Consider the following 48,882-nt stretch of genomic DNA (forward strand, 5'->3'; position numbering starts at 1 on the left):
GATCTGGGTTCCGTTTGGAGTTGCAATCGTCAGCGGATAATCTCCTGTTTTCCCTGCTGTTTTTTCCTCATTGATCTTTTGTATCTGGGAACTATCCGGGAACAAAAGATCCTCTCTGGATATGCTGGCCGGCTGGTTGTCCCAAGCCACAACGCCTGAAAATTCCTTCAGCTGTTCTTCCGTGAAGGCCTTTCCTCCGGTCTGGCTGATAATATTCAGGCCTTTGATCATCTCTCCGTTTTCTTCTGTGGTTTCATCATAGGCTTTCAGAATCACCTCCACGGTGGCTTTCTTACCCGATGGAGAAGTGAAGGTGAGATCAAACTTTCCGCCTTTTCCTGATGTCTTGACTTCATTGATCGCCGCCAGCTGATCTGCATCTGGTGTCAGATCTTTTTGGTCGTATGTAGCTCCATTCTCGTTTTTCCCTTTTACATCACAGAGCTTCTGCACGTCTTCTTCTGTCCATGCATCCCCTCCCGAATCGGCACCGCAGTCATCTGCGGCTATGGTAGGCTCCATCTGTTCCGGACGGATATCCGCTGCATCGGTTCCTTTGTCTTTCAGGTATACAGTTATTGTAGCCGTTGTTCCATTGGGCGTTGTAAAGGTTAAAGGAAACTCTCCGGTCTTTCCGGCAGTCTTCGCTTCGTTAATTACGTCCAGCTGGCTTTTGTCTGCATAAGTCAGATCGCTTATAAGAAAATCTGAACCGTTTTCCTGTTTTCCGGTCACCATGGTGATTCCCTTTAACTGTTCTTCTGTAAACGGTGCGCCTCCGGTCTGGCTAAAAACATGATTGGCCCCGATCTGCTCCTTTGTGGAGTCTTCGATGCCGTTTGCATCCCGAAACGGTCCGAAATATACTTTGGTATAAAACTTCCCTACATTGATCTCTTTTTTCTCTTTAAAGGGTGTTCCTTCTACGAAACTATAGTTCGTAAGTGAAATACCGTCCTGTATGTATCCCTGATAGCCAAACTCAGGAACCGCTGCTACATTTGTGACCAAGGATGTTCCGCCTCCAGATCCGATACCAGGCATATCACTTTCGGAGTCTCCAACAGCAATGACAATCGTGTCACCTCCGCTGATTCTAATATCATTCACCTTCATACTCTGATTATCAAAGCCCATACCTGTCATGGATGTTCCGATTCCAGGGGCATACTGGCCTCCAACAGCTTCAACCTTTCCTCCATAGATGTAGATTCCATCTACTTTAGTCCCAAGTCCGCCGCCGATTCCTGCTCCATATGTTGTGCCTGTCGCTTTGATATTACCTCCATATATACGAATATTTTTGGCATATCCTTTGCCTCCGCTGTTATGTTCCGTAGTACATGCAGCACCTATTCCACAGGAATGTTCTCCTCCGGATACTTCTATATTCCCTCCTTTTATAGTGAAATTGGAAAAACCAGCTTCATCTGCTTTTTTTGTTCCTCTTAAACTGCTCCCAATACCGCAGATATCCAATGTACCAGGATTCCCTTTTGCACTCAGAAATCCGCATGTATCATCACAGATATGCCCTTCTTCATCAGCATTCTGACACGTTATGACCAGCTCTCCGTCCATTCCATCTTTGTTTATCGCACATCCTCCTGCAGTAAAATCCGCACCTTTACAGTCACAATATAAGCGGTTATTACCTATTAATGTAATGGTTACATATGCATGAGATACATTAATACAGTCATAGGAGGTTACGGTAATGTCCACATTATCCAAGGTCAATGCTGTATTTACATTCTTATTCACAGTCACCCTGTAAGAAGATGTACTCCCTGTAATCCAATATCCCTTCGGATTTAATTCCGTCTCATTTTCAGAAAGTCCTCCGCCAACGGCTCCATTTTCAGTTATCGTTATATCCCCTTTGCTGACATCTAAAAAAGTTTGTCCGTTTTCTGCCAATGCTTTTTTGTTTCCTGCTGTTTTTATCTTCTTTTTGACAGTGTCGTTTTTTTCCTGTTCCGCTGTCACTGCTGCAGTCGTTTCTGCCTTAATATCCTCTTCCTCAGCTGTGTTTATTGCCGGGCTTTTCAGGGATTCCTCCGCTGCACTCTCCGGAGGCATTTCCTTTATTTCACAAATACCCCCCCCCCGGTTTTTCCAGACATTTCCTCTTTCTGAGCCTTCAGCGGCATCCCTGTACCAATTCCCACTGCCATCATCAGAGTAACTGCGGTCAGCCGTTTCTTCCATGTTTTTTTCATTTTCTCTCCATCCTTTCCTCTGCCCTTGAGCGCTTTTCCGGGCAAATATTAAAATCATTCATTATAAGAGTTTTGCTTATTTTTGAAGGTTAGAACAAAAAAAGAAACAGGGGACAGTTTTTGTCCCCTGAGATTAAAAAAGCTATTTTCTTATTCGTTTTCTATAGAAACAGAAAGCAAGAATTCCTGTTCCTCCTGCCATACAGGAAAATACCCATGGAGTTTTATCTGATTCTCCTGTCTTTGCTGCCGCTTCTGATTTTCCTTTTGAAACTTCCCTGTAATTCCATTTTCCCTTTTTGGAACTTTTCTCATTATTTTCAGCAGATGTTTTTCTGGTATTTTTATCTGTGTTCTGAACCTCCGGTTTTTCTTCCTCCGGCTTTTTCCATCGGGCCTTCAGTGTCATTCCTTCATGCACAGGTGTGTTAAAATCCCATTTCACTTCTTTTCCATTTTCATCAGTGTAATACCAGCCTTCAAAAATATAACCCGGCTTCTGCGGATCCTTTGGTTTGGTCAGACAGGTTCCTCCTTCTACCGTCTGATTCTCTGGTTTATCTTTCCCTCCGTCTGCATCAAAAGAAACTTCATGTTTTCCTGTCAAGGTTACCTTCACTTCTGCTTTTGTTCCGTCCTTCATTGAAAATGTCAGATCAAATGTCCCTGTTTTGCCGGAAACCTTATATTTATTAATAATATCAAGCTGCTTTTGATCGGGAGTAACCAATGCATTATCTCCGTTTTTATTTTTCCCTGCAGCTTTGCATAAAGCTTTGATTTCATTTTCGGAAAATGCCGATCCACCGGTTGGTGCAGACGTATCATTTGCTCCTATAAACGAATGGTCAATCCTGTCATTTGCTGCATCTGTGCCGCTGTCCCTCAGGAATACTGTAATTGTCACCTTTGTCTTTTCCGGTGTCTGATATGAGAGCGGAAATTCTCCGGTCCTGCCGGAAGTCTTTGCCTCATTGATAGCCTTCAGTTCCTCAGTATCACACAATTCCAGCTGATCTGCCGGAATTTCATTCCCATCTTTATCAAATGCTTTAACCTGAGTCAATTCATTTAACTGTTCCTTTGTAAATGCATTTCCCCCTGTCTTGCTGATGACATTTTTAGCCTTAATCATTTCCCCGCTGTCCGCATCTTCTGTAATACCGTCAAACTCTCCTGTAAGAGAAACGGTAACCGTCACCTCTGTCCCGTCGGGAGCCCTGTATGTGAGTTCAAATTCTCCTGCTTTCCCCGCAGTTTTTGCTTCATTAATTTTTTTCAGCTGTGAGCTGTCTACTGTAAAATCGCTCAGATCAATATTATTTCCGTCTTTATCTTTTGCCTTAAGCTGTCCATACTCAATAACCTGCTCTTCTGTAAGCTCACTTCCTCCGGTTTCCCTCTCAAAATCATTGGCACCTACTGATATTTTCGGATTATCAGGATCAAATTTCTCGGCATCTGTACCGTCATCTCTGAGTGAAATTGTCACTGTAGCTTTTGTGCCGTTTGGTGTTGTAAATGTCAGAGGAAAATCTCCTGTCTTACCCGAACTCTTTGCCTCATTAATGACTTCCAGCTGCTTCATATCAGAAAGAGTCAGCTGGCCAGCCGGGAAGTCCTGCCCGTCCGACTGCTTTCCTGTCGCCTTTGCCAGCAATGTGATCTGTTCTGCTGTAAAACCATCTCCTCCGGTCTTACTGATGACATGGTTGGCTCCAATCTGTTCTTTTGTATTCTTATCTATTCCGTTTGCATCCCGGAACGGTCCAAAATAAACCTGTGTGTAGAACTTTTCTACCCTGATATCTGTTTTCTCCTGAAAAGGTGTGCCATCCATAAAAGTATAATCTGTAAGGGAGGTTCCATCCTGTATATAGCCCTGAAATTTATCATCCGGCGCTGCTGTAACATTGGAAACATACTGAGAGCCGGAACCGGAACCGATTCCCGGCATATTCGTATCTGCATCTCCTATTGCAGTCACCACTGTGTCCCCGCCGCTGATACAGACATTCTCTGTAGTCTTGCTTACAGCGTCGTCTCCGGTGGATGCACCGATTCCTGGTGCATTTGCGCCTCCTCTTGCCTCTACAGTTCCCCCTGATATATAAATTCCGTCAACTTTATTCCCATATCCTGAGCCAATGCCGGATCCAAACTCCGTTCCGATGGCTTTCACATTTCCCCCGGTAATCGATATGTTCTTTGTATAAGCCCCGGTATATGCCTCAGTCCAGCATGCCGAACCAATAGCCGGACAATGAAGTCCTCCCAGTGCTTCAATATTGCCTCCTTCAATCGTAAAATCTGAAAATCCCGATTCTCCGGCTGTCTTTCTATTTTTGATGCTGCTTCCGATTGCACCTACATGGACTCCCTCTCCTTTTGCTGAGAGTGATCCGCAGGAACTGTCACAGCGATGGTCATTCTGTGCCGATGATTCGCATCGAATGGTCAGGCTTCCGTCCATGCCGTCTTTTGTCAGTGCATTGCTTGCCTCGACCTGTGTACACAGAAGCTTATTATCTCCAACTAAGGTTATGGTGACATTGGCATGCGATACATTGATACAGTCTGAGACAGCACATGCAATATCAACATTATCCAGTGTTATATCTGCAGTCACATTTTTTTCTACAACAATATTAAACTGATTCGTAGTTCCTATAATCCAATATCCCTTTTTATTCAGGCTTGTTTCGTTTTCCGCCAGACCTCCGCCGGCTGCACCATTTTCTGTGATACGAATATTTCCTTTGCTTACATCCAAAAGGGTCTGTCCGTTTTCTTTCAGTACTTTTTTGGCAGCTGTTTTGTTTGTTTTATTTTGCCTAGTTCTGTTTTCTTCGTTCTCCGCTATATCTTCTGCAGCTGCCTCAGACTTTTCCGTCTGGTCATTTTCTTCAGATTTTGGTATTATCATTGGCGTTTTAAGGATTTCCTGTGTGGTTTCCTCCGGTATACATTCCGTCTTTAAATTCTCAATTCTGGAAATACCCCCCCCCGGTTTTTCCAGGTATTTCCTCTCCATGAGCGCTTAATACAGACTCTGCTCCGGTCCCCATGGCTAGGATCAGAGAAACTGCAGCCAGACGTCTCATCCATTGCTTTTTCATTGTTCTGTCCATCCTTTCTTTTTTCTGCCCTCAAGTGCACTCTTTTTTGGGCGCTTTTGCTTTTTCTTTGACTTTATAAGAAACTTCTGTTTTATAAAAGGTTAGAATACTTGTAAAACTAAAATTGAATTTTCCTATGCGATTAGAAAAATACCGGTGAAACCAATCACCGGTATAAAGTAATGAAAATTTCTATATTTATATCTTAATTTATTTTATACTTTCCCCTTTTTCTTCTTTAAAAAATAAAAGCAAATCCCGACGGTTCCTGCCAAACAGCCGATCATCCACGGCATTTGGCCTTCATCTCCTGTCTTTGCCGTGTTCCCGCTTTCTTTATTATCTGTGCCTCCCAGTTCTTTGTAATTCCATTGATCTTCTTTCCCCTTCTCAGGCTTTGTCCGGCCTGTCTTTTCTGTGTCAGCTGTATGAGACGTATTCTCGCTTGTAATCTGCGTCCATTTAGCTTTTAAAGTTATATTCTCATGGACGGGTGTGTTAAAATCCCATTTTATTTCTTTTCCACTTTCATCAGTAAGATACCAGCCATCGAATTTACAGTCTGTCTTCTTTGGGTCCTTCGGTTTTACCGCGGTCTCTCCCCCTGAAACAGTCTGCTTTGGGGGCTGATAGTCGCCTCCGTCAGAGTCAAAGATTACCGTATGCTTACCGGTCAAAGTAACCGTTACCTGTACATTCATTCCATCTTCCATAAAAAATGTTACAGAAAAGGTTCCGGTCTTAGACTTCTTTTTGGCCTCATTCAGCACTTCCATCTGTTTTTTGTCTATAGACAAATCCACATTGTCTCCATTTTCGTTTTTTCCTTTGGCACCGCACAGAACAGTCAGTTCTTCCTCTGTAAATGCAGCTCCTCCGCTTGGATGAACCGCATTGTTGGCACCGATGCTTGGATGTTTGATCTCTCCTGATGCTGCTCCGTCCGTTCCTTCTTTCCGCAAATAGACCTGTATCGTAATCTGAAGGCCTTCCTCCGTTGCAAAGGTAAGAGGAAAATCTCCGGTCTCCCCAGCTGTTTTAGCACGGTTGACTGCCTCCAGCTGTGATGCATCAGGTATTAGAATATCTTCTGTCCTTACCGCAGCCCCATCTTTGGAAACGGCATTTACACGGCTCATTTCTTTCAGCTGTTCCCCGAGAAACGGCAGGCCTCCGGTCTTGCTGATCACATGAAATCCTCTGATCAGTCCGCTGCTCTCAGAATCCTGCATGATTTCATCATAGGCACCGTAAACCGTAACTTTAATCTCCACAGTTTTTCCATCCGGTGAAGTAAATGTCAACGGAAAGGTTCCTGCCTTCCCCTGGGTCTTAGCCTGGTTAATCGCTTCCAGTTGTTTCTGGTTGACCAAAAAATTATCCTGTCCATGAGTTGTTCCGTTCTTATCTTTTCCCTGCACAGATGCAGCCTGGCGGACTTCTGATTCTGTAAGGCCTGCTCCCCCGGCCTCAGTCAAAAAACTGTCGGCTCCGATCGTCGGCTCCGGCTGGCTTGGATCCATATCCGCTGAATCCGTTCCCTCATCCTTCAGATAAACGGTAACTGTTGTCCGGGTCCCGTTAGGTGTCGTCACCGTCAGGGGATATTCTCCGGTTTTCCCGGCTTTCTTTGCGTCATTGATTGCTTTGATCTGGTCCTCCGATACAAAGGTCAGCTGGTCCTCTGAAAATTCACTTCCGTCTCCCTTTTTCCCCGTAACTTTGATCAGCTGCTTCAGCTGATTGGAAGTAAATTCCTTCCCTCCGGTTTTACTGATCAGATTATTAGCCCCGATTTGTTCATTGGTATCAGAGTTGATTTCATTTTTATCACGAAAAGGTCCAAAGTATACCATAGTAAAAAACCGGCCGACCTTGATTCCTGTCTTTACTGAAAACGGTGTTCCTTCTGAAAATTCATAGATATCCTCAGATTCTCCATCCTGAATATATCCCTGAAATCCTTCATCCGGCACAGCTGCAACGTCAGTATTATAACTTTCACCCCTGGCAGATCCGATTCCGGGCATATTTGTGGACTGGTCACCAACAGCTGTCACTACAGTGTCACCTCCGCTGATTTCCAAATGTTCTGTCGTTCCCGAAACCTTGTATGAACCGCTGAAATCAGAAGCCCCGATGCCCGGAGCATGTGTTCCGCCCGTCGCGGTCACTGTGCCTCCTGTAATATAGATTCCATCTACTTTATTTCCATATCCTGAACCGATGCCTGATCCATAGTCCGTTCCCGTAGCCTTCACATTCCCGCCGGATATCCTTATATTCTTCGTATAACCGCTGCCATTGCTGGTGTCTTCTGTGACACAGGCAGACCCGATTCCCGGGCAGTGTGCTCCTCCGGAAGCCTCAATATTGCCGCCTTTGATTGTAAAGTTTGCAAATCCCATATGTACCTTATCTATATCTGTATAAGAAGAATTTCTGACTGTATTTCCGATAGCTCCCGCATGCTTTATAGACGGATTCCCTTTGGCTGTCAGACTGCCGCAGGAATCATCGCATTTATGTCCGGGTACATTGGCTTTTTGGCACTGTATCGTCAGAAACCCGTCCATTCCATCCTTGGCAAGCGCACATCCCTGGGCCCTTAACTTATTGTTTCCGGCATTGCAGATCAGTTCATTTTCCCCAAGTAATGTTATCGTAACGTCTGCGTGTGATACATTGATACAATCCATTTTTGTACTATCGCAGGTAATCTTTACATCTTCTAAAGTCAGATTTGTTTTTACGTTTTCATCTACAATAATATTGTACTGGTCCGTGTTCCCGTTGATCCAGTATCCCTCTTTATTCAGGCTGTCTTCCTTTTCATCCAGCCCTCCGCCCTCTGCTCCTGTTTCCGTGATCCGGATATCTCCAAGACTCACATCCAAAAGTGTCTGTCCATTTTTTAATGCTGCCTTCTTGCGGACCATTCTTTTGCTTTTCTGCTCCGGCTTTTTTAGATCCTTTACCTCTGCCTCTTCTGTTTTCTCTGTCTGCTCAACGGTTTCTGTTTCAGCCTCTGCTGCCTGCTGCTCATCCCCACTTTCCTCACTTGACGCGGAGGTTAAATCTCGGGATTCGTACCCCCCCCCCCGAATTTACAGTTGTTTCCTCTTCTTCTCCTGCTGCACTGAGCATTGTCATTCCCATTCCTGCAGTGAATGTAATAACAAGCCCCGCTGCAGCCAGACGCTTCATCCATGGTTTCTTCATTCTCTCTCCGTCCTTTCCCGCTCCAAAGTGCGCACTTTTTGGGAGCGATACGTTTTTATCCGTTATAGGACTGGATGATTCAAAAAAAGGTTAGAAAAAAGAGGCTTAAAAAAGCCTCTTCTATTCTCTGTTAAATTCAAATATCCTTTGATTCCCTGCTTTGTCAGTCAGGTACAGTTTAAAATTTTCTGTCTTAGGCGGAACATAAAAAATCTCCTGATTCGTATCACAGGTAAGCCCGGACACTCTTTTCCCCGATTTGCCAAGAGCATAGGTCTTTTCGTAATCTACATCTCCATCCACATAGATTGCCAGACGTCCGGTCTTTTTTTCAACCTTTGCCCGGAGTATGGAAGCCGGAGTGATCTTTTTAGGTTTAGGCTTCGGTTTTTCAGGGATCTTGATTCCTTTCAGGCTTTTTGTCTCCATCTTCACCTGAGGAGTCTCTAAGCCGCCGAAGTCAGCTGCGGGAAGAGGATCCTCATGGAGCAGCACAAAGCCTGCTGTTCCAGCCCCGGCAGCTATAGCCGCACCAAGAACTGCCTTTTTTATTATCATTGCCCCTTTTCCGGCATTGTTTCCCGCAGTATACAGAGACCCTCTCAGGATCGGATACAGAGTAAAGAAACCGAATCCTCTGATCTTCAGTGCTTCCCTGTCTGCTTTCGGCAGATTTTCTATCTGTTTTTTCAGATTTTTCCGCGCATGAAACAATAGGTTTTTGACTGCATTCACATTACAGTCCATGATCTCAGCGATCTCTTTCATCTTCAGCTGTTCAAGCGCACTCAAAATAATAGCAGCCCTTTGCTTGTCCGGAAGGTTCTGGATGCATTCATGAAGGATTCTCGTCTTCTCATCTTCCAAAATAAACTCCTGGGGTTCCGGTTCTTTGGAAGACATGCTCTGAATGAAGTCCACTACTTCATTCCCAAGGATATCTGCCTGGCTGTTCTTTTTGGCATTCCTGAGACTGCACCTGTAAGCAATCTGCCGCTGCCATGCACAAAAAGCCATATTATCCTTCAATGCAGGAAGGTTTCTGTAAATCTCTATAAAGACATCCTGAAGGATGTCCTCTGCCTCAGTGGCATTTCCACAGAAATTCAGCACAAACAGTCTGGCCTGATCGTATGTCTGGCGGTACAAATATTCAAATGCTCTTTCGTCCCCCTGCTTTGCCCTTTCCACATACGGACAAAGATTTTTATAGAAATTCTCGTCCCTCATCTCTCCCTAACCTTTCTCTTTTGTTCACTTTCACTATAAAATAGATCTTTTATAAATACAAGAGGTAATCATTGTAATCACAAAATTAATTATAGTTCAGAGAGAGGTCAGCAGGTTCCGAACGGGCCTCCGAGAGACTTTACCTGCTGGAATATTTTTTTCTTGCCGACTGCACAAGGACTCCTCCTGCACAGGCAGCTGCAAATAGTCCCAGCATTTTTTTCCATCCGGCAGTGTCACTGGTTTTTGGTGCTCTGTTATTATAGCTGCCGCCGGTTCCATCCACTTCGTCCGGTTCCTGGAAATTCCAATTAGGCAGTTTTTCAGTTTTCTTTTTCTTTGTACCGCCCTTTTTCAAATCCGTCTTTTTTTCATCCTCCTGGCTGGCTGTACTATTCTGCTTTTTCCACTTTGCGTATAAATTTATATCTTCATGGACCGGTGTACTGAAATCCCATAATCTTTCTTTTCCGTCTTCTCCGGTATAGTACCAGCCTTCAAATACAAATCCTTCTTTTTCCGGGTCATCTGGTCTTAACACGCAGCCGCCGCCCTCTATATTCTGCGGCTTTGGTGTATTATCCCCGCCTTTGGAGTCAAAAGAAACCTTATGGGTGCCGGTAAGAGTAATTTTTACTACCGCCTTCGTTCCGTCTTTTAAAGAAAATGTCATATCAAAGGTTCCGGTTTTTCCAGCTTTCTTCACCTTATTGACCGCTTCCAGCTGTTTTGGGTCCGGCGTTGGCAGGACGTTGTCTCCATTTTTGTCTTTACCCTCCGCTCTGCACAATTCTCTGATCTCATCTTCTGTAAATGCAGTTCCGCCGGTTTTTGAGGTTCCGTTATCGGCTCCGATAGACGAGGACGGCTGGTCCGGATGGTACTTTTCTGTATCTGTTCCCTCCTGACGAAGCATAACTCTTACCGTAACTTCCGTCCCCGAGGGAGTCTTAAAAGTCAAAGGAAAGCCTCCTGTCTCACCTGCTGTCTTCGCATTATTCACAGCTTTTACCTGTGCCTCATCTAAAAAAACAATCTGTTCTCGCGAAATCTCATTTCCATCCTTGTCTACAGCTTTTACATAGGCTAACTCTTTCAGCTGATCTTTTGTAAAACCGCTCCCTCCGGTTTTACTGATAATATTTTTAGCCTTAATCCGTTCCCCTGAATCGGAATCCTCGGCAATACTGTCATATTCACCAGTCAGGCTTACGGTTACTGTTACCGTCCCTCCGTCAGGAGCCCTGAAAGTCAGTTCAAACTCACCGGATTTTCCTGCTGTTTTTGCCTGATTGATTTTGTCCAGCTGTTCACTGTCCACGATAAAATCTTTGAGATCAATATTATTTCCATCCTGATCTTTGGCCTTCAGTTGTCCATACTCCTTTACCTGCTCTTCTGTAAATTCACTTCCGCCTGTTTCTTTCTTAAAGTTATTGGCTCCTATCAAACTATCCGGATGGTCAGGATCAAGCTTTTCCGCATCTGAACCATCATCTCTGAGTGAAACAATCACAGTTGCCTTTGTTCCGCCCGGTGTAGTAAAAGTCAATGAATAGTCCCCGGTTCTCCCGTTAATCTTTGCGTCATTGATTGCCTCCAGTTCTTCTGGATCAGCAAATGTCAGCAGATCCACGGAGAAATTTTGTCCGTCTGCCTGCTTTCCCGTGATTTTTGTTAATTGTTTCATCTGGTCTTTGGTAAATCCGTTTCCTCCTGTTTTACTGATTACATGATTGCCCCCAATCTGCTCCTTGGTGTCCTTATCGATCCCGTTCGCATCTCTGAAAGGGCCAAAATAAACCTGTGTATAAAACTTTTCTACCCTGATATTTGTTTCTTTCTGAAATGGAGTCCCGTCCATAAAAGTATAATTTGTCAGTGAGACACCATCCTGAATATATCCCTGATATTTTTCATCCGGTACTGCTGTTACATTGGAAACCTTGTCTGTGCCTCCGCCGGATCCGATCCCCGGCATATTGGTCGTGGAATCCCCGATTGCAGTCACAACAGTGTCTCCTCCGCTGATTTTAATGTTGCATGTGATCATGCTGCCCAGCCCGGATACAGTCTGAGAGGCACCAATCCCCGGAGCATACCTTCCTCCCTCAGCCTTGATTGTACCATTTGTAATATATATTCCGTCCACCTTATTCCCGATTCCGGAACCAATGCCGGAACAATAATCATTTCCTTTTGCTGTTATGATTCCTCCGGAAATACTGATGTTCTTTGTATATGTTCCTGAATCCCCTTCTGACCTGCATGCAGATCCTATGCCCGGACTGTGTTTTCCTGCAAGCGCATCAATAATTCCTCCTTTTATGTATAAATTGCTAAAACCGGAATCCGCCGATTTATTTGCATTTCTAAAACTGCTCCCGATCCCTCCGGCATGATACAGTCCTGAATTCCCCTGTGCCAGCAGTGAACCGCATGTTTCTTTACTGCATTTATGACCTGCCTCATCTGCATGTTCACACTGGATAGTCAGCACACCATCCATTCCATCTTTTGTTACCGCATTTCCGGTTGCTTCACTCCACACATCACCTGATGTCCCTGCATTGCTTTTCAGTTCATTATGGCCGGTCAGTGTGATCGTTACATCCGCATGGGAAACATTGAGGCAGTCCAAATTTGTTGTATTGCATGTGATATCCACACCGTCTAATGTAAGATCTGTTTTTACACCTTTTTCCACTGTTATATTATAACTGGACGTTGTTCCAATAATCCTGTATCCTGCCGGATTTAATTTTGTTTCATCTTCTGACAGTCCCCCTCCCTGTGCCCCCGTAGTTTTAATCCGTATGTTCCCCTTGCTGACATCCAAAACAGTCTGTGCTTCGTCTGTGTCTTTCGTACCCCGTGTACTGCTGCTGTTCCCAGGATTTTTTGCAAGCACATATCCCTGTCCTGTAAGTATGCACACAAACAGCATAAATGGCAGCACTCTGCTGTGTAAAAATTTCTGCATCGCTGATCTCCCTCCTTGGCAGTTTTATACCAGTTCCAGTGTATAATTAGTTATTAAGAAGTAGCCCGGAATTAAATGGTTAGATGTCAATTCAAGAAAGAATCCCGCAGGTGGGATTCTCCGCCTGCGGCGAGTCGCTTTAGCGACACGATTCCTTATCGCCGCAGTGCGATCCCCGCGGAGCGTTTTTTATTCCATAGGAAGGTTCGGAGAACTTTCCTATGGAATAAAAAAAGAATCTGGGCTCTGGCCCAGATTCTGCTGCTTGTTGATATTTCATTTTATTTATCTTTATAAAACCGGATAATCTTTGTATTTCCGGCTGTGTCCGTCAAATATAAATTAAAATCTTTTTCTTTTGCAGAAAAATAAAGAATTCTCTGATCCTGTCTGTACTCAAGGACTTGGATATTCTTTCCCGATGCAGTTTCCGCATATGCTTTTGTAAGATCAACATTTTGATCCACGTATACTGCAAGACGTTTTGTTTTATTTTCAATCTTTATTTTATTTACAAAAGCTTTTGGCGGCTTTTTCTTGATCGGTTTTTCCGATACCGGGATCTTAATTCCCTTGAGCTGTCCGGTTTCAAGATGTACAGGAGGGAGCACCATTGGTTCAAAGCTATGTGCCGGCAGCTGCTCCGGTCTCAGAAAAATAAACAAAGCAGCCCCTATTCCTGCTGCTGTCGCTGCTCCGGCGATTACTTTTTTCAGTACCACAGTCCCTTTTTCAGCCTTTCGGGATGCCGGGATCATACTTCTGAGCAGCGGGTAAACAGAGAAAAAACCAAATCCTCTGATATTTAACGCTTCTCTGTCTTCTTTGGGCAGTGATTCAATCTGCTTTTTCAGGTTTTTTCGGGCATGGAATAACAAATTTTTTACCGCATTGACACTGCAGTCCAAAATCTCAGCCACCTCTGACATTTTAAGCTGCTCCAGCGCATTTAAGATTAAAGCGGCCTTCTGTTTCTCCGGCAGCTGCCTGATACAGTCATACAGCAGGCGGTTCTTCTCATCCTCCAGCACAGCTTCCAAAGGCTCATGCTCTCTTTCCGCAATGCTTTTGATAAATTCTATATTTTCATCTCCAATATTTGAAGTCTTGTGCACTCTTGTCTCTTTAACACAGGAATGATAGGTGATCTGCTTCAGCCATGCATAAAATGCCATATTGTCTTTCAAGGATGGAAGGTATCTGTAGACATCCATGTAAATATCCTGGATAATATCTTCTGCCTCGCTCCGGCTGCCGCAGAAATTCATTACAAACCGTCTTGTCAGCTCATAAGTACTGTGATACAGGTATTCAAATGCTTCTTCGTCTCCCTGCTTGGCCTTCTCCACAAATGGGCACAATTTCTCATAAATATTTTCATTCTTCATCTCTCTTATTCTCCCGACACCTTTCTGACGTTATCATAAATGAGTTGTTCGCAAAACGCAACAGGAAATAATTGTAATACTCCTTGCTTTTCACATTGTAACTCCAACTTTTCTATGATAGAATCTAGGTAAATAAACCGCTGCAGCACATCTGCAGATAAATCAGCAAGGAGGAACCCATGAAAGCCTTATTTATCATCAACCCCTCGTCCGGGAAACAAAATATAGAAGCAACACTGCAGGAAATCATGTCCACCCTAATCTTAAAACAGATTACATCATCCATTGATGTTTTTTATACAAAGAAAAAAGATGATGCAAAATACCGTGCCGCAGAACTGAAGCCGGGAGAATATGATTACGTTGTTTCTGTCGGCGGAGACGGAACACTGAATGAAGTTTCCAATGGACTTGTAACCAGCGGGAGCAATATCCCTCTTGCCATCATTTCCGCAGGGACAGTCAATGACTTTGCCACTTACATGAATCTTCCCCAGTCAGCACAGGAATTCTGCAGCATGATAAAGAATTTCCAGACAAAAAAAGTGGATATAGGCAAGGTCAATGATGAATACTTCATCAATGTGCTGGCAGGCGGCCTGCTCACAGATATCGCATATAAAGTGCCGAAAGACAAGAAAGCGGTCCTTGGAAAAATGGCCTACTATCTGGAAGGCATCAAGGAACTGCCAAAACAGTTTTCCAAGAATATGGTGCTCAAATATACAAGCAATGAGTTCTCTGACACTACAGAAACCATGGTTTTTTTGGTTGCCAACTCTAAAAGTGTGGGCGGTTTTCCTACGGCGGCACCTCTTGCCTCTGTATCAGACGGTTATCTGGACGTACTGATTCTCAAAAAGATCGAATTTTTAACAACCCCGGACCTGATTGTGAAATGGCTCCAGGGCAGCCACCAGAACCACCCGTCCATTGAATATTTTCAGACGAAAGAAATATTCATTGAACAGGCTTCCACAGACAGTGAGATCGCCATTGACTACGACGGCGAGATACTAAGCGAAGGACTCCCGGTCAGGATTTCCATTGTACCCGAAGCATTAAATATCCTCGTTCAGAGACAGGACCCTCAGTAATCACACATATTCCAGACAGACGGTTTAAACCCGTCTGTTTTTTATTTCATACACCAATTATTTGACTTAGTCAACTAATTGGCGTATACTTGACTTTATCAAGTAATAGGAGGCGGCAATCCATGACAGATTCTTTTGCATTTTATATTTCAGCACTTAGAAAGCAGTTTACTCAATATTGCTCTGAAAGGCTTTCAGAGATTCATGTAACTTACGGCCAGCTGTTTATTCTTATTTTTGTGGGGAAGAAAGGAAGGTGTTCGCCTAAAGAAATATCCCTTGCATTAAAATTGGATGCCGGCCATCTTAACAGGACTCTTTCTAAACTCACGGCCAATGGCCTGCTTGAACAAAAGAAAAATGAAAAAGATAAAAGGGCTAATATTATAAGTTTAACTTCCAAAGGCAGACAGGCGTTTAAAATGAGCCATGATCTATTTGACGATTGGGACAGGCTTGTATTGGATTCTCTTACAGACAGTGAGAAACAGAATCTAATGCAGCTGATGCAGAAAATAGGAGGTTTCAGCATGAAAAAATTAAATAGTTTTATAAACATGTTAACAGGCAGATTTAATAACTCCGAACAATATGAAAGCATGAAAAAGAACGGCATAAAGTTTCCTTTTGCTGAACATGTCAATACGGTATGCAACGATAAAATCACGCATCTGCCGCCTGATTTCCATGGTGTTTTCATGTTAGAAGAAAGTTATTACACATCCGATGAAAAAACACATGCATCTCCTCATTTATTTTTATTCACAGAGGAACCTGACGGTATTAAATTAACTTCCTATGAGACTCCTGATGAATATAATAAAGACACTTTCACTTACGAAAATATATCCGGTATCAATTTTGATGATTTAAAGCCATCAGAAAAATTTACGCCTGCTCTGTATGTCCAAAAGGATGGTATCTGGGAGGGCGGCAGCACGAGTATGTTTTCCCCTGTACTGAAATTCACTTTATTTGAACGTTTTTCAGAAGAATGTCTGGAAGTGTCTGAGACTATGGAAATGAACGGGAAGAGAACCTTTGGCTATGATGAGCCAATCATCTATAAAAGAATTTAGTACCCACTCAAACATAAAAACGCAGGAAAACCAATAAGTTTTTCCTGCGTTTTAAAATATCTGTATAAGTACTTTAATAACTGATCTTAATAGATCCTAAATCTTCTGCTCCATAAGAAGCAAAAATTTTATCATCCTTAGTATACACCTTCAGTTCAGCCGGGTTTTGATTTTTGGTCAGAAGGACAGAAAAGTCATTTAATCTGCCGCCCAGAGGAAGCTGGTACGGAGACAGTCTGCACGCCATCTCGGTAACCGGATTATCCTGTGTCTCAGCAAGATCACAGTTTAAACCTGCAAAAGGTGCTACGGATTTATAGTTCTTAAAACCATAGTCAAACAATTTGATCGTATCCCGGTACAGTTCATAGCCGTTTCCCCTGAGAATAACAGAAATCAGCTCTGTATCTCCGCGTTTTGCAAAAGTCACCAGGGTACCGCCGGCTCTGGTAGTATATCCGGTCTTTCCTCCCTCCACACCTTTGTATAAAAACATGGTCTGTTTTACCATCTTGTGGTGGTTCCACAGTTCTCTTCCCTTCTTTTCTTTATTCGTCCCTGACATAAAGTAATGAGAAGAACATGCGATCTTACGAAACATTGGGTTCTCAAGTGCCGCCTTGGTAATCAGCGCCATATCCCTGGCTGTCACATAGTGCTTGTCATTGTGAAGACCGTTTGGATTCATAAAATGAGATCCTTTGCATCCGATCTCTTTTGCTTTTTTGTTCATCAGTGCAGCAAACTTTTTGATGCTTCCGCTTGTATGCTCTGCCACTCCATTGCATGCTTCATTGGCAGATTCCAGCATGATGCCGTATAAAACATCGATCAGAGGTATTTCTTCCCCGGCCTTAATGCCGATATGCGTGCTTCCGGGCTCAATGCTGTTGACTGCATAGCTGGAGAACTTCACCGTAGAATACAGATCGTCGTTGTTTTCTAAAGCCACTAAAGTCGTAAGAATCTTGGTGATGCTGGCAGGATAGCTTCTCTTATCAATATTTTTTGAATAAAGGATCTTGCCGGTCTTGGCATCCATCAGTATTCCGCATACTCCGTTGATGGAAGGCTTGTCCGCTTTCGTATCTTCCTTTGTGGCAAGTCCCCTTTCTGCGGCCTTGGCAGGCACTGTCCCTGTGCTGATCAGAACTATTGCAGCAAGCGTCACCAGTAATCGTTTCGTAAATTTTTTCATATGTTTTTCCTCATGATTCCTCTTTAAAATTAAATGTCATAATGTATAACTGACGGTCCGTATAATAGGTCACTTCCAGCCGTTTTGCCCCGGTCCCGGGAACTCTTTTCAGCAGGGAAAAGATCTCTTTTTCCGTAATCAGCTGACGGTATGCAGAGTCATATTCCTTCCGGCTTCCAAGCTGAAAACTGATCTGTCCCTGTTTTCTCTGTTCACACAGCTGTGTATAAATCTTTCCGGGATCAAACTTTTTATAATAATGATTCCGTCTGACATAGTAGTTATTTTTTGCAGAACTGCATTTTGGAACCTTGAGTTCCTTATCCAGTGTATGGCCTCTCAAAAGCTCGGTTTCCGTCATGCCGAAAAATCCTTTGGACATGTTTTGATTGTTGCTTCCCCATGTAGGATCCACATAACAGTCGGTACCTTCGATCCGCACCAGGTTCCATGCATGATTCTGTCCGTTGGCCTTGCCGTAGACCATCTGGCATCGAATCCCCATCTTCTGATAAATGTACTGCAGACTTTTCGCATATCCTGTACAGACGGTCTCTTCGTTGACCATACCGCTGATCAGATTTTGGTTGTAACTGCTTCCCTCCCTGTAGGAGATTCCTTTGATCAGATGCTCATAAACGGTATATGCCTTCTCATACTCTGTATCTTTTTGATCAGCATAGGAAAGATACTGTTTCAGCTTCTTCTTCATCTTTTTATCGTACTGCTGTGCCTGCTTCTTTGTGAAAATATAATGGGGCACAAAGACCACATTCTTTTTAGTTCCTGATGTCTTCCATTTGATGTTTCCGGTAAAATCAAACCAAAACAGTTCCGGACAGTCGGCTTCCATCTGCTTTAAGATATCCTCCATCCGCTTTGTCGTCACCTGCTCGATTTCGATTTCCTTCTTCCTGTTATAAATTCCGTAATACATCAGGCTGTAAACTCTTTTTCCCTCCCGGGAAAGGTTCTCATATCCGTATTTTGTCTCAAACAAGTCTCTGTGGGTTTTCTTTACCTCTGTGACAATTTTCTTTTGTTCCTTCTGGTGGATACTGCTCTGAATCGATGATACTATGTTCGGCATCATAAAAACCAAAACCAGCAGAAGGACTGCAGCAAATGCTTTCAGTACCTTTTTCATAGACAGCTCCTACCCGATCAGCCCCAAACGCTTAAGCCCCAGGGCCAGTCCGTCCTGATCCGCCGGCTCTGTCTTATACTCTGCCTGTTCAAGCAGTGCAGGAACTGCATTCCCCATAGCAACACCGTACTGGACATAGTTCAGCATTTCAATATCATTGGCACTGTCTCCGAACGCATAACTGTCTCTGCGGTCAATCTTAAAGTGATCCAGCACCATCCGGATTCCGGTGGCTTTGTTGAGTCCTTCCTGGATAAACTCCACAGAGTTCACTTCTTTGTGGACAATCCCGGTCATAGTGCTGCCGGTCAATTCTTCCACAAACTCTTTCGCGTGCGGATCCATATGGTGATAGGTCCATTTGTTCACTGCCTCAGCCTGATCTAATGGATAAATATACGGAGTTGTCGTCTCTCTCAGCCGTTCTACCACTTTCAGATAACTTCCATCCTGATTATCGGGATCGTAATAGCTCCCTTTGACGCCTTCTAGGATAATACCGATCCTGTTTCGGCGGCCATAGTCAATGACTTTATGTAAATTTTCATCAGAGATCTGTTTATTGCACAGTTCTTTTCCTTCACAGATTACATGGGCTCCGGCTGCCGCTATCATCCCGTGAAATCCGAGTTCCATATAGGATTCAGGCACCATTCCATACGCCCTTCCTGTACAGAGCACGACCTTGCATCCATTTTCCATCAGCTGGCTGACTGCTTTCAGTGCAGAATCCGGAATCCCGATTCCATCGCAGTACAGAGTGCCGTCAATGTCTAAAAAAACAATTTTGTTCATGCCTTACTCCTAAATATTCTCGATCTGCCAGTCGACCGGTTCTATGCCGTTCTCCTGCAAAAACTCATTGGTCCTGCTGAAATGCCTGCATCCAAAAAATCCTCTGGATGCTGAAAACGGACTTGGATGAGGTGCCTCCAGCACCAAATGCTTTGGATTGGTAAGCATCCATTTCTTATTCTGGGCATTCCGGCCCCACAGCAGATAGACAATCGGCCTGTCCTGCTCATTTAATATGCGGATGGCTGCATCCGTAAACTCTTCCCAGCCGATATCCTTATGGGAGTTGGCTTTGTGAGCCTGCACCGTCAGCACAGTGTTTAAGAGCATAACTCCCTGCTCCGCCCATTTCGTAAGATATCCGTTGTTTGGTATATAGCACCCCAGGTCATCATGCAGTTCCTGATAAATATTCACCAGAGACGGCGGCGTCTGTACTCCCGGCTTCACAGAAAATGAAAGCCCGTGAGCCTGTCCGACATTGTGATATGGGTCCTGGCCTAAAATCACTACTTTCACCCTGCTTAACGGTGTCAGATGAAAAGCATTAAAAATGTCATCTGCCGGCGGAAAGACCATTTTTTCAGCATACTCGGCAGTTATAGTCTGATACAGCTTTTTATAATATGGCTTTTTGTATTCCTCTTTCAGATGCTCTGCCCAGTCATTTGTAATCGGTGGCATACTTTGTTCTCCAATCTGTTCCTTAAATTTCTTTATAATATACGTGTGTATTATAAACTATCAGGGCCTGTTTTGCAAACCCGGGAAATACCCGCATTCCTTTTTCTTTCCTGCATCTTGTGATAAAATAAAATCGGCAAAGGAGGATTGTCATATATGAAAACTTCAAAAATGGAAAATCCCCACACGCTGTCCATCTCGATTGTGTTCGACGGACTTCTGGTGGGGATATTTGCCGGCTGCATTGCCGTCATCTACCGTATTTTATTAAATCATGCGGAGTCTCTTTTATTCCGTATTATAAACTTTACAAAGGGAAACGCCCTTTATATCGCAGGATGGTTTGCTGTCCTGGTCATTCTGGGCCTGATCGTAGGCAGGCTGGTCCGATGGGATGATATGTGTTCCGGAAGCGGTATCCCCCAAGTACAGGGGGAAATGAAGGGATATATCAGCCAGAACTGGGGCAGTGTCCTGATCACTAAAATCATTGGAGGCACCCTTTCCATCCTGGGAGGTCTGTCCCTCGGAAGGGAAGGCCCTTCTGTCCAGCTGGGCGCCATGGCTGCCAAAGGGCTTGCAAAAGTAACACGAAAGAGCAAGACAATGGAAAGAATTATGGAAGTGTGCGGTTCCGGGGCAGGTCTTGCCGCGGCTTTTAATGCGCCTCTGGCAGGCATCATGTTTGCACTGGAAGAGATTCAGAAAAATTTTAACAGTTCCATGCTTGTCTGTGTCACTGCGGGAGCACTGGCTTCCGATTTTATTTCTAAAAATGTATTTGGCCTGTCTCCGGTATTTGAATTCAAACTGAAGTCCGCACTTCCGCTTAAATATTATGGCCTGCTGATCCTGCTGGGAATCATACTTGGTGCTGCCGGGGCTATATACAACCGTGTCATGCTGAAAGGACAGGATGTTTATAAAAAACTCTCCTTCCTGAAGCCAGAATACAGAACCGTCATTCCATTTCTTGTATCCGGCGTTTTGTGCTACTGCCTTCCTTCTGTACTTGCCGGAGGCCATGCCATGATTGAACGCCTGGAGACAGGGCATCTTCTGATCGGAGCTATGGTACTTCTTCTGCTTGGAAAGTTCCTGTTTTCAGCTGTCAGCTTTGGTTCCGGGGCTCCCGGCGGAATTTTCTTCCCGCTGCTGATTCTGGGCGCCTACATCGGAGCAATCTATGGTACATCTGTCACAGAACTTACAGGGATCAGCCAGGATTACATCATCAACTTTATCATTTTAGCCATGGCGGGATTCTTCACAGCCATTGTACGGGCGCCGATCACCGGTGTGATACTGATTGCGGAAATGACCGGAACATTTGAACATTTCCTCTCTCTGGCTGTTGTATCTCTGACTGCCTATGTCATTGCCCATCTGCTGAAAAGCGAGCCGATCTATGAGAGCCTTCTCGGCCGCATCCTTGCAAAAAAAGGATTAAAAACTGCTGATGCCGCAGAAGGAAAGGTTTTGTCCAGTTTTGTGGTCGGCACAACCTGTCTGGCTGTTGGGAAAAAGATCAAAGATGTAGCTTGGCCGGGACACTGCCTGATCGTCACTATCAGCCGCGGAAAAGAAGAGATTATTGCAAAAGGGAGTACTGTGGTGCACCCCGGTGATACGCTGGTCGTCCTGACAGATGAAGACTATCTGGGAATGGTAACTGAGAGCTTCCAGCTAATCTGCGGGGAGATTATGGCAGAATAAAATCTGGATTTAATGATTTTATTTGCTTTTATAGAGATAAATTTCTATCCCCCGGCCTCTTATACCTTACTTAATCATAATTTCAGCAAAATCACTTGTTCTGCATCCTGATGAATAATAAAATACAATTACAAAGTGATTCAAAACTTCCGGAAGATGGATTACCTGTAACTATAACAGCAAAGTATATAGAAAAGAGGTATGAAGTTATGAAGTGGAATGCAGTCATAGCAGAAACAGGTTCAGAAGTAATGGGATTATTAAAGACTTCAAATCAAGTTGATTTCAGGCCAAACGACAGACCAACCGATTTAGCAGATTATTCTGTATCATATGAGGGGCGTCCGGCAGAAGATCTGAAAAAGGGAGACAGGATAGAAATTGGCAGCAGTTCTTTTCGTATTGTAGGGATCGGTGCAAATGTAAACGAAAAATTACAGACACGCGGCACCTGCACTATGAATTTTTCGGAAGAACGTGAACCGGCAACACCAGATTCTATTATGCTCTCAGGTATCGGCTACCCTGAAACTTGTATAAAAAACGGAGCAAGGATAACAGTAAAATAAAGTTCAGCCTGAAGTCTCCCGCTGCCTAAGATCCTGGTTTCTAAGAATCATTCTGTAATAATCTGCAGAGAAAGGAAAAGATGTGAGAGACTATAAAGGAATTGTATTTTTTGATTATGACGGAACATTAATTGATGAGGTGGATCATATTTTTGAGATGCCGGATTCCGCGAAAGAAGCTTTAACAAAGCTAAAAGAAAACGGATATGCAGTTTGTGTCTGTACGGGAAGAACGAAACAATTTTCCGAAGATGTAAAACATTATTTTAACGGTTATATAACCGGCATGGGTTCCTATGTGGAAATTGACGGAGAAATCATTCAAAGCATAGAGATAAAGGAATCTGAAATTGAGGACATAAGACAAATTTGTGCACCCAGAAATATTGTCCTGCTGATGGACGGAGAAACACAGTCCTACTGCGATGGAATGAACCGGGAAAGCTACCGTTTTTTTAAAAAGGTGTTTGGCGTCAAAGACCACTGGGTGCTGCCCTGGGATACCAAAGATAAATGCAGGATCAACAAGCTGACATTTTTCTATGATCATGATGAAGACTTTGATTTTCTGAAGGCAAATTTTTCGTCCCGGTTTGAATTAGCAAAACATATCCGGTATCATTTCACAGATGCTGCGCCGCTTGGAGCAGACAAAGGATCCGGTATCCGATTAATGATTGATGCGTTAGGAATTCCAATTCAATCAACCTATGCATTTGGAGACGGTGACAACGATGTTTCCATGATGCAGACCGTGGAGACAGGAATTGTCATGGGACGGCATTACAGCGGATTAGATCCTTATGCGGCATTTACAACGGATAACGTCGCAGAAAATGGAATCTATAACGGATGCAGAAAACTGGGTCTTATATAGTTCTATGGAGTTCAGAAATGAGAAAGATAATTGATGATCAAAGATTAATTTATCAATGCTGCAGTCTTTACTACGAAGATCAAATGGGACAAAGCCAGATTGCAAAACACTTAGGAATTTCCAAATCTTCTGTCTCACGAATGCTCCAGACCGGGCGTGAACTTGGGATAGTAGAAATAAAAGTCCGCCACCTGTCACAATATATGTACAAGGATCTGGAAGAAGAATTAAAAAGTAAATATCATTTAAAAGACGTTGTCGTAGCGGAAAGCGGCCCGCTGGATTCTAAAGAAGAGCGTATTTTTAAATTGAATGAACGGGCAGCTGATTATCTGAACCGTTTGTTAAAGGACGGTGATTTTATAGGTGTCTCTGTGGGATCCAGCATTCGGAATCTGGCAAAAACAAGCCAGAAAACGTTTCACAGAAAATGTACCTTTGTCCCTTTGGTCGGAGGCATCAGCCAGCATACGGCCGGGATGGAAGAAGTACAGTCTAATCAGGTAGCAGAGGCTTTAGCCGAAAAGTATGGCGGTAACTACGTGTCTTTCTTTTCACCCGCAGTCTTCTCAAATGAAAAGCTGATGGAAGAATTTCTAAAAGAAGAAGCTGTACGGTTTATTTTTGATTACTTCAAAAAATTAAATATCGTCATTTCAGGGATGAATATTTCCAGTTCCATGTATGAGACCGTGAACAAGCTGGGCTATGTCTCTAAAGAACAACTGGACAGTTTTAGAGAAAAGGGTGCTGTCTGTAATCTGATTCTGCGCTTCCTTGACCGTCATGGCAATACAAAACCTTTTGATGAATATAACCGCAGGATTGCAGGAATCTCAGCGGAGGCTTATCAGAATGTAGAATACAAACTGCTGATCACAGGAGGAGCCAAGAACTCCGGTGCAGTAAAAAGCTGCATTAGAGGAAACTTCGCAAATATCCTCATTATGGATGTGGACTGTGCCAAGGCACTGCTTTCAGATGATGCAGACGAAAAGGGTAACTGATAACAAACAATCATCAGTCACCCTTTTCAAAAATCTTATTTTCTCTTACGGCTTTTTTTACAAATCAAAATACCGGCTGCTCCGGCTGCACATAAAGCCAGCCACAGCACCCTGCTCTCATCTCCGGTTTTAGCCGATGCTGACGTCTTCCTGCTGCTCTTTGTAACCTCTTTATACTTCCAGTTCTCATCCTTGTTATTTCCCTGTTTTTCTGCCTTTTCTTCCGCTGTTGTTGTATCAGGGCCATGTGTATCAGCTTTCTCTGTTGTTTCCTCTGTTGTTGGCTCAGCTGTCTTTTTCCATTTAGCTTTCAGTTTCAGTTCCCGATGCACCGGTGTGTCAAAGTCCCAAACCGCCTCTTTGCCCCGCTCGTCTGTATAAACCCATCCTTCAAAAAAGTATCCCTTTTTCTGCGGATCTTTTGGTTTCACAGCCCTTTTTCCGCCTTCTACTGTTTGGACATCCGGAGTATAACTGCCTCCATCAGAGTCAAAGGATACCTTATGGTCTCCTGTCAGAGTGACTTTTACCGTCACTTCCATGCCGCCGGATGTAGTAAATGTCAGATCAAAGCTTCCGGTTTTCCCCTCTGTTTTAGCCGCATTGATCACATCCAGCTGGTCTTTGTCTGAGGAAATGCGGACATCAACTCCATCTTCATCTTTTCCTTTTGCACCGCACAGATCTATAATCTCATCCTCAGTAAATGCCTTCCCGCCAGTGGGCTGGACAATATCATTTGCCCCGATGGATGCAGAGGAATTCCCCGGCTGATAATGTGCGTTGTCACTTCCTTCTTTCCTCAGATAAACAGTAATGGTGATCTCTGTCCCCTGGGGTGTCTGAAAGGACAGCGGATAATCCCCTGTCTTCCCTGATGTCTTTGCTGCATTGATTGTCTCCAGCTGGCTGGGATTGGAAAACTCTAACTCATCCGTCCTATACGGTGTACTGTCATCCTTGCTTCCTGCAAGACCGGCCAGTGCTTTCAGCTGTTCTTCTGCAAATTCTTTTCCTCCGGTGCCGCTGATGATGTGGTTCGCCATGATCTTGTCTCCGCTGTCTGCTGCATTTGTCACATCCCGTCCTCCCGTCAATGTGACTGTAATCTGTGCTGTTTTCCCGTCAGGAGTTTCAAATGTAAGATAAAATGTGCCGTTTTTATTGGCTGTCTTTGCATCGTTGATCTTATCCAGCTGCTCTTTCGAAAGCTTCATATCATCCAGAGATATGTTATTGCCGTCTTTGTCTTTTCCTTTCAGTTTTCCAAGCTCTTTGACCTCTTCTTCGGTAAAGGCCGCTCCGCCGGATTCCGACTGAAAACTGTTTGCACCGATCACGGAAGATGATTCCTGTACATTCATGCCTGCCGTGTCCGTGCCTTCTCCCCTCAGATAAACAGTAACCGTGACTGTCGTACCATTCTCCGTAGAAAACGTCAGCGGGTATTCTCCGGTCTTTCCCTCCTTTTTCGCCCGATTGACCGCTTCTATCTGGCTGAGATCCTCAAAAAGAATCTGGCTGTCAGGAATGCTGGTCCCGTCTGCATGTTTGCCCGTCACTTTGGTCAGGGCTTTCAGCTGTTCTTCTGTAAATTCACTGCCTCCCGTTTTACTGATCACATGGTTGGCTCCGATCTGTTCTTTGGTGTCCTGATCAATCCCGTTGGCATCACGGTAAGGGCCAAAATATACCATGGTAAAAAATTTTGCTACTTTAATCTCTGTTTTTTCAGAAAACGGTGTCCCATCTGCAAATATATAATTATCTTCAGACTCTCCGTCCTGGATATACCCCTGGTATCCTTCTTCTGGAATGACAGCTGCATCCTTTACATAATGCAGTCCTTTTGCGGCCCCGATTCCGGGCATATTGGTAGACTGATCGCCAATGGCTGTTACCACAGTTTCTCCTCCGCTGATTTCAAGATGTTCAGTTTCTCCTGACTGCTTGTAGCCAACGGTAAAATCGGATGCACCAATTCCGGGAGCATGTGGTCCCCCTTTTGCTGTGATTTTTCCTCCAGTAATATATAAATCTTCTACTTTGCTGCCATAACCCGAACCAATACCTGAGCCATAACTTGTTCCAGTAGCAATGATATTTCCACCGGATATTCTGATATTTTTTGTATATCCGTAACCTCCGCTGTAATATTCACTGACACAGGCACAGCCAATGCCCGGACAATGCTCCCCGCCGGCTGCCTCAATATTCCCGCCTTTGATCGTAAAGTTGGCAAACCCTATATCTTCTTTTACTGTGCCGGAACGATATGTATTTCTTACCGTACTTCCAATAGACCCCGCATGTTTGATTCCAGGATTTCCTTTCGCCAGCAGGGATCCGCAGGATGAACTGCATTTATGCCCCTCCTTATCTGCTGATTCACACTGAATGGTCAGGCTCCCATCCATTCCGTCCTTTGCAAGGGCACATCCCTCTACCTCTGTATTATCCCCTCCGGAATTACAAAAAAGCTGATTCTTTCCTCTAAGTGTTATAGTAACATTTGCATGGGACACATTGATACAGTCCATTTTTGTTGTATCACAAGTAATGTCAACGTTGTCTAATGTAAGATCAGCCGTGACATTGCTTTCCACTATAACATTGTATTGAGTCGTTGTTCCGGAAATCCAGTATCCCTTCGGATTCAGGGCTGTCTCATTTTCGGACAGACCTCCGCCCTCGGCTCCGTGCTCTGTGATCCGGATGTCTCCCTGTCCTACATCAAGAAGTGTCTGACCGTTCTGGGCAAGCTTCTTTTTTTGTACAGCTTTCTTCACCGGTTTCTTTACCGCAGCAGATTCTTTCTCTTTTTTGGTCTCTGTCCTAACTTCTTCTGTTACCTGCTGTTCTGCCGTATCCTCCTTCGGCGTTGTTTCCGAGAGTTCTTCGTTTTCAGGAACTTGCTCTCCTGTATCCTCTGTCTGGCTTTCCGGGGTTATTTCCTGTATTTCACAAATACCCCCCCCCGGGTTTTCCAGACATTTCCTCATCCTGAGCCCTGAGCATTGTTCCTGCTCCGGATCCAACTGCCAAAATCAGGGAAACAGCGGCCAGTCGTTTCATCCATGGTTTTTTCATTCTCTCTCCGTCCTTTCTCTCTGCCCTTAAGCGCGCTCTTTCGGGCATATTTTGATATTTAACCGTTATAAGAAAAATTTATTGTGTAAATGGTTAGACAAGAATGAAAAATAATACCCGCAGATCCCCGCGGCACCTGCCATGCACGCAAAAAACCATATTTGTTTTCCGTCTTCGCCTGTTTTAGCCGGATCGGCATCTCTGTTATTTCCTGTTCCATTCTTTTCTTTTATTTCTTTGTAATTCCATTTATTCTCATCTTTATTTCCTGGATTGGTCTTGTCTGATGATTCTGTTGGGCCCTTTCCCCCTCCTGAAGTGCTTTCAGCAATCTTCTTCCATCTGGCCTTCAGGACCATACTGCTGTTTACCGGATCGGCAAAATTCCATTTTTTCTGCACTCCATTCTCATCTGTATAATACCATCCTTCAAAAATATATCCTTTTTTACTTGGCTCCTCTGGCTCTGTTATGTTTTTGCCGCCCTCCACGGTCTGGTTCCCGGGTGTATAATCTCCTCCGTCAGAATCAAATGCAACATGGTGGATTCCTGTCAAAATGACCAAAACTTCAATCCTCTTTCCATCTTTCAGGAAAAAACCAAGCTTAAAAACACCGGTCTTTTCTGCCGTTTTGGCTTTATTTATAATTCCCAGCTGTTCTTTATCAGCATACACCGCAGCATTGTTTCCATAAGCATCTTTGCCTGTAGCCTCACACAGCCTGACTATTTCATCTTCTCCAAAGGCTCTGCCGCCTGTAGGCTGTATAAAATTATCTGCCCCTATACTCCCTTGTTTTCTGCCTTCCTCTGTCTGTCCATCGGCATTTTCTCTCAGGTATACATGAATCGTGATCTCTGTTCCTCCGGGCGCAGCAATCGTCAGCAGAAAGTCTCCTGTCTTATTTCCGGTTTTTGCCTGATTGATGGCTTTCAACTGTTCTTTGTCAGGAAACACCAACGCATTTTGTTCAATCGCCTCTCCGCTGCTGTCTGATGCAAATACTTGGGAAAGCTCTTTTAATTCTTCTTCCGTAAACGCTTTTCCCCCGGTCTGGCTTATAATGTTCAGACCTTTGATAGTCTCGCCAGTAGTTTCATTTGTATTTATTTGGTCATATACTTTTAAAGTCACTGTAATCGAGGCAGTTTTATTGTCAGGAGATACAAATGTAAGAGGAAACTCCCCTCCTTTTCCTGATGTCTTTGCCTCATTAACTGCCGCCAGCTGTTCCGGGTCTACCGAAAATTCTTCCTGCGGATAGGTCGTTCCCCCTGCGTCCTTCCCCTGGACAGAAGCCAAGCTTCTCACATCATCCTCACTGAATGCTTCTCCTCCGGTATCATGCTGAAAATTGTTCGCTCCGATGGTTGGCTCACTCTGCATTGGATCCATATCAGCCGCGTCAGTTCCGGCCGCCTTTAAATAAACTTTTACCGTCGTCTTAGTCCCATTAGGTGTCGTAAAGGTTAAAGGATACTCTCCTGTCTTTCCGGCAGTTTTTGCCTGATTGATTGCCTCAATCTGCTGCTGATCGTCAAACGTAATATCTTCCTTTGGGAAATCCATTCCGTTCTCCTGTTTGCCTGTAACTCTTGTAAGAACCATCAGCTGTTCCCCGGTAAATACTTCACCTCCAGTCTTGCTGATCACATGGTTTGCCCCAAGCTGTTCCTTTGTATCTTTTGCAATTTCATTTGAATCCCTGAATGGACCGAAATACACTTTTGTATAGAAACGCCCCACATTAATGGCAGTTTCTTCTTTAAACGGCGTTCCGTCCATAAACGTATAATTTTCCAGGGATGTTCCATCCTGTATATACCCCTGATAGCCGAACTCCGGAGATGCCGTCACATTAAAAACTTTGGAGTTGCCTGCTGCAGACCCGATGCCCGGCATGCCAGTTCCTTCATCTCCTACTGCTATGACCACCGTCTCTCCTCCGCTGATCTTTACGTTTCTTGTCTCTTTCGTCGGTCCTGAATAACCGCCCTGAGGTGCAGATGCCCCGATCCCCGGACCATATTTTCCGCCATAGGCTGTCACTGTCCCTCCGGTTATATAAATTCCATCCACTTTATTGCCGTATCCTGATCCTATGCCGGAACCGTATGCAGTCCCTGTTGCCTTTACATTTCCTCCGGTTATGTAAATATCCTTAGTATAACCTCCATAGATTTCAGAGTCACACGCAGAACCAATGCCAGGAGTGTGTTCTCCGGCAGATGCCTCGATATTGCCTCCCTTGATGGTAAAATTGCAGAATCCAGTCTCATTTTTTGTCCTGTGATTCTTCCATGAGCTCCCGATAGCCCCTGCATGATACTGACTTGGATTTCCATATGCTATCAGAGACCCGCAGCTGTCATCACATCTGTGGCCTTTTTGGCCGGCAGATTCACACTGTATCGTCAATTCTCCATCCATACCGTCCTTTGTCAATCCGTTGCCCGAATTGCCGTCGCTGGCATCGGTGCGCCCTGAATTATTCGTCAGGAAATTCTTTCCCCGCAGTGTAATGGTTACATTTGCGTGGGAAACGTCAATACAGTTTATTTTACTGCTGGCAGTGATATTTACTTGATCCAGAGTAAGTTTCGTCGTAACATCTCTTTCGACAATCACATTGTTTGCATCAGTCGTACCCTGAATCCAATATCCGTTTGGATTCAGCTTTGTCTCTCCAGCAGCAAGCCCTCCTCCCGAGGCACCGTCTTTTGTAATACGGATATCTCCTGCTCCTACGTCTAAAAGAGTCTGTCCATTCTCAGCCAGCTGTGTTTTTACACCTGCCTTTTTCTTTTTAACTATAGTCTGCTTTCCCTCAGTCTCCGGAGGTTTCACTTCTGCCTCTGCAGTTTCTGCTTTATCAGTTTCCGACTCCGTTGTCTTCTCCTCCAGATCCGCTTCAGTTTGGCTTAATTCCCTGGAAGTCTGCTCTTCACTTTCGTAAATACCCCCCCCCGGGATTTCCAGACATTTCCTCTTCCTGAGCCTGCAGCATAGTTCCGGCTCCGGTTCCCAAAGCCACGATCAGAGAAACTGCAGCCAGACGTCTTATCCATTGTTTTTTCATTACTCTCTCCACCTTCACTTCCTGCCCTCAAGTGCACTCTTTATCGGGCATTTTTTTGATCAGTTGTTATAAGAACATCAGGCTTTAAAAAAGGTTAGACTAAAATAAGGACAGCTAAATTTTTTATGCTGTCCTTATTTTCCGTTATTTTATTTTCTTTCGTCTGTAAAGACAAAATACAAATCCTGCCGCACCTGCCATGCATCCAAGGACCCATGGAAGTTTGGTTTCGTCTCCTGTTTTTGCTGCCTGACTCTCTTTCGCATTTTTTCCCACTTCCCGGTACTTCCAACCATTGGTATCTTCTTTTTTAGGCGCCTTCTTATCCTTTTCAGCCGTTGTCTGATCAGGTTTCTTTGTGACGGCAGCAGCAGTAGTTTCCTCTGCAGCAGGCTTCTTCGTCCACTTAGCTTTGAGTATCAATTTATCGTGTACCGGCGTATCAAAATTCCATTTCACTTCTTTGCCGTCTTCATCTGTATAAAACCAGCCTTCAAAATTATATCCGTCTTTTTTCGGTTCTTTTGGTTCCACCGCTGTCTTTCCACCCTCTATATTCTGATCCTTTGGCCGATAATCTCCCCCGTCCGGATCAAAGGATACTGTGTGATCTCCTGTCAGGGTGACAGCTGCCTCAATCCTGCTGCCATCTTCCAGTCTAAATTCAAGTTTAAAAACCCCTGTCCTCCCAGAAATTTTTGCCTTATTTATTAATTCCAGCTGTTCTTTGTCCACACTTACTGAGACATTGTTTCCGTACGCATCTTTTCCTTTAGCTTCACAGAGATTCACAATATCTTCTTCTCCAAAAGCCTTTCCGCCTGTGGGCTGTATAATATTATTTGCCCCAAGGCTTCCCTGCCCTTTGCTGTATGCTGTTTTTCCTGCAGCATTCTCTCTCAAATATACATAGATCGTAATCTTTGTACCTCCGGGTGTTTCAATAGTCAGTGGATAATCTCCTGTCAAATGGCTGGTTTTTGCCTGATTGATATCTTTCAGCTGTTCTGGTTCAGAAAATACCAGATCATTTCGGGAGACAGGATTTCCGCTGCCATCTTCAGCCTTTACCAAAGAAAGTTCTTTTAATTCTTCTTCCTCAAATGCTTTTCCACCGGTCTGGCTTATGACACTCAGTCCTTTAATCGTTTCACCTGTGTTTTCATCGGTAGTTATCTGGTCATAGACTTTCAATTCCACCACAACAGTGACCGTTTTATTGTCAGGAGATGTAAAAGTCAGCGGAAACTCTCCTCCTCTCCCAGATGACTTCGCCTCATTGACAGCCGCAAGCTGCTCAGAATTTACCGAAAAAACCTCTGACGGATATGTCGTTCCTTCTGGGTCCTTACCCTGGATTGCAGCCAGGTTTCTTACATCATCTTCGCTGAATGCCTCTCCCCCGGTATCACTCTGGAAATTATCCGCTCCGATCATAGTCCCGCCTTTTTCCGAATCAAGTTTAGCTGCATCCGTTCCCACAGCTTTCAGGTGTACCTGGACCGTAGCCTTAGTCCCATTTGGTGTCGTAAAAGTCAAATCAAATTTTCCTGTCTTCCCAGCAGTTTTTGCCTCATTGATAAGCTCAATCTGCTGCTTGCTGTCAAACGTCAATTTTTCGTCAGAAAAGTCTGTTCCATTTTCCTGCTTTCCTGTAACCTTTGCAAGACTTTTTAATTGTTCTTCTGTAAATGGATTCCCTCCAGTTTTACTGATGACATGATTCGCACCAATCTGCTCTTTTGTATCATTCGCAATTCCGTTTGCATCCCGATACGGACCAAAATATACTTTTGTATAAAAACGCCCCACATTAATGGCCGTCTCTTCTTTGAATGGCGTTCCATCCATGAATGTATAATTATTCAGTGAAGTACCGTCCTGGATATAACCCTGATAGCCAAACTCGGGATCTGCCGTTACATTAAAAACCTTGGAATTGCCTGCGCTGGACCCTATCCCGGGCATGCCAGTTCCCTCATCTCCGATTGCAATAACCACGGTATCTCCTCCGCTGATCTTTACGTTCCTTATCTCCTCTGAAGGCCTTGCGATACCACCCTCCCAGGCGGATGCACCGATTCCGGGAGCATATCTGCCTCCATAAGCAACCACAGTACCTCCGGATATAACAATTCCATCCACAGTATTGCCATATCCAGATCCAATCCCCGATCCAAAGTCTGTACCGACTGCCTTTATATTTCCTCCGGTAATGACAATATTCTTTGTATATCCTCCATAGGCTTCAGAATCACAGGCGGATCCGATACCAGGTGTATGTTCCCCGGCAGATGCCTCAATATTGCCTCCTTTTATCGTGAAGTTACAAAAACCGCTCTCCTCTTTTATTTTATGATTCTTCCATGAACTCCCTATAGCCCCTGCATGGTATTGATTCGGATTTCCATAAGCTTTTAAAGATCCACAGCTGTCATTGCATCTGTGTCCTTTTATATTGGCTGATTCACATTGTAATGTCAGGTAGCCATCCATCCCATCTTTATTGAGCCCGTTTCCCGAATCACTGGGCATCGAATCAGACTTTCCTGAATTACTGGTCAATATATTTTCTCCCCGCAGTGTGATCGTTACGTTGGCATGGGAAACATCAATACAGTTTACTTTACTGCTGGCAGTGATGTTTACTTGATCCAAAGTAAGTTTTGTTGTAACATCTCTTTCAACAATTACATTATTTGTATCAGTTGTACCCTTAATCCAATAGCCGTCCGGATTCAATTTTGTTTCGTCCTCTGGAAGTCCTCCGCCTGTTGCTCCGTTTAATGTGATCCTGATATCTCCCTTGCTCACATCCAAAAGAGTCTGTCCATTTTCCGCCAGCTGTTTTCCGGACTTTCCTGCGGTTTTCTTTTTCACGGCAGTACTTTTTTTCTTTTCACTGGCAGGTTTCGAAGCCGTTTGTAGTTCCTGAGGCTGTTTTGTCTCTGTATTACTTTGCTCTGTGGCTATTGGGGTCTCGCTTCCCATTTGTTCTTCCGGGGTCAGCTCCTCAATTCTGGAAATACCCCCCCCCGTATTTTCCAGCTATTTCCTCATCATGAGCCTTTAGAACAGTTCCTGCCCCGGTTCCCATGGTCACGATCAGAGAAACTGCAGCCAGACATCTCATCCATTGTTTTTTCATTGCTCTCCATCCTTTCTCTCTGCCCTCAAGTGCACTCTATTTTGGGCTTTCTTTTTAATATGACTTTATAAGAACACCAGATAAATAAAAAAGTTAGATAAAAAAGGACAGCCAGGATGATTTCTCCCCGCTGTCCTTTTATATCCTCCTATTTTACTTTCTTCCTTCTCAGAAGACAGGCCATGATTCCTGATGCCCCTGCCATACATCCAAGAACCCATGGAAGTTTGGCTTTGTCTCCGGTCTTTGCCGCCCGGGTCCCGGTCTTATCTTTTTTGATCTCCCGGTAGTTCCAATTCTCATCATGTCCATTCTTTTTTGTTGTTTCTTCCACTTTTGTTGTTTTGATTTTTTCTGTAGTTGTTTTTTTCCTGCCTGTTTCTTTCAGTTCTTTCTTCCACTTGGCCTTCAAAGTCATACTCTGATGGACCGGCGTGTCAAAGTCCCATTTGACTTCATTTCCTTTTTCATCAGTGTAATACCAGCCCTCAAATATGTATCCTTCTTTCTTTGGCTCTTTTGGTTCTACCGCAGGTCTTCCTCCTACAACGAGCTGATCCTTTGGCTGATAGTCTCCTCCATTCGGATCAAAATTCACTGTATGGTCTCCGGTCAATGTCACAGTTACTTCTGCCTTAACTCCGTCATCCATGGAAAATGTAAGTTTAAATTCTCCTGTTCTTCCTTCTGTTTTTGCCTCATTGATTTTGTTCAGCTGATTTCTGTCTGCTCCCACTGCTACATTGTTTCCATATTTATTTTTTCCTTTGGCTTTACAGAGTTCTATGATTTCCTCTTCACTAAAAGCGTTTCCTCCAGTGGGCTGTGTGATATGATTCGCTCCGAGGCTTCCCTTTTTCTCTTCGTCTTCTCCGTTCTTTATCTGATCGGTCCCACCGTCTCTTAAATACACATGGATCGTGATCCCTGTCCCATCCGGCGTCTCTATAGTCAGCGGAAAGTCTCCGGTTTTTCCGCCGGTTTTGGCTTCATTGATCGCTCTGATCTGTTTTTCATCCGGAAATACCAAATCAGTTCCTGCGATCGGGTCTCCGTCTCCATTTTGGGCTGCCACATCTGAAAGTTTTAATAGCTGTTCCTTTGTAAAGGCTTTCCCCCCGGTCTTGCTGATGATATCCAGTCCCTTGATCTGCTCTCCGGTCGTCTCATTGACGGCAGTTTCATCATATGCTTTCAGCACCACCTCCACGGTAGCTTTTTTCCCGTCCGGAGATGTAAAGGTCAGTTCAAAAGTGCCGCCTTTTCCTGCCGTCTTGGCTTCATTGATCACTTCCAACTGACTGGTATCTGCCCCAAAATTCTCCTGGGGATAAGTTGTTCCTTCTTCATTTTTTCCCTGAACCTGGGCCAGCTTCCGTACATCATCTTCAGTAAAAGCTTCTCCTCCGGTGTCCTGCCAGAAACCGTCTGCCCCGATGGTTGGCTCCAGTTTATCCGGATTCATCTGTGCTGCATCCGTTCCATCACCTTTCAGATATACGGTCACTGTAGTTTTTGTCCCATTCGGCGTCTGAAAGGTCAGTGGATATTCCCCGGTCTCACCTTTGGTTTTTGCTCTGTTGATTGCCTCAATCTGTGCTTGGTCGGTAAAACTCAGTTCATTTTCCAAAAAATCCTTTCCATTTTCGTTTTTCCCGGTTACCATGGTAAGCCCCTTTAGCTGATCCTCACTGAAAGCTTGTCCTCCGGTCTTGCTGATCACATGATTGGCTCCAATCTGGTCTTTGGTATCCTTTTCGATTTCATTGGTATCGCGAAACGGCCCAAAGTAAACTTTCGTATAAAAACGTCCAACCTGAATATCTGCGGCCTGCTTAAACGGAGTGCCGTCTACAAAAGTATAATCATCCAGAGCAGTGCCATCCTGGATATATCCCTGATATCCGAAATCCGGCACTGCAGTGACATTTGATACTTTGGTATTTCCAGCAGCTGAGCCAATTCCAGGCATCCCGCTGTCCTCATCTCCAACTGCAATGACTACAGTATCTCCTCCACTGATTTTTATATTCTGTGTCAGCATAGATTGCTTGCTGTCTCCTTTACTTGCACCAATTCCAGGGGCATCCGGGCCTCCATAGGCTTCCACATATCCTCCGGTAATATAGATTCCATTGACCTTATTTCCATATCCGGAACCAATGCCAGACCCGACAGTTGTTCCTACTGCCTTTATGATTCCTCCTGTTATATTTATGTTCTTTGTGTAACCTCCTCCAGTCTGTTCAGAAACACATGCAGAGCCAATTCCAGGCATATGTCCCCCTCCCGAAACATCAATGTTCCCTCCATGGATGGTCAGATTAGCAAACCCGGAGTCATTTCCTTCACCACTATTTCTCAATGTACTGCCAAGTGCTGCTCCATGGTACTTCGTTGCCTTCACTAATAAAGAACCACATTTATCATCACAGCGATGTCCTGCATTTTGGCTCTGTTCGCACTGAATCGTCAAGCTTCCGTCCATTCCATCCTTCGCCAAAGCTCCTCCAGAGCCTGGAGGATTTCCCGGACTTGGGCCTTCCGTGTCACAGATCAGTTCATTTTTCCCTTTCAAAGTAATAGTCACATTTGCATGGGATACGTTCATACTGTCCAATCGTGCAGTGGAGGTTCCGGATGTCACGCTGACATCCTCCATGGTAATCTCAGTAGTCACATTCTTCTTTACCTCAATATTATAATCTGAGGTTTTCCCCGTAATCCAATATCCCTTTGGATTCAGTTCCGTCTCATTCTCTGAAAGTCCTCCACCCGTGGCTCCATTCGCCGTAATTCGGATATCTCCTTTGCTTATATCCAAAAATGTCTGGCCGTTCTCAGCCAGCTTTTTGGATTTGCCTTTCTTCTGTTTTTCTTTTGATACCGACTTTCTCTCTGCGGTCGGCATTTCCTGCTGCTCTGTGTTTGCTTTTTCTGCTGTTTGTATTTCCATGCCCAAAATTTCTGCTGTACCAGCCTCTGTTCCAGTCTGACTTTCCGGGTTCAATTCCTCAATTCTGGAAATACCCCCCCCCGGATTTTCCAGCTATTTCCTCATCCTGAGCCTTCAGAACAGTCCCTGCTCCGGTTCCCATGGTCACGATCAGAGAAACTGCAGCCAGACATCTCATCCATTGTTTTTTCATTGCTCTCTCCGTCCTTTCTCTCTGCCCTCAAGTGCACTCTTTTTTGGGCTTTCCTTTTTTATATGACTTTATAAGAACATCAGACAGATAAAAAAGTTAGACGAAAAAAGGACAGCCAGGATGGTTTGTTCCCGCTGTCCTTTTATGTTCCTCTATTTTATCTTCTTCCTTCTCATCAGATAAACCATGATTCCTGCTGCCCCAGCCATGCATCCAAGAATCCATGGAAGTTTGGCTTTATCTGCGGTTTCTGCTGCCCGGGTCCCGGTCTTATCTTTTTCAATCTCCCGGTAGTTCCAATTTTCATCATCACCTGTCTTCTTTGTTTTTGTCGCTTTTGTCTTTTCTGTTGTCGTCTTTTCCGTCTTTGGTTCGGTCGATTCTTTCTTCCACTTGGCTTTCAAAGTCATACTCTGATGAACCGGCGTGTCAAAGTCCCATTTAACTTCGTTTCCTTTTTCATCGGTGTAATACCAGCCCTCAAATATGTATCCTTCTTTCTTTGGCTCCTTCGGTTCTACTGCCAGTCTTCCTCCCACAACGAGCTGATCCTTTGGCTGATAGTCTCCTCCGTTTGGATCAAATGATACCGTGTGATCCCCGGTCAGTGTAACCTTTACTTTGACCTTGGTTCCATCTTCCATCAAAAATGTAACATCAAACGTTCCGGTCTTCCCCGCTTCCTTTGCTTCATTCACCTTCTGAAGCTGTTTCTCATCGATGCTCAGATCTGCATTGTCTCCATGCTCATCTTTTCCTTTCGCCTGGCAAAGCTTTGTCAGTTCTTTCTCTCCAAATCCACTACCTCCGGTGGGATAGCTCAGATTGTCTGCTCCAAGACTTGGTTTCCCGCTTTCCTGGACGGCTCCATCGGTACCTTCCTCCATTAGATAGACCATGACGGTTACCTCTGTTCCGTCTGGCGTGGCAAAGGTCAGAGGAAACTGCCCGGTCTTTCCCGATGTTTTTGCCTGGTTCAGCTCCTGCAGCTCTTTAGGATTAGGAAGCATAAGAAGTTCCGTTTCAATGACACTGTCGTCTCCTGCTATGGCTTTCACTCTGCTCAGCTTCTTTAACTGGTCTTTTGTGAATTCCTCTCCTCCGGTCTTGCTGATGATATGGTTCGCCTTGATCGTCTCTCCCGTATCCGGATCCGTTGTGATCTTATCATACTCTCCGTAAAGTGTTACAGTGATCACCGCTTTTTTCCCATCTGGTGAAGTAAAGGTCAGCGGAAACTGTCCGGCCTTTCCACCTGTCTTTGCTTCATTGATCGCAGCCAGCTCCTGTATGTCCGGTTCCAACTGGTCTGTTTCATAGGTGGTCCCGCTGTCATTTTTTCCCTGTACTGCTGCAAGTGTCCGTACATCCTCGGCGGTCAGCTCTGATCCTCCGGTCTCTTTGGAAAAGCTGTCCGCTCCGATGGTTGGTTCCAGGTGCTCCGGATCCATAGCAGCAGCATCGGTTCCGTCTCCCTTTAAATATACCGTCACTGTAGTCTTTGTCCCATTTGGAGTCTGAAAGGTCAGCGGATATTCTCCGATTTCTCCCTTGGTCTTCGCATTGTTGATCGCTGCAATCTGCGCCTGATCCGTAAAGGTCAGTTTATCCTCGGAAAAGTCTTTTCCGTCTTCATCTTTCCCTGTGACCATCGTAAGCCCTTTTAACTGATCTTCACTGAAAGCCTGTCCTCCGGTCTTGCTGATCACATGGTTGGCTCCGATTTGGTCTTTGGTATCCTTTTCGATCTCATTGGTATCGCGGAATGGTCCGAAATACACCATGGTATAAAACTTTCCTACCTGGATATCCGTTTTTTGTTTAAATGGAGTTCCGTCCATAAATGTATAGTCTGTCTCTGAAGTTCCATCCTGGATATAGCCCTGATAACCAAAGTTAGGGATCGCAGTTACATTGGATACTTTTTCATTTCCTGCAGCAGAACCTATCCCTGGCATATCCGTATCCATATCTCCAACCGCTTTCACTACTGTATCTCCACCTGTAATATTTATATCTTTTGTTTCACAGCTTTGTTTATCATATAAACCATTATGTTGATAATCTGGTGCTCCAATTCCCGGGGCATAAGGTCCTCCATAAGCCTCTACATATCCGCCTGTAATTGTAATTCCTTCTACTTTATTTCCAAATCCCGAACCAATCCCAGCGCCATACATTGTTCCTCTGGCTTTAATATTTCCCCCGGTAATCAATATATTTTTTGTGTATCCGCCACCATAATGTTCCGATGCGCAGGCTGAACCGATTCCCGGACAATGTGCTCCTCCTGATACAGTCAAATTACCTCCATAAATTGAAAAATTGGCAAATCCACTCTCATTAGTTGTACTAATATTTCTATAAGTACTTCCCAAAGCACCTGCATGTGCAATGGTTGGATCCCCTTTTACCAGCAGAGAGCCACAGTTGGCATCACATTTATGACCTTTATCATGGACGTATTCACACTGAATAGCCAGACTTCCATCCATTCCATCCTTGGCCAAAGCACAACCAGTACCTGGAGGCGTACCACTACCTGAACCTTTTGTATTACAAATCAGCTGGTTGTCTCCGCGCAGCGTAATAGTAACATTTGCATGAGATACATTCATGCTGTCCAATCTTTCACTGGATGATCCCGATGTTACACTTACATCCTCCATGGTAATCTCAGTTGTTACATTCTTCTGTACCACAATATTATAATCTGAGGTTTCCCCCGTAATCCAGTATCCCTTTGGATTCAGTTCCGTCTCATTCTCTGAAAGTCCTCCGCCTGTGGCTCCATTTACCGTAATTCGGATATCTCCTTTGCTTATATCCAAAAATGTCTGCCCATTCTCAGCCAGCTTTTTGGATTTACCTGTCTTCTGTTTGTCTTTTGATACAGACTTTCTCTCTGCGGTCAGCATTTCCTGCATCTCTGTGTTTGCTTTTTCTGTTGTTTGTATTTCCATGCCCAAGATTTCTGCTGCTGTACTATCCTCTGTTCCACCCTGACTTTTCGGGGTCAATTCCTCAATTCTGGAAATACCCCCCCCCCGGATTTTCCAGCTATTTCCTCATTTTGAGCCTTCAAAACAGTTCCTGCCCCTGTTCCCATGGTCACAATTAGAGAAACTGCAGCCAGACATCTCATCCATTGTTTTTTCATTACTCTCTCCGTCCTTTCTCTCTGCCCTCAAGTGCACTCTTTTTTGGGCTTTTCTTTTTTATTTGGCTTTATAAGAACATCAGACCGATCAAAATGTTAGATAGAAAAAGACAGCCGGGATGGCTTTTCCCCGCTGTCTTTTTATGCTCTTTTATTTTATCTTCTTTCTCTTCAGCACATAGGCCATGATTCCTGCCGCCCCTGCCATGCATCCAAGAATCCATGGAAGTTTGGTGTCATCTCCGGTCTTTACTGCCCGGGTTCCGGTCTTATCTTTTTTGATCTCCCGATAATCCCAGTTCTCATCGCCACCTGTTTTTGTTGTTTCTGTCCCTTTTGTGGTTTTGTTTTTTTCTGTCGTTGGTGCTTTCGTCCCTGTTTCTTTCTGCTCTTTCTTCCACTTTGCCTTCAGGGCCATACTCTGATGGACCGGCGTGTCAAAGTCCCATTTCACTTCATTTCCTTTTTCATCGGTGTAATACCAGCCCTCAAAAATATATCCTTCTTTTTTCGGCTCCTTTGGCTCTACTGCTGGTCTTCCTCCCACAACAATCTGATCCTTTGGCTGATAGTCTCCTCCATCCGGATCAAAGGATACCGTGTGATCCCCGGTCAGAGTGACCGTCACCTCTGCTTTAGTCCCGTCTTCCAGGAAAAAGGTAAGTTTAAATTTTCCGGTCTTCCCTTCTGTTTTTGCCTTATTGATTTTGTCCAGCTGCTCTTTGTCTGTACTGACTGTCACATTGTTCCCATATTTGTTTTTCCCTTTTGCTTTGCAGAGTTCTGTAATCTCTGCTTCACCAAAGGCTTCTCCTCCGGTTAGCTGTGTAGTATTATTGGCTCCAAGGCTGCTTTTCTGTTCTCCGTCCTCCCCTTCCGCAGTCTGGTCGGTCCCGCTGTCTCTTAACGATACCTGGATTGTAATCCCTGTCCCGTCTGGTGTCTCTATAGTCAGTGGAAAATCTCCGGTCTTTCCGTTAGTTTTTGCTTCATTGATCGCCTTGATTTGATCGTCATTTGGAAAGACCAAATCGGTTCTGTCAATAGGATCTCCTCCGCTGGTCAGGGCCGTGACATTTGATAACGCTTTCAACTGATCCTCTGTAAAAACTTCCCCTCCGGTCTTACTGATGATATTCAGCCCCTTGATCTGCTCTCCGGTTGTCTCGTTCACAGTTGTCTCATCATAGGCTTTCAGCACCACTTCCACCGTGGCCTTTTTGCCGTCCGGGGATGTGAAGGTCAGCTCAAAAGTTCCGCCCTTTCCGGACGTTTTTGCCTCATTGATTGTTTGCAGCTGATCAGCATCTGCTGTGAAATCCTCCTGAGGATAGGTTGTTCCTTCTTCATTTTTCCCCTGGACCTGGGCCAGCTTTTGCACATCTTCTTCACTGAAAGCTTCGCCTCCGGTCTCTTCCCAGAAGCCATCTGCCCCAATGGTCGATTCTAATCTCTCTGGGTTCATCTCTGCCGCATCGGTTCCGTCTCCCTTCAGGTATACGGTCACTGTCGTCCGGGTCCCGCTCGGTGTCTGAAACGTTAAAGGATATTCTCCAATCTCGCCTTTCATCTTTGCACTGTTAATCGCCTTAATCTGCTCTGGATTAGAAAATGTCAGCTCATTGATAGTAAAATCTTTTCCATCTTCATTTTTCCCAGTGACCATCGTAAGTCCTTTTAACTGGTCCTCTCCGAACGCTTCCCCTCCAGTTTTGCTGATCACATGATTGGCTCCGATCTGGTCTTTTGTATTTTTTTCGATTTCATTTGTGTCGCGGAACGGTCCAAAATACACCTTTGTGTAAAACTTTTTCACATCGATAGATGTTAATCCTTTAAAAGGGGTTCCATCTACAAAAGTGTAGTTTTCTTCGGTCGTTCCATCCTGAATATAGCCCTGATATCCAAAATCCGGAACTGCAGTAACATTAGTCACTTTGCTGCTTCCGCCTCCGGAACCAATGCCGGGCATGTCTGTCGTCTCGTCTCCGATAGCAACTACAACGGTATCGCCTCCTGAAATCTTTATATTTTTTGTCTCATCACTTTGTCCCGTATAACTGCTCGTATGAGTAGATGCACCAATACCAGGGGCATAGGCCCCTCCCACAGCTTTTACATAACCTCCTGAAATCGTAATTCCATCCACTTTATTTCCATAACCAGAACCTATGCCTGCACCATATCCTGTACCTGTCGCATGAATGTTTCCTCCGGTGATCGTGATATCTTTTGTATAACCTCCGCCGGTTCTTTCAGAAACACAGGCTGAACCAATTCCAGGGCAGTGCGCTCCTCCCAATACAGTGATATTTCCTCCATGAATTGTCAGATTGGCAAATCCACTCTCACTTTTTGTAGCAACATTTCTATAAGTACTTCCCAAAGCACCTGCATGTATGATATTCGGGTTTCCTTTTACCAACAAAGAACCGCAGCTGTCATCACATTTATGACCTGCTATATGTATATGTTCGCATTGGATAACGAGACTTCCGTCCATGCCGTCTTTTGCCAGTGCACATCCGGTCCCCGGGGGATTTCCATCGACCGTTCCTTTTGTATTGCAGATCAAATCATTTGTTCCCTTTAAAGTAATGGTCACCTTTGCATGAGATACGTTCATACTGTCCAATCGTGCAGTGGAAGTTCCGGATGTCACGCTGACATCCTCCATGGTAATCGCAGTGGTCACATTCTTCTTTACTACGATATTATAATCTGAGGTTTTTCCCGTAATCCAGTATCCTTTTGGATTCAGTTCCGTCTCATTCTCTGAAAGTCCTCCGCCTGTAGCTCCATTCGCCGTAATTCGGATATCTCCTTTGCTTATATCCAAAAATGTCTGCCCGTTCTCAGCCAGCTTTTTGAATTTGCCTTTCGTCTGTTTTTCTTTTGATACAGACTTTCTCTCTGCTGTCGGAATTTCCTGCGGCTCTGTGTTTGCTTTTTCTGTTGTTTGTATTTCCGTGTCCGAGGTTTCTGCTGCTGTATCAGCTTCTGTTCCACATAAACTTTCCGGGGTCAGTTCCTCAATTCTGGAAATACCCCCCCCCGGTTTTTCCAGCTATTTCCTCATCCTGAGCCTTCAGAACAGTCCCTGCCCCGGTTCCCATGGTCACAATCAGAGAAACTGCAGCCAGACATCTCATCCATCGTTTTTTCATTGTTCTCTCCGTCCTTTCTCTCTGCCCTCAAGTGCACTCTTTTTCGGGCTTTTTTTCTTTGACTTTATAAGAACTTTGCTCAAACAGAAAGGTTAGATGCCAAAAGGCTATCGGAAACATTCCTCCGATGTCCTTTATTATTCCTACACTCTTGCATGTTCCTGCCCTTTGTTCAGCCTGTTTTCGTATTTTATTCGTGAAAAATTTCTATGGCCTCATAGATCTTTGAAAAATCTATCTCACAGAGTCCCTGAAAGATCCCCACCGGGACTGTTTCATCAAATCCATGGATACTCAGGTCTGCATCTTGTTTTAAATCGTAAACCAGTATCCTTTTTTTGTCCGGATCTATGATCCAATACTCTTTTACTCCGGCCTCTGTGTATTTTCCCAATTTGATTGTAAGGTCCTTCTTTTTTGTTGACTCCGACAATATCTCGGCTACGAAGTCCGGGGCTCCTAAAATTCTGCCCTCTCTGAACTTATCGCGGTTACATACGATCATGATGTCCGGCTGGACTACTGTCTTATCATCACAATCCAGCTGCACATCAAGGGGTGCCTGGAGGGGGATACAGTCTCCTCCGTGTCTGTCAATGAAATCGTATATTCTGCGATACAGCTGTCCGGCAATCATCTGATGTATATATGTCGGGGCTCCCATATCGTAGATAACCCCGTCGATCAATTCTATCCTTCTTTCCGCAGAAATGGCGTCATAATCTGAGATTGTGCAGTTTTTCGGAGTGCTGCATGAAAGATACTCTGCCGGTTCTCCCAGTGCTGCTCCGGATTCCCTGTTAAGAACTCTTTCCAGTGCTCTCAGCGTCTCATATCTGGGAGATTTTGTGACTCCCCCGAATATTTTCTGCACGGTGCCTACGGGTACTCCCGACAATAATGAAATCTGCTCATAAGAATATCCTAACTCTATTTTCCTTTGTTTCATTTCTTCAATCGTCATAGAATCTCTCCTTAAATGCCGCCTATACCACACTTAAATTATATCCGCATTATACCCGTAAATCAACCGTTTTATTTCCATATTTATGCCAATAAAAAGTCTGATTATTCTTGTTTTTATCAGTTATTAGGAGTAAAATATAAGTATCATTTCACATGAGAACGGACTATAAAGACACACGAAAGGAGGAACTTTGTCAATCGTATCCATACAATGAAATACCCCATATAAGGAGGGACTGCGATGGAACTTCAAAAACTGCATTATGATGTGGCAGACGGAATTGCGACTATAACAATGGACTATCCGAAAAATCTGAATGCCATTGACGAACAGATGGCTGATGAACTTATTTATGTTGTTGAAAAGGCTGAGTCAGATCCGGATGCCAAAGTGGTTGTACTGAAAGGCGCTCCAAAGGCGTTTTCAGCCGGCGGAGACATCGGTTATTTTTATGATCTGATCAAAAGCGGCGGCGATATCAACATGGACGGACTGATCGGCAAGGTCGGCAAAGTCACCAACGGTCTGAAATCCATGAGCAAGATGGTCGTTGTAGCAGTCAGCGGCGCTGCGGCTGGCGCAGGCTTCAGCCTTGCCCTGTCCGGTGATTTTATCATTGCTGCTGACAATGCCAAATTTATCATGGCATTCGTTAATATCGGACTCGTTCCGGATACAGGAGGCGCTTACCTTCTGGCCAAGGAGATCGGCGAAAAGAAAACAATGGAACTTTGTGCAACCGGACGCCCTGTCGATGCACAGGAGGCAAAAGATCTTGGTTTCGTGTACAAAGTAACTTCAAAGGAAGATCTTGAAACGGAAGTTTACAAGTTTGCAAAGAGGCTGGCATCCGGTCCTCAGGTATCTTATAAAAATATCAAAAAACAGATCTATGCCGCTGCATTCTCCGATTATGAACGTTACCTGAATGATGTTGAAATACCGACACAGCACGAAGCTTCCAATACGGAAGACTTTAAAGAAGGCTGCTCTGCATTTATGGAAAAACGGAAAGCTGAATTCCAAGGAAAATAGGCAGTTCACTGAAAGGAGGTAACGATATTGAAATCAAAAGTAGTGACCAAAGAAGATGCAATCGCAAAAATCCATGACGGCCAGACGATTATGTTTGGGGACTGGCATGGAGAACACTCTGCTGAAGAACTGATCACCGGCATGCTCGAAAAAGGTGTCAAAGACATTTCGGCTATAGCTGTTTCCGGCGGCATGCCTGACCAGGGACTGGGAAGACTCATTCATGAAAAGTTAGTAAAAAGTCTGATTACAACCCATATCGGCTTAAATCCGGAAGCCCGCGACCAGATGTTTGCAGGAGACCTGGATGTAGAATTTGTACCCCAGGGTACTTTCGCAGAACGGATCCGCTGCGGAGGAGCAGGTCTTGGCGGATGTCTTACTCCGACTGGTGTCGGAACGGATATTGAAAAAGGGAAACAGAAGCTGACGATCAACGGAAAAGAATATCTCCTGGAACTCCCGCTCCATGCAGACGTTGCTCTGATTAAAGCGTGGAAAGCTGACACGATCGGAAATATCGCCTTCCGCTACACCGGAAGAGCCACCAACAGTTATATGGCCTTTGCAGCAGACATTGTCATCGTTGAGGTGGAGGAACTGGTTGAGGTAGGAGAACTTGGCCCGGATGAAATCGACGTGCCTGCTCCTATTATCGATATGGTATATGTGAGAACCGGCGAGAAGAAACCTTTCTGCCCTATGTGGCAGCGTGCGAGAGCAAAAGCAGAAGGAGGTGGAAAGTAATGGCAGGACTTACAGGACGTGCACTGATCGCATCCCGCTGTGCAAGATTTTTTAAAGACGGGGATTTTGTAAATTTAGGAATCGGCGTTCCTATGATGTGTGTTAATTATCTGCCGGAAGGTGTGGAACTTTGGCTGGAAGCTGAGATTGGTATAGTAGGCTGCGGCTCCACCCCAAAATGGGAGGATGCTGACCCTGATATCATCGATGCAGGAGGACAGCCGGCTTCTATCATCAAAGGAGGAAGCATCTGTGACCATACGACTTCCTTTGCTTTCATCCGCGGCGGCCATGTGGATGCCACCGTACTCGGAACTCTTCAGGTAGATCAAGAAGGAAACATTGCCAACTGGACCATTCCGGGCAAGCTTGCTCCGGGTATGGGCGGCGCTATGGATCTCTGTGCCGGTGTAAAGAAAATCATTGTTGCCACAGATCACTGTGAGAAAAGTGGTGCTTCTAAAATCTTAAAGAAATGCACACTTCCTCTGACCGGGGCAAAATGTGTAACTGATATTGTGACGGAACGATGCTACTTTGAGGTAACAGACAAAGGTTTAGTTCTCAGAGAATTGGCTTCTGGTTATACGGTAGATGACATTCTGGCCTGCACAGACGCTGATGTGATCGTCCCTGATGAAATAGGAGTCATGGACTAATTTAAGGCTCTGTATGACATTATCATGAAGGCGGAACTGCTGATTATATGCTGCAGTTCCGCCTTCATTTTAGGAAAATTATTATGAGTTATGTTTATAAACAAATCCAATACCTGCGGCAGATAGCTCTGCCAAAAAGATCAAACACAAAACGTCCGCTGTATCCCCTGTTTTAGCCACAGATTCTGTTTCATGTGTCTCCCTTTTCTGATATTCCCAGCCGGGAATCTGTTTTTTCCCTGTCTGGTCCTCCTCTTTTGCTGTACCGGAGCCGGTTTCTGTACCAGATCCTGATTCTTCCGCTGATGTCTCTGTATTTTTTACTTCCTCTTTCCATTTGGCTTTCAGAGTCATATTTTCATACACAGGATCTTCAAAATTCCATTTGGCCTCATTCCCATCTTTATCTGTATAATACCATCCTTCAAATATAAATCCCTCCCGCACCGGGTCTTCCGGCTTCTGCACCTTCTTTCCGCTGTCCGTACTCTGCATTTGGGGCGGTTCGCTGCCTCCGTTTGTGTCGAAAGATATTTCTACTGTTCCTGTGAGCAAAACTTCCACCGTTACTTTCTCTCCGTCAGGTGTTTCATAGGTCAGAGGAAACCTCCCCGTATTTTTAGATGTTTTAGCTTCATTGATGGCTTTTAATTGTGCCTGGTCAATTTTAAAGTCGTCTAATTTCAGATTGTTCCCGTCTTTGTCTTTCCCCTTGATGCCGCAAAGTTCCTTAATCTCCTCTATTTCAAAAGCATTTCCTCCGGTCTCTTTCTCCACATTGTTGGCTCCCACCATACCTGATCCATTTTGGCTGTCCGGAACTGCTGCATCTGTTCCATTACCTCTTAACGATACGGTGATCGTTACCTGGGTTCCGCCTTCTGTGGCAATGGTCAATGGAAAATCCCCAATGTCACCTTTCTTTTTAGCCTCATTGATGGCATGGATCTGATCTTTATCCGGCAAAAGAAACTCTCCCATATCGAACGGATTCCCATCTTTGTCTTTCCCATTGGCTTTCGCTAATTCCTTCATCTGTTCCTCAGTAAATTCTTTGCCGCCTGTTTTACTGATCACATGATTGGCACCAAGCTGTTCCTTGCTGTCCGGATCGATCTTGTTTTCATCCCGGAACGGACCAAAATAGACCATAGTAAAATACTTATCTGCCTTTATATCCTGCCTATTCTGGAATGGGGATTCTTCTGTAAAATCATACTCTGTCTCAGATGTTCCATCCTGAATATATCCCTGATAGCCAGTGTTGGGGACTGCACAAATATTAGAAACAGTTCCTGCCACAGTATCTCCTGCTTTGCCGCAGCCAATGCCCGGCATGCCTGTATCCTTGTCTCCGACGGCTCTTACAAGAGTATCTCCGCCGCTGATCACAATATTTGAGGCATTATAACATCTATCTTGTACTACTGTAAAACTTGAAGCATCTGACGGCCCCGTTCCTCCGGAACCAATGCCCGGCGAATAGCTTCCCCCGGAAGCATAGACCGTACCTCCGGTAATATAAATACCATCTACCGGAGTCACTTTTCCTCCCCCGATGCCTGCACAGTTGTCTCCGCCCTCGGCCGTAACAATTCCTCCCTCGATGCGGATATTTTTAGCATACATCTTGGTCCCTTCACCATTTGTTCCATATACATAGCTTCCGCACGCTGCGCCGATCGCACAGTTGTGTCCTCCTGCTTTTGCTGTGACGATTCCGCCTCTGACAGTAAAATTGGTAAATCCAGTCTCTTTTCCTATCGTTCTATTTGTAATTATATTTCCAATGGCAGTCGCATGCTCTACAGTCCCCTTCGCTTCCAGAGAACCGCAGGTTTCTTTCGTACACTGATGCCCTTTTTCACTTGCATGTTCACACTGAATGATCAGTTTTGTATCATCCATTCCATTCTTTACTAACGCTCCATAATTTCTAATTCCGCAAGAAAGCATATTCTTCCCCACCAACGTGACCGTCACATTGGCATGGGAGACATCCATACAGTTTTTATTTCCGCTGCTGCTGGTAATGCTGACATTATCCAATGTAATGTCAGTGGTGACTCCTGATTCTACTTTAATACAATTCGAAGTGGTTGTTCCTTTTATCCGGTATCCCAGAGGGTTTAAAGATGTCTCACTGCTTGTACCCCCCCGGTCGCTCCGGCGCTTGTAAGCGTGATATTTCCTTTGCTTACGTCCAATAAGGTCTGCCCGTCTGCTGTCTTTTTTACAGGCTCTTCCGCTTGTTTTATCGGTATGTCCGTGTTCTTTTTACTGCTGGTTTCTTCTTGCTTTTTATTCAAGTTTTTCTCTTCTTCCGGAAGCTCAATTTGCTCCACA

At 44.5% G+C, this 48,882-nt stretch carries 36 protein-coding genes and 2 pseudogenes; 10 read left to right on the forward strand and 28 right to left on the reverse strand.

What is annotated here, in order from left to right; all coding sequences use genetic code 11:
- The 9 genes from KH180_RS14750 to KH180_RS14790 all read right to left on the reverse strand — a co-directional run.
- Positions 1 to 2,082, reverse strand: a 2,082-nt coding sequence (locus tag KH180_RS14750) for a hypothetical protein (RefSeq protein ID WP_290761629.1), incomplete at its 3' end; no start/stop codon positions are given.
- Between the two features lie 5 nt (positions 2,083 to 2,087).
- Complete coding sequence (locus KH180_RS14755) at positions 2,088 to 2,222, reverse strand: hypothetical protein (protein ID WP_290761631.1); 135 nt, start codon at positions 2,220 to 2,222, stop codon at positions 2,088 to 2,090.
- A 142-nt stretch (positions 2,223 to 2,364) separates the two neighbouring features.
- Positions 2,365 to 5,148 (reverse strand): InlB B-repeat-containing protein, encoded by a 2,784-nt coding sequence (locus tag KH180_RS14760; RefSeq protein ID WP_290761633.1) that lies wholly within the window; start codon positions 5,146 to 5,148, stop codon positions 2,365 to 2,367.
- Positions 5,149 to 5,206: 58 nt separating this feature from the next.
- Positions 5,207 to 5,341 (reverse strand): hypothetical protein, encoded by a 135-nt coding sequence (locus KH180_RS14765; RefSeq protein ID WP_290761635.1) that lies wholly within the window; start codon positions 5,339 to 5,341, stop codon positions 5,207 to 5,209.
- Positions 5,342 to 5,556: 215 nt separating this feature from the next.
- Positions 5,557 to 8,280: an InlB B-repeat-containing protein gene (locus KH180_RS14770; RefSeq protein ID WP_290761636.1), complete on the reverse strand. Its 2,724-nt coding sequence runs from the start codon at positions 8,278 to 8,280 to the stop codon at positions 5,557 to 5,559.
- Between the two features lie 118 nt (positions 8,281 to 8,398).
- A complete protein-coding gene (locus KH180_RS14775; RefSeq protein ID WP_290761637.1) occupies positions 8,399 to 8,563 on the reverse strand; it encodes a hypothetical protein in 165 nt (54 codons plus the stop codon).
- Between the two features lie 120 nt (positions 8,564 to 8,683).
- On the reverse strand, positions 8,684 to 9,793 hold the full coding sequence (locus KH180_RS14780) for an RNA polymerase sigma factor (RefSeq protein ID WP_290761638.1): 1,110 nt from the start codon (positions 9,791 to 9,793) through the stop codon (positions 8,684 to 8,686).
- A gap of 139 nt (positions 9,794 to 9,932) precedes the next feature.
- Positions 9,933 to 12,776 (reverse strand): InlB B-repeat-containing protein, encoded by a 2,844-nt coding sequence (locus KH180_RS14785; protein WP_290761639.1) that lies wholly within the window; start codon positions 12,774 to 12,776, stop codon positions 9,933 to 9,935.
- A 281-nt stretch (positions 12,777 to 13,057) separates the two neighbouring features.
- A complete protein-coding gene (locus KH180_RS14790; protein WP_290761640.1) occupies positions 13,058 to 14,164 on the reverse strand; it encodes an RNA polymerase sigma factor in 1,107 nt (368 codons plus the stop codon).
- Between the two features lie 179 nt (positions 14,165 to 14,343).
- Between KH180_RS14790 and KH180_RS14795 the strand changes: the two genes are divergently transcribed.
- The 3 genes and pseudogenes from KH180_RS14795 (at position 14,344) to KH180_RS16880 (ending at position 16,340) form a co-directional block, all read left to right on the forward strand.
- Positions 14,344 to 15,261 (forward strand): diacylglycerol/lipid kinase family protein, encoded by a 918-nt coding sequence (locus tag KH180_RS14795; RefSeq protein ID WP_290761642.1) that lies wholly within the window; start codon positions 14,344 to 14,346, stop codon positions 15,259 to 15,261.
- Between the two features lie 122 nt (positions 15,262 to 15,383).
- A pseudogene (gene bilQ, locus KH180_RS16875) lies at positions 15,384 to 15,767 on the forward strand (bilirubin utilization transcriptional regulator BilQ); the annotation flags it as partial.
- A gap of 24 nt (positions 15,768 to 15,791) precedes the next feature.
- Positions 15,792 to 16,340 (forward strand): hypothetical protein, encoded by a 549-nt coding sequence (locus KH180_RS16880; protein WP_290761692.1) that lies wholly within the window; start codon positions 15,792 to 15,794, stop codon positions 16,338 to 16,340.
- Between the two features lie 73 nt (positions 16,341 to 16,413).
- Here KH180_RS16880 and KH180_RS14810 read toward each other — a convergent pair whose 3' ends face one another.
- The 4 genes from KH180_RS14810 to ung are packed head-to-tail and all read right to left on the reverse strand — an operon-like array spanning position 16,414 to position 20,164.
- The gene (locus tag KH180_RS14810) at positions 16,414 to 17,538 is read right to left on the reverse strand and encodes a D-alanyl-D-alanine carboxypeptidase family protein (protein ID WP_290761644.1); all 1,125 of its coding nucleotides are present in this window, start codon (positions 17,536 to 17,538) and stop codon (positions 16,414 to 16,416) included.
- Between the two features lie 10 nt (positions 17,539 to 17,548).
- Positions 17,549 to 18,685 carry a transglutaminase domain-containing protein gene (locus KH180_RS14815; protein ID WP_290761646.1) on the reverse strand — a complete coding sequence of 379 codons (1,137 nt, stop codon included), beginning with the start codon at positions 18,683 to 18,685 and terminating at the stop codon, positions 17,549 to 17,551.
- A gap of 9 nt (positions 18,686 to 18,694) precedes the next feature.
- On the reverse strand, positions 18,695 to 19,480 hold the full coding sequence (locus KH180_RS14820) for a Cof-type HAD-IIB family hydrolase (protein WP_290761647.1): 786 nt from the start codon (positions 19,478 to 19,480) through the stop codon (positions 18,695 to 18,697).
- A 9-nt stretch (positions 19,481 to 19,489) separates the two neighbouring features.
- Entirely contained in the window at positions 19,490 to 20,164 is a 675-nt protein-coding gene (gene ung, locus KH180_RS14825) for a uracil-DNA glycosylase (protein WP_290761649.1), read from the reverse strand.
- Between the two features lie 156 nt (positions 20,165 to 20,320).
- On the opposite strand from ung, the gene KH180_RS14830 reads away from it, so the two are divergent.
- The 4 genes from KH180_RS14830 to KH180_RS14845 all read left to right on the forward strand — a co-directional run bounded on the left by KH180_RS14830 (position 20,321) and on the right by KH180_RS14845 (position 24,333).
- Positions 20,321 to 21,880: a ClC family H(+)/Cl(-) exchange transporter gene (locus KH180_RS14830; RefSeq protein WP_290761651.1), complete on the forward strand. Its 1,560-nt coding sequence runs from the start codon at positions 20,321 to 20,323 to the stop codon at positions 21,878 to 21,880.
- 95 nt (positions 21,881 to 21,975) lie between these two features.
- The gene (locus KH180_RS14835; RefSeq protein WP_290761653.1) at positions 21,976 to 22,449 is read left to right on the forward strand and encodes a PTS glucitol/sorbitol transporter subunit IIA; all 474 of its coding nucleotides are present in this window, start codon (positions 21,976 to 21,978) and stop codon (positions 22,447 to 22,449) included.
- Positions 22,450 to 22,531: 82 nt separating this feature from the next.
- Positions 22,532 to 23,326 carry an HAD-IIB family hydrolase gene (locus KH180_RS14840; protein ID WP_290761655.1) on the forward strand — a complete coding sequence of 265 codons (795 nt, stop codon included), beginning with the start codon at positions 22,532 to 22,534 and terminating at the stop codon, positions 23,324 to 23,326.
- Positions 23,327 to 23,343: 17 nt separating this feature from the next.
- Positions 23,344 to 24,333: a sugar-binding transcriptional regulator gene (locus KH180_RS14845; protein WP_290761657.1), complete on the forward strand. Its 990-nt coding sequence runs from the start codon at positions 23,344 to 23,346 to the stop codon at positions 24,331 to 24,333.
- Positions 24,334 to 24,368: 35 nt separating this feature from the next.
- On the opposite strand, the gene KH180_RS14850 is transcribed toward KH180_RS14845, so the two are convergent.
- From KH180_RS14850 to KH180_RS14910, 13 genes are all read right to left on the reverse strand, one after another.
- Positions 24,369 to 27,335 carry an InlB B-repeat-containing protein gene (locus tag KH180_RS14850; protein WP_290761659.1) on the reverse strand — a complete coding sequence of 989 codons (2,967 nt, stop codon included), beginning with the start codon at positions 27,333 to 27,335 and terminating at the stop codon, positions 24,369 to 24,371.
- Positions 27,295 to 27,423, reverse strand: coding sequence for a hypothetical protein (locus tag KH180_RS14855; RefSeq protein ID WP_290761661.1), 129 nt, complete (start codon positions 27,421 to 27,423; stop codon positions 27,295 to 27,297). Before KH180_RS14855 ends, KH180_RS14850 begins: the two co-directional genes overlap by 41 nt.
- A gap of 65 nt (positions 27,424 to 27,488) precedes the next feature.
- The gene (locus KH180_RS14860) at positions 27,489 to 30,272 is read right to left on the reverse strand and encodes an InlB B-repeat-containing protein (protein WP_290761663.1); all 2,784 of its coding nucleotides are present in this window, start codon (positions 30,270 to 30,272) and stop codon (positions 27,489 to 27,491) included.
- 97 nt (positions 30,273 to 30,369) lie between these two features.
- Positions 30,370 to 30,504: a hypothetical protein gene (locus KH180_RS14865; protein ID WP_290761665.1), complete on the reverse strand. Its 135-nt coding sequence runs from the start codon at positions 30,502 to 30,504 to the stop codon at positions 30,370 to 30,372.
- A 144-nt stretch (positions 30,505 to 30,648) separates the two neighbouring features.
- Complete coding sequence (locus KH180_RS14870) at positions 30,649 to 33,495, reverse strand: InlB B-repeat-containing protein (protein WP_290761667.1); 2,847 nt, start codon at positions 33,493 to 33,495, stop codon at positions 30,649 to 30,651.
- Between the two features lie 22 nt (positions 33,496 to 33,517).
- Complete coding sequence (locus KH180_RS14875; protein WP_290761669.1) at positions 33,518 to 33,652, reverse strand: hypothetical protein; 135 nt, start codon at positions 33,650 to 33,652, stop codon at positions 33,518 to 33,520.
- 148 nt (positions 33,653 to 33,800) lie between these two features.
- Positions 33,801 to 36,608, reverse strand: coding sequence for an InlB B-repeat-containing protein (locus KH180_RS14880; RefSeq protein ID WP_290761671.1), 2,808 nt, complete (start codon positions 36,606 to 36,608; stop codon positions 33,801 to 33,803).
- Between the two features lie 58 nt (positions 36,609 to 36,666).
- Positions 36,667 to 36,801 carry a hypothetical protein gene (locus tag KH180_RS14885; protein ID WP_290761673.1) on the reverse strand — a complete coding sequence of 45 codons (135 nt, stop codon included), beginning with the start codon at positions 36,799 to 36,801 and terminating at the stop codon, positions 36,667 to 36,669.
- A gap of 152 nt (positions 36,802 to 36,953) precedes the next feature.
- Entirely contained in the window at positions 36,954 to 39,764 is a 2,811-nt protein-coding gene (locus KH180_RS14890; protein WP_290761675.1) for an InlB B-repeat-containing protein, read from the reverse strand.
- Positions 39,765 to 39,817: 53 nt separating this feature from the next.
- Positions 39,818 to 39,961, reverse strand: a complete 144-nt coding sequence (locus KH180_RS14895) for a hypothetical protein (protein ID WP_290761676.1) — start codon at positions 39,959 to 39,961, stop codon at positions 39,818 to 39,820.
- 151 nt (positions 39,962 to 40,112) lie between these two features.
- Positions 40,113 to 42,800 carry an InlB B-repeat-containing protein gene (locus tag KH180_RS14900; protein WP_290761678.1) on the reverse strand — a complete coding sequence of 896 codons (2,688 nt, stop codon included), beginning with the start codon at positions 42,798 to 42,800 and terminating at the stop codon, positions 40,113 to 40,115.
- Positions 42,801 to 42,993: 193 nt separating this feature from the next.
- Positions 42,994 to 43,128, reverse strand: a complete 135-nt coding sequence (locus tag KH180_RS14905; protein WP_290761680.1) for a hypothetical protein — start codon at positions 43,126 to 43,128, stop codon at positions 42,994 to 42,996.
- 190 nt (positions 43,129 to 43,318) lie between these two features.
- The gene (locus tag KH180_RS14910; RefSeq protein ID WP_290761681.1) at positions 43,319 to 44,092 is read right to left on the reverse strand and encodes a Uma2 family endonuclease; all 774 of its coding nucleotides are present in this window, start codon (positions 44,090 to 44,092) and stop codon (positions 43,319 to 43,321) included.
- A gap of 243 nt (positions 44,093 to 44,335) precedes the next feature.
- On the opposite strand from KH180_RS14910, the gene KH180_RS14915 reads away from it, so the two are divergent.
- The 3 genes from KH180_RS14915 to KH180_RS14925 are packed head-to-tail and all read left to right on the forward strand — an operon-like array spanning position 44,336 to position 46,536.
- Positions 44,336 to 45,130, forward strand: coding sequence for an enoyl-CoA hydratase/isomerase family protein (locus KH180_RS14915; protein ID WP_290761684.1), 795 nt, complete (start codon positions 44,336 to 44,338; stop codon positions 45,128 to 45,130).
- A gap of 27 nt (positions 45,131 to 45,157) precedes the next feature.
- Complete coding sequence (locus KH180_RS14920) at positions 45,158 to 45,877, forward strand: 3-oxoacid CoA-transferase subunit A (RefSeq protein WP_290761686.1); 720 nt, start codon at positions 45,158 to 45,160, stop codon at positions 45,875 to 45,877.
- Positions 45,877 to 46,536 carry a 3-oxoacid CoA-transferase subunit B gene (locus tag KH180_RS14925; RefSeq protein ID WP_290761688.1) on the forward strand — a complete coding sequence of 220 codons (660 nt, stop codon included), beginning with the start codon at positions 45,877 to 45,879 and terminating at the stop codon, positions 46,534 to 46,536. Before KH180_RS14920 ends, KH180_RS14925 begins: the two co-directional genes overlap by 1 nt.
- A gap of 81 nt (positions 46,537 to 46,617) precedes the next feature.
- On the opposite strand, the gene KH180_RS14930 is transcribed toward KH180_RS14925, so the two are convergent.
- Positions 46,618 to 48,585 (reverse strand): InlB B-repeat-containing protein, encoded by a 1,968-nt coding sequence (locus tag KH180_RS14930; protein WP_290761690.1) that lies wholly within the window; start codon positions 48,583 to 48,585, stop codon positions 46,618 to 46,620.
- A gap of 80 nt (positions 48,586 to 48,665) precedes the next feature.
- Positions 48,666 to 48,882, reverse strand: a pseudogene (locus KH180_RS14935) (hypothetical protein); the annotation flags it as partial.

This window comes from Anaerostipes sp. (assembly GCF_018381315.1).
GTDB lineage: Bacteria > Bacillota > Clostridia > Lachnospirales > Lachnospiraceae > Anaerostipes.

Excerpts from the sequence above, each read along its gene's own strand:
- KH180_RS14820 (WP_290761647.1), bottom strand. The coding sequence starts at position 19,480 with ATGAACAAAATTGTTTTTTTAGACATTGACGGCACTCTGTACTGCGAT.
- KH180_RS14810 (WP_290761644.1), bottom strand. The coding sequence starts at position 17,538 with ATGAAAAAATTTACGAAACGATTACTGGTGACGCTTGCTGCAATAGTT.
- KH180_RS14830 (WP_290761651.1), top strand. The coding sequence starts at position 20,321 with ATGAAAACTTCAAAAATGGAAAATCCCCACACGCTGTCCATCTCGATT.
- KH180_RS14910 (WP_290761681.1), bottom strand. The coding sequence starts at position 44,092 with ATGACGATTGAAGAAATGAAACAAAGGAAAATAGAGTTAGGATATTCT.
- KH180_RS14870 (WP_290761667.1), bottom strand. The coding sequence starts at position 33,495 with ATGGGAAGCGAGACCCCAATAGCCACAGAGCAAAGTAATACAGAGACA.
- KH180_RS16880 (WP_290761692.1), top strand. The coding sequence starts at position 15,792 with ATGAAAAAATTAAATAGTTTTATAAACATGTTAACAGGCAGATTTAAT.
- KH180_RS14865 (WP_290761665.1), bottom strand. The coding sequence starts at position 30,504 with ATGAAAAAACAATGGATAAGACGTCTGGCTGCAGTTTCTCTGATCGTG.
- KH180_RS14775 (WP_290761637.1), bottom strand. The coding sequence starts at position 8,563 with ATGAAGAAACCATGGATGAAGCGTCTGGCTGCAGCGGGGCTTGTTATT.
- ung (WP_290761649.1), bottom strand. The coding sequence starts at position 20,164 with ATGCCACCGATTACAAATGACTGGGCAGAGCATCTGAAAGAGGAATAC.
- KH180_RS14785 (WP_290761639.1), bottom strand. The coding sequence starts at position 12,776 with ATGCAGAAATTTTTACACAGCAGAGTGCTGCCATTTATGCTGTTTGTG.
- KH180_RS14915 (WP_290761684.1), top strand. The coding sequence starts at position 44,336 with ATGGAACTTCAAAAACTGCATTATGATGTGGCAGACGGAATTGCGACT.
- KH180_RS14790 (WP_290761640.1), bottom strand. The coding sequence starts at position 14,164 with ATGAAGAATGAAAATATTTATGAGAAATTGTGCCCATTTGTGGAGAAG.
- KH180_RS14765 (WP_290761635.1), bottom strand. The coding sequence starts at position 5,341 with ATGAAAAAGCAATGGATGAGACGTCTGGCTGCAGTTTCTCTGATCCTA.
- KH180_RS14795 (WP_290761642.1), top strand. The coding sequence starts at position 14,344 with ATGAAAGCCTTATTTATCATCAACCCCTCGTCCGGGAAACAAAATATA.
- KH180_RS14925 (WP_290761688.1), top strand. The coding sequence starts at position 45,877 with ATGGCAGGACTTACAGGACGTGCACTGATCGCATCCCGCTGTGCAAGA.
- KH180_RS14845 (WP_290761657.1), top strand. The coding sequence starts at position 23,344 with ATGAGAAAGATAATTGATGATCAAAGATTAATTTATCAATGCTGCAGT.
- KH180_RS14895 (WP_290761676.1), bottom strand. The coding sequence starts at position 39,961 with ATGAAAAAACAATGGATGAGATGTCTGGCTGCAGTTTCTCTAATTGTG.
- KH180_RS14855 (WP_290761661.1), bottom strand. The coding sequence starts at position 27,423 with ATGAAAAAACCATGGATGAAACGACTGGCCGCTGTTTCCCTGATTTTG.
- KH180_RS14780 (WP_290761638.1), bottom strand. The coding sequence starts at position 9,793 with ATGAGGGACGAGAATTTCTATAAAAATCTTTGTCCGTATGTGGAAAGG.
- KH180_RS14885 (WP_290761673.1), bottom strand. The coding sequence starts at position 36,801 with ATGAAAAAACAATGGATGAGATGTCTGGCTGCAGTTTCTCTGATCGTG.
- KH180_RS14850 (WP_290761659.1), bottom strand. The coding sequence starts at position 27,335 with ATGAGGAAATGTCTGGAAAACCCGGGGGGGGGTATTTGTGAAATACAG.
- KH180_RS14770 (WP_290761636.1), bottom strand. The coding sequence starts at position 8,280 with ATGGTCCGCAAGAAGGCAGCATTAAAAAATGGACAGACACTTTTGGAT.
- KH180_RS14760 (WP_290761633.1), bottom strand. The coding sequence starts at position 5,148 with ATGATAATACCAAAATCTGAAGAAAATGACCAGACGGAAAAGTCTGAG.
- KH180_RS14815 (WP_290761646.1), bottom strand. The coding sequence starts at position 18,685 with ATGAAAAAGGTACTGAAAGCATTTGCTGCAGTCCTTCTGCTGGTTTTG.
- KH180_RS14890 (WP_290761675.1), bottom strand. The coding sequence starts at position 39,764 with ATGGAAATACAAACAACAGAAAAAGCAAACACAGAGATGCAGGAAATG.
- KH180_RS14875 (WP_290761669.1), bottom strand. The coding sequence starts at position 33,652 with ATGAAAAAACAATGGATGAGATGTCTGGCTGCAGTTTCTCTGATCGTG.
- KH180_RS14880 (WP_290761671.1), bottom strand. The coding sequence starts at position 36,608 with ATGGAAATACAAACAGCAGAAAAAGCAAACACAGAGCAGCAGGAAATG.
- KH180_RS14905 (WP_290761680.1), bottom strand. The coding sequence starts at position 43,128 with ATGAAAAAACGATGGATGAGATGTCTGGCTGCAGTTTCTCTGATTGTG.
- KH180_RS14755 (WP_290761631.1), bottom strand. The coding sequence starts at position 2,222 with ATGAAAAAAACATGGAAGAAACGGCTGACCGCAGTTACTCTGATGATG.